Genomic DNA, 57,671 nt, shown 5'->3' with positions numbered 1-57,671 from the left:
CGCCTCCAAGATCGCTGCCATCAGCCGCGCCCAGGCCGTCATCGAGTTCAAGCTCGACGGCACCATCCTCTCGGCCAACGAGAATTTCTGCAAGGCGCTCGGCTATTCGCTCGACGAGATCAAGGGCAAGCATCACAGCCTGTTCGTGGCCGAGGCCGACCGAAACAGCCCGGCCTATCGCGAATTCTGGGCCGCGCTCAACCGCGGCGAATACCAAGCCGGCGAGTTCAAGCGGATCGGCAAGGGCGGCCGCGAGGTCTGGATCCTTGCCTCCTACAATCCGTTGCTCGACGAAAACGGCAAGCCGTACGGCGTGGTCAAGTTCGCGACCGACGTCACCGCGGAGAAGCTGAAGAATGCCGATCTCGCCGGCCAGATCGCGGCGATCGACAAGGCCCAGGCCGTGATCGAGTTCAACATGGACGGCACGATCATCACCGCCAACGCCAACTTTCTCGGCGCGCTCGGCTATTCGCTGGCCGAGATCAAGGGCCGCCACCACAGCATGTTCGTCGAGCCCTCCGAGCGCGACGGTGCCGGCTATCGCGAGTTCTGGGCCGCGCTCAATCGTGGCCAGTACCAGGCGGCGGAGTACAAGCGCATCGGCAAGGGCGGCAAGGAGGTCTACATCCAGGCCTCCTACAATCCGATCCTCGACCTCAACGGCAAGCCGTTCAAGGTCGTGAAATACGCCACCGACGTCACCAAGCAGGTCCTGGTCCGCATGGGCAACGAGCGCGTGCGGGGCATGATGGAATCGGTCGCCGCCGGCTCGGAGGAGCTCAACGCCTCGGTGCGGGAGATCTCCGAGGCCATGACCAAGTCGCGCGAGACCGCGATGGGCGCGGTCGAGCAGGTCGGCGCCGCCGACGCGCAGGCCCAGCGCCTCACCGAGGCCGCGCAGGCGATGAGCGGCATCGTCGAGATGATCAACAACATCACGGGGCAGATCAACCTGCTCGCGCTCAACGCCACGATCGAATCGGCGCGCGCGGGCGAGGCCGGCCGCGGCTTCGCGGTGGTCGCTTCCGAGGTCAAGAGCCTCGCCAACCAGGCCAAGCAGGCGACCGACAAGATCGGCCAGGAGATCGGCAGCCTCAACAGCATCTCCGGCGACGTCGTCAGCGCGCTCGGCTCGATCAAGCAGGCGATCAACAATGTCAGCGAGTACGTGACCTCGACCGCCGCCGCGATCGAGGAGCAGAGCACGGTGACCAACGAGATGTCGACCAGCATGCAGCGCGCCGCCGCGGAAGCCGCGGCGATCGCGGCGCGGGGCTAGGCCGGGCTCGGAATTGCAGGGTGGGCAAAGGTGCGCTCTTTGCGCGCCGTGCCCACCATCTCTCCCCGATCGCTTCATGGAGCGGTGGGCACGCTCCGCTTCGCCCACCCGACGGCACCGTCACTGCTTCGGCAGTTTCGCCTTCAGCGCATACAGAGCATCGAGCGCCTCGCGCGGCGACATCTCGTCGGGGTGCAGCGCCTTCACCGCCTCCATCAGCAGCTCCGCTTCGCTCGGCGGCGCGGCTTCAGTGGCGGCGCGCGAAGGGACAGCGAACAGCGGCAGATCGTCCACCAGGGCTCGCGCGGTCTGGCCGCGGTCCTGCGCCTCCAGCTTGGACAGCACCGATTTGGCGCGCGTGATCACCGCCGGCGGCAGGCCGGCGAGTTTCGCCACCTGGATGCCGTAGGAGCGGTCGGCCGAGCCCGGCAGCACCTCGTGCAGGAACACGACGTTGCCCTGCCATTCCTTCACCCGCACCGTGGCGTTGAACATCCGCGGCAGTTTCGCCGCGAGCGCGGTCAGCTCGTGATAATGCGTCGCGAACAAGGTTCGGCAGCGGTTGCTCTCGTGCAGATGCTCGATCGCGGCCCAGGCGATCGAGAGGCCGTCGAAGGTCGCGGTGCCGCGGCCGATCTCATCCAGGATGACGAGCGAGCGCTCGCCGGCCTGGTTCAGGATCGCCGCGGTCTCGACCATCTCCACCATGAAGGTGGAGCGGCCGCGGGCGAGATCATCGGCGGCGCCGACGCGCGAGAACAGGCGGTCGACGATGCCGATCCGCGCGCGCGTCGCCGGCACGAAGCTGCCGATCTGGGCCATCAAGGCGATCAGCGCGTTCTGGCGCAGGAAGGTCGATTTACCGGCCATGTTGGGACCGGTGAGCAGCCAGAGCTGGCCGGACCTCTGGGCCGGCGCAGGCGACAGGTCGCAGGCGTTGGCGATGAACGGCTCGCCGTTGCGCTTGAGCGCCTGCTCGACCACGGGATGGCGGCCGGCCTCGATGGCAAAGCTGAGCGAGCCGTCGACCTCGGGCCGCACATAGTTCTCGTCGACAGCGAGCTTGGCCAGCGAGGTCGCGACGTCGAGCAGCGCAAAGCCTTGCGCTGCGGCCCGCAGATCGTCGCTGATCGCGAGCGCCTTGGCGCAGAGCCGCTCGAAGATATCGAGCTCGAGGCCGAGCGCTCGGTCGCCGGCATTGGCGATCTTGGCCTCGATCTCGCCGAGCTCGGACGTGGTGAAGCGCACCTGTCCCGCCAGCGTCTGGCGATGGATGAAGGTCGCGTTCAGCGGCGGCGACATCAGCTTGTCGCCGTGCTGGGCGGTGACCTCGACGAAATAGCCGAGCACGTTGTTGTGCCGGATCTTGAGGCCTTTGACGGAGGTCGCATCGGCGTAACGGGCCTGCATCGAGGCCACGACCAGACGCGAGGCATCGCGCAGGTTTCGCGCTTCGTCCAGCGCCGGCTCGTAGCCCTGACGCACGAAGCCGCCGTCGCGCTTGATCAGCGGCAGCTGCTCGTCCAGCGCGCTGGCGAACTCGGCTGCGAGCGCGCGCGACGGCCGCTGCAGCGCTGCCATCACCGCCGCGATCTCCTGCGGCGGCTGATCCATTTCGGAGAGCCGCGTCAGCACCTGGTCGGCGGCGATGATGCCGTCGCGGATGCCGGCGAGGTCGCGCGGCCCGCCGCGGCCGACCGAGAGTCTGGCCAGAGCGCGCGACATGTCGGGCGCGCCGCGCAGGATGCTGCGGATGTCCTCGCGCGCGGCGGAATCGGCCACGAAGGTGCTGACCGCGTCTAGCCGCCGCGCGATCGCAGGCGCATCGGTCAGCGGCGCGGCCAGACGCTGCGCCAGCAGGCGGGAGCCTGCCGAGGTCACGGTGCAGTCGATGGCATCGAGTAGCGAGCCGCGGCGTTCGCCGGCGAGCGTGCGCGTCAGCTCGAGATTGGCGCGCGTCGCCGGATCGATCGCCATGGTCGCACCCGAGGCTTCGCGCGCGGGCGGCGAGAGCGGCGGATGCTTGCCGACCTGGGTGCGGTCGACATAGGTGACGGCGGCGGCCGCCGCGGTGGCCTCCAGGCGCGTCAGCTGCGCGAGCCCGTCCATGGTCGCGACGGCAAAGTAGTCGCAGAGCCGCTTCTCGGCGGTGGCGCCGTCGAAGACGTCGCGAGTCAGCGGCGTCACGGCCGGCAGCTCGCGCAAGGTCTGGCCGAGCTCGTTGTCGCCAAAGAGCGCGTCGGTGACGATCGCCTCGTTCGGGTTGATGCGCGCCAGCGTCGCGGCGAGCTCGCCGCCCGAGACCTCGGTGACCATGAATTCGGCCGTCGAGATGTCGATCCAGGCAAGGCCGAAGCGGTCGCCGCCGGCGGAGGAGCGGGCGCGCGCGATCGCCAGCAGGTAATTATTGGCGCGCGCATCCAGCAGTGTGTCCTCGGTCAGCGTGCCCGGCGTCACCAGCCGCACCACGCCGCGGCGTACCACGCTCTTGTTGCCGCGCGCTTTCGCCGCCGCGGGATCCTCGGTCTGCTCGCAGACCGCGACCCGATGCCCGGCGCTGATGAGACGATGCAGATAATCCTCTGAGCGCTCGACCGGCACGCCGCACATCGGGATATCCGCGCCCTGGTGCTTGCCGCGCTTGGTCAGGACGATGCCGAGCGTCTTTGAAGCGATCTCGGCATCCTCGAAGAACAGCTCGTAGAAGTCGCCCATCCGGTAGAACAGCAGCAAGCCCTGATGCGCCGCCTTGATCTCCAGATACTGCTCCATCATCGGCGTGACGCGCGCGGCAGCCTCGGCCTGCGGCGCGGGCGTGTCATCGGCGGGCGGAACTTGTATCGGCTGTTGCATCGTCATGGGCGGCGCAACCTACAAAATTTCGGCACCTGCTCCTATTTGCTTTGCCGGGGAAGCGAAGGTTTTCCACGTTGTCCGTGTAGCGCATGCGGCTGCCACATTTTCCGCCGTCATTCCGGGATGCGCCGGAACGGCGCAGGCCCCGAATCCATCGGGCCGCACGTCACGCCGACAAATGGATTCCGGGTTTGCGCCAAATGGCGCGCCCCGGAATGACGTCTGCTCCGCGAAACCGTCAATTGACCTGCCGCGGGCGCCCTCCTAAAACTCCGCCGACATTGAAGAATTTGGCCGGATCGCGGCATTCAGGGAGAACAACGATGCGTGACGTCTTTATCTGCGATGCCGTGCGGACCCCGATCGGCCGTTTCGGCGGCTCGCTCGCCAAGGTGCGCGCCGACGATCTCGCCGCCGCCCCGATCAAGGCGCTGATGGCCAAGCACCCCAATCTCGATTGGGCACAGGTGGACGAGGTGTTCTTCGGCTGCGCCAACCAGGCCGGCGAGGACAATCGCAACGTCGCGCGCATGGCGCTGCTGCTGGCGGGCCTGCCGGATTCGGTTCCCGGCCAGACTCTGAACCGGCTCTGCGCCTCGGGCCTCGATGCGGTCGGCGCCGCGGGCCGCGCCATTCGTTCCGGCGAGATCGATCTCGCGATTGCCGGCGGCGTCGAATCGATGACCCGCGCGCCCTTCGTGATGGGCAAGGCGCAGGAAGCCTTCTCGCGCTCGGCCGAAATCTTCGACACCACGATCGGCTGGCGCTTCATCAATCCGCTGCTGAAGGCGCAGTATGGCGTCGATGCGATGCCGGAGACCGGCGAGAACGTCGCCGAGGAGTTCCAGGTCTCGCGCGCGGACCAGGACGCCTTCGCCATCCGCTCGCAGCAGCGCGCAGGCGCAGCGATCGCCGCCGGCTATTTCGCGGAAGAAATCACGCCCATCACCATTCCCGGCGGCAAGGCCGGCCCGATCACCTTCGACAAGGACGAGCATCCGCGCCCCGAGACCACGCTGGAAGGTCTCGCCAAGCTGAAGCCGATCGTGCGCAATCCCGGCACCGTCACCGCCGGCAATGCCTCCGGCGTCAATGACGGCGCCGCCGCAATGATCCTGGCCTCGGAAGCCGCGGTCAGGAAGCACGGCCTTACGCCCCGCGCCCGCATCCTCGGGCTCGCCTCGGCCGGCGTGCCGCCGCGGATCATGGGCATCGGCCCGGTGCCGGCGACCCGCAAGCTGATGGAACGGCTGGCTAAGAAGATCAGCGATTTCGACCTGATCGAGCTGAACGAAGCTTTCGCTTCGCAGGGCATCGCCTGCATGCGCCAGCTCGGCGTCGCCGATGACGCCGATTTCGTCAATCCGCATGGCGGTGCCATCGCGCTTGGCCATCCGCTCGGCATGAGCGGCGCCCGCCTCGCGCTCACCGCCGTGCACGGCATGGAGAAGCGCGGCGGCAAGCTCGCACTCGCCACGATGTGCGTCGGCGTCGGTCAGGGCGTCGCGGTCGCGATCGAAAAGCTGAATTGAACTCTCTCCTTCGCCTCTCCCCGCTCTTTGCGGGGATAGGCGAAGAGCCCGGGCTCGCGCATTTCTCTCGCGTTCCGGAAAGACAGGGAGAAAATAGCCTGTGATCATCGAGCGCGAGAAGGACGTCACGGCCGCGGCCCTGGCGGTAATGGAGCGGACATCCGATCCGCGGCTGCGCGAGATCATGCTCTCCCTGGTCAAGCATTTGCACGCCTTCGTCCGCGATGTCAGGCTGACCGAGAAGGAGTTCCGCGACGCCGCGGCGATTGTGGCCGAGCTCGGCAAGCTGACCACCGACACGCATAACGAAGTCGTGCTGATGGCGGGGTCGCTCGGCGTCTCCTCGCTGGTGTGCCTGCTCAACAACGGCGATCAAGGCAATACGGAGACCGATCAATCATTGCTCGGGCCGTTCTGGCGGTTGAATTCGCCCCGGGTCGAGAATGGCGGATCGATCGTGCGCTCGGAGACACCGGGGGCCACGCTGTTCGTCAGCGGCCACGTCACTGGCAAGGACGGCCGGCCCGTCGGGGGTGCCGAGGTCGATGTCTGGCACGCCTCGCCGGTCGGCCTCTACGAGAACCAGGACCCCGAGCAGGCCGACATGAACCTGCGCGGCAAGTTCACGACCGATTCTGACGGGCGCTTTTCCTTCCGCTCGGTGATGATGGTCGGCTATCCCATTCCGACCGATGGTGTCGTCGGCCGCCTGCTCGCGGCGCAGGCCCGCCACCCCTATCGTCCCGCGCATCTGCATGCCCTGATCTTCAAGCCGGGATTCAAGGTGCTGATCTCGCAGGTCTATGATCCCAGCGACCCCCATATCGACAGCGACGTGCAGTTCGGTGTGACACAGGCGCTGATCGGCAAGTTCGTGCGCCACGATACGCCGCATCCGACGGCGAAGGACGCCTCATTGCCCTGGTATTCGCTCGACCATACCTACCGGCTCGAGGCCGGAGAGGCCGTGCTTCCGCGTGCGCCGATCAGGTAGCAGCGGCCGGCTGCCATGCGCGGGAACGCCGCCAAACCGGCTTTCCCAAATTAGTTATATCCTATAATGATTGGCGGAAGAGTTGACCGGCCGGACCGAAAACGGCCGGGGAGGAGTTCGCCAATGACATTCATCTATCCCACCGGCAGCAACGCGGCGCATCCGCTGCCGCTGTCGCCCGACTACAAGAGCTCGATCAAGCGCGCGCCGAACAAGCCCTTGATTCCGATGCCCCATACGCTGTCGGAGCTGACCGGGCCGGTCTACGGCCACGAGACCGTGCGCGAGGGCGACAACGACCTCACCCGCCAGCACGCGGGCGAGCCGCTCGGCGAGCGCATCATCGTGCATGGCCATGTGCGCGACGAGGACGGCCGCGGCGTGCCGAACTCGCTCGTCGAGATCTGGCAGGCCAATTCCTGCGGCCGTTATGTCCACGTCCGTGATCAGCATCCGGCGCCGCTCGATCCGAATTTCACCGGCGCGGGCCGCACCGTGAGCGATGCGTCCGGCTATTATCGCTTCGTGACGATCAAGCCTGGCGCCTACCCTTGGGGCAATCACCACAATGCCTGGCGTCCAGCGCACATCCATCTGTCGGTGTTCGGCCATTCCTTCGTCACGCGCCTGGTGACGCAGATGTATTTCCCGAACGACCCCTTGTTCCCGTTCGACCCGATCTTCAACTCGGTGCCGGACGAGAAGGCGCGAGCGCGGATGGTCTCGTCGTTCGACTTGGAGAATACCCAGCCCGAATGGGCGCTGTGCTACCGCTTCGACATCGTGCTGCGCGGCAAGGACGCCACCCCCATGGAGAACCATTAAGTGCAAGAGTCCGCGAAGCCCGACGGGATCACCCCATCGCAGACGGTCGGTCCGTTCTTCAAATACGGCCTGACGCCGACCGGCGAGTACGCCTGGAACGACGCGTTCACCAATTCGACGCTGACGCCCGATGTCACCGGCGATCGCATCCGCATCGAGGGCCGGGTGTTCGATGGCGACGGCGTGGCCGTCCCCGATTGCATGCTGGAGATCTGGCAGGCGGATGCGCAGGGCCGCTTTGCCGATCCCCAGGACAAGCGCGCGCTGCCGAATGCGAGCTTCCGCGGCTTTGCCCGCTGCGGCACTGACAAGGACGGCAACTATTCCTTCGAGACCATCAAGCCGGGTGTCGTGCCCGATCCTGCTGGCAAGCCGCAGGCGCCGCACATCCTGGTTGCGGTGTTTGGCCGCGGCATGCTCAGGCATCTCTACGCCCGCATCTATTTCAGCGACGAGGCCGGCAACGCCGCCGATCCCGTGCTGGCGCTGGTGCCGGCTGACCGCCGCGCCACGCTCACTGCGGTCCGCGAGGCCGGCAAGCCGGTCTACCGGCTCGACCTGCACCTGCAGGGCGACAACGAGACGGTGTTCTTCGACGTATGAGGGCAGGGCGTGCCGGGGAGGCCTGCTCCTCGGCACACATATCTCATTCGGCGCATCGGAGCCGGTGCTGCGTTGCCGCATCAGACTCGAACGTTGATTTTTGCGCGGTTGTGCGTCAGCCTCGCTGACTCAATACCGATGACTTGACGCCTAATCTCCGTATTCATGCGGGGTTCGTGAAATACAATTCCGGCGCGAATCAATCCCGTATTTACCGTAGTCGTCTAGGGTGGCCGCAGTTTCGACGCCGACCTGGATTGTTTCATGAAATTTCGTCTGTCCTTGTCCTCTGCGATCGTCGCGTTTGGCATCGTTCTCGCCATTGGTTTCGCCGCCGTTGTTTCGACCAGCCTGTACGCCCTAAAAGAGCTCAAGGTCGGCGGTCCGCTCTATTCCGACATCAAGCTCGGCAATGACCTCATCGCCGACATCCTGCCGCCGCCCGAATACATCATCGAAGCCTATCTCGAGGCGACGCTGGCCATGCGCGAGCCGGATCAGCTGGCGGCCCACGGCGAGCGTCTGGTCCAGCTCCGCAAGGACTACGACGAGCGCAAGGCGTTCTGGGTCTCCTCCAGCCTCTCGGCCGACCTCAAGACCGCGCTGGTGTCGAAATCCGATGCGGAGGTGCAGAAATTCTGGAAGGCATCGGATCAGCTTCTGCCCGCCCTCAAGGCCAAGGACGCGGCGGCTTCCGAGCGCGTCTATGCGCAGCTCAAGGAGGCCTATACCGCGCATCGCGCCGTCATCGACAGCATCGTCGAGAGTGCTAACAAGCGGAATGCCGCCATGGAGAAGCTGGCCGCGGACCGCGACAGCGCGATGCTCTATATCCTCCTCGGCGTCTCCATCGCCGTCCTCGCCTTCGTTACCGCCGGCCTGCTGGGTGTTGCCCTCGGCGTGGTGCGCCCGATCGTGCGCATGACGGACACGATGCAGAAGCTCGCGACCGGCGATCTCGCCGCCGAGATTCCGTTCGCGCAGCGCCAGGACGAGGTCGGCTCGATGGCGGGCGCGCTTGTGGTGTTCAAGCAGGCGGCGGTCGAGAACTCCCGTCTGCGCGAGGAGCAGTTGCGGCAGGAACGGGCGGCGGCGCTCGCCAAGCGCTCCGCCCTGCACCAGATGGCCGAAACGGTCGAGCGCGAGACCGGCCGCTCGGTCGATACCGCGACTGCGGCGACGCAGGGCGTGGAGCAAGCCGCCTCCGGCCTCTCTGAGATCGCAAAGTCGCTCTCTGCGCAGTCGCAGGCGGTGGCGGCGGCCTCGACCCAGGCGCTCGGCAGCTCGCAGGCCGTCTCCGCTGCGGCCGAAGAGTTGAGCGCCTCGATCCGCGAGATCACGAGCCAGGTCGCGCGGACCAGCACCGTCACCAAATCGGCCGTCGCCGGCCGCGAGCAGGCGCGTTCGACCATTCAGGCGCTGGCCGGATCGGTGAAGAAGATCGCGGAGGTCTCCGACCTCATCGGCGGCATCGCAGGCCAGACCAACCTCCTCGCGCTCAACGCGACGATCGAGGCGGCGCGCGCCGGCGAGGCCGGCCGCGGCTTCGCGGTGGTTGCCGCCGAGGTGAAGTCCCTGTCCGACCAGACTGCCAAGTCCACCGAGGAGATCGGCCGGCTGATTGCAGAGATCCAGGCCTCGACGCAGGCCGCGGTCGACGCCGTCGAGGCCATGGGAGGCCACATCATCGAGATCGACGGCGTGGCGACATCGGTCGCTGCCGCAATGGAACAGCAGGATGCCGCGACCCGGGAGATCACGCGGTCGATTTCCGAATCGGCCTCCGCCGCACAGGAGGTCTCGGCCAAGATCGGCGACGTCAGCCGCGATGCCGCCTCCGTCAACCAGCGCGCCGCGGATGTGAGGCAGGCGATCGCCGGGATGACGGCCAATCTCGATCAACTGCGCGCGATTGTTGTGCGGACGGTGCGCGACTCGACCGCCGCAGCCTGAGCCGGCGGCAGCCGCTGGTGCCCGGGCATGTGATCGTGCAGTATGACGCGGGACAGGGGCATCGTGGTTCATGACATCTCCACAATTGCCGGCGGTCGTTGAGCCCGCCCGACTGACGGCCGCGCTGCGCCGGGGCGGCGCGCTGGATGCAGGCGCCGTCCGCGAGGTGAAGGTGCTGCATCAGCGCGACACAGTGGTGTCGCATATCGTCAGGCTCGGGCTGCGCTATGTCGGCGAGTCCGCCGGTGCTCCGCAGTCGCTGATCCTCAAGACGCCCAATGCCGCTTTCGCCAAGCGCCTCGCCAATGGCGGCCGGCGCGAGGTGGGCTATTACACGCAGCTGGTGCCGCAGATGCCGCCGGGACTCGTGCCGCGCTGCTTTGATGGGCATTTCGACGAGGACAGCTTCGCCTGGCATCTGCTCCTGGAAGATCTCACCGACAGCCACGAGATCGCGACGGCCTGGCCGGTGCCGCCGTCGCGTGAGCAGACGTTCGCCATCGTCACGACGCTGGCGCGCTGGCATGCAGCCTGGTGGGACCATCCGAGCCTCGGCGAGACCCTCGGCACCTGGGCCAGCGTGGAGGACAGCGCGCAACGCATGGAGACGTTCGCGGGGCATTACGACCGCTTTGCCGATCTTCTCGGCGATCGCCTCAGCGAGGAACGGCGGATCCTCTATCGTCGGCTCATCGATCAGTCGGAGCGGCTGTCCCAGCGTTACCATTCACGCCGCCACCTCAGTATCACGCATGGCGATGCCCATGTCTGGAATTTCCTGCTGCCGCGCACGGGAATCGATGACACCGTGCGCATCTTCGATTTCGATCTTTGGAGCATCGACGTTCCGACGCACGATCTCGCCTACATGATGGCGATGCATTGGTATCCGGAACGCCGGCAGGCGCTCGAACGGCTGCTGCTCAATCTCTACCACGACACGCTGATCGAGAGCGGCATCACCGGCTATTCGCGCGGAGCGCTCGACCGCGACTATCGCTGGGCGGTGCTCTGGCAGATCACGCGGCCGGTCTGGCAGTGGAGCATCAACATCCCGCCGCTGATCTGGTGGAACAATCTGGAGCGGGCGTTTGCGGCCGTGGATGATTTGGGCTGCGAGGAGCTGTTGTAGCGCTGTTGTGTCCCGGACGCGGTGCAACGTGTAGCGCTGCGCTGCGTCCGGGGCCCGAGATCCGCTACTCCATCACCGCATGCTCCGGCCCCGCCGCCTGCTTGCGCAGCGTCGCCTTGGTCGAGCCGATCAGCAAAGCGAGCGGGATGGTGCAGAGGATGAAGAGCATCACCAGCTGGTAGTCGTGCGCGAAGGCGATGATCTGCGCCTGCACGTTGACCATTCTGTCGGCCATGGCGCGGCCGGTGTCGGTCGACAGATTGATGATGCCGCTGACGCCGGGCATCTGCAGCGCGTGGTTGAACGGGTTGATGTGCTCGGACAGGATCGCGTAGGTCCATCGCGTGCCTTGCGTCAATTGCGCGATCACGACGGAAATGCCGACCGAGCTCGCGACGTTGCGCATCAGGGTCAGCATCGCGGTGCCGTCGGTGCGCAGCTCGTTCGACAGTGTCAGGAACGCCACGGTCGAGAGCGGCACGAAGACGAGGCCGAAGCCAAAACCCTGGATGACGCTGACCGTGACGATCTCCGGCACCTGGGTCAGATCGGTCCAGCCGGTCATCTGGAACAGCGAGCCCGCCGTCAGCGTCAGGCCGCAGATGATCAGCGTGCGCGCCTCGATATAACGCATCATGCGGCCGACCAGCATCATGGCGAAGAAGGTGCCGATGCCGCGGGTCGCCAGCAGCAGGCCGGCGGTGATGATGGGATAGCCGATCACGTTCTGCATGTAGGGCGAGGCGAGTGCCATGGTCGAGAACAGGACGAGCCCCATCACGATCATGAACAGGCAGCCGGTGACGAAGTTGCGGTCCCGGAACAGGGCGAAGCGGATGAACGGGGTCGAGGTCGTGAAGGAATGCGCGAGGAAGAAGTAGAACGCGACGGCCGAGACGATGAACTCGGCGAGGATCTCGTTCGATTCCAGCCAGCCCAATTGCTCACCGCGGTCGAGCGCGAGCTGGAGCGCGCCGATCGCGACCGCCAGCGCGGCGAAGCCGAACCAGTCGAATTTGAGGCTGAAATCCTTCCTGGTCTCGTCCATGAAGACGACCAGCCCGAGCACGGTGATGATGCCGAACGGCAGGTTGACGAAGAACACCCAGTGCCAGGAATAGGTCTCGGTGAGCCAGGCTCCCAGCGACGGTCCCATGATCGGACCCATCATCACGCCCATGCCCCAGATCGCCATCGCCTTGGCGCGTTCCTGAAGCGTGTAATAGTCGAGCATGACCGATTGCGACAGCGGTACCAGCGCTGCGCCGAACACGCCCTGCAGCAGGCGGAACAGCACCATCTGGTTGATGTCCTGCGCGAGGCCGCACAGCACCGATGCCATGGTGAAGCCGGCCGAGCAGATGATGAAGATGCGCTTGCGGCCGAAGCGGTTGGCGATCCAGCCCACCGGCGCCGTCATGATCGCGGCGGCGACGATGTAGGAGGTCAGCACCCAGTTGATCTGGTCCTGCGAGGCCGACAGCGTGCCCTGCATGTAGGGGAGGGCGACATTGGCGATGGTCGTGTCGAGCGCCTGCATGATGGTCGCGGTCATGGCGCAGATCGTCACCATGTTCCGGCGCAGGCCGGGGACCATCAGGCTGGCATTGGGGCCGGACATCGCGCCAGTCCTTGTCTTATTCTTTATCCTGGCCCGCGGTCGCGGACAGGCCGAGCAGGCCGGCAAGCGACCGCCGATGACCGGTGTCGATGGTGGCGTAGACGCTCATGCCGGCTTTCAGCTTCCGCACATATTTGTCGGTCTCGTCAAAATAGATGCGGATCGGCACACGCTGCACCACCTTGACGAAATTGCCCATGGCGTTCTGCGGCGGCAGGATCGCGAATTGCGCGCCGGTGCCGGGCGAGAGCGAGCCGATCTTGCCCTTGAAGACATGGTTGGGGAACGCGTCGACCTCGAGCGTGACGGACTGGCCTTCGGTGACATAGGTGAGGTCGCTCTCCTTCGGATTGGCGTCGACCCAGGGATGGGCGACGTCGATGATGGAGAACACCGGCGTGCCGGCGGGCACATAGCGGCCGAGCTGAATCTGCTCGACCTGCGTCGCCACTCCATCCATCGGCGCGCGCAGCACGGTGTGGTCGAGGTTGCGCTGCGCGTCATCCAGCTTGGCTTTTGCCTGAGCGTAGGGCGGGAATTGCTCGAGCGGCAGATCAGGGTTGCCGAGCAGCTGGGTCTTTGCGTTGGAGAGCTGCTGCTTGATGTACTGCGCCTGCGCCCCGGCGGTGACCAGTGCGTTGGAGGCGTTGTCGAGATCGAGCTGGGAGCCGAAATTGTTCTTCACCAGCGCCTGCTTGCGCTCGACGTCGCGCTGCTTCAGATCGATGCCCTGCTGGGCGAGGCCCAACATGTCGCCGTAGATCTTGATGTTGGCGACGAGGTTGTCATAGGTCGTGCGCGCCTGCGCGAGCTGCGCCTTGGTCTCCTCGACCGCGAGGCGGAAAGGAACCGGGTCGATCTCGAACAGTTCGTCGCCGCGCTTGACCGACTGGCCTTCCTTGACGATGACTTTCAGGATCTTGCCGGAGATGTCGGGTGTCACCAGCACCTTCTGTGCGCCGACATAGGCATCGTCGGTGCCGACATAGCGGCCCCCATGCAGATAGAAGGTGATGCCGCCGATGGCGACGATGACAGGCAGCACGACCAGGAGCAGGAAACGGCGATAGCGGCGCAGGCCCGCCAGCAGGCGGCGGCGCGGATCGGTGCCGGCCTTCTTGGTCGGCTTGCCGCTGTCGCTCTTCTGCTCGGGCTGCAACTTGACGACCTGATCAGCCATGGCGCTGCTCCTTGCGTGCTTGCTCCGCGCCGGATGCCTGGATCGCGGTTCGCACGTTTTCCTTGATGGTTTCGAGCTGGGTGAGGAGGCGGTGCGCGTCCGCCGGATTGATGCCGTCGAGCGCGTTCGCCGTCAGCTCCGACTTCAGGCCGCTCATGCGGCCGAGCAATTGCCGCCCGGCCTTCTTGAGGTACAGGCGCTTGACCCGGCGATCCGAAGCGTCGCTGCGGCGCTCGATCCAGTCGTTGTCGCAGAGCTTGTCGATCAGCCGTGTCAGCGTGATCGGCTGCATCTCCAGGAGCTCGGCGAGCTCGGACTGCTTCATGCCCTCGCTGCGCTCCACCTTGGCCAGCACCGCCCATTGCGCCCGGGTGATGCCGAAGCGCGAGGCCTCCTTGTCGGCATAGACGCGCAAGAGGCGATAGAGCTCACCGAGCGTGAACAGGAAATTCTGGTCGACCGACCCGCGCGTCATGAGCGTGGTCTCCAATAAGCTTGAATATTATAAGCAAGCTTATGATTAATTCACGGACCGGGGGCGCGGTGCTGTCCCGCGGGAGGAGCATGGCTGGCAGCCGGACGGCTCGTCGTGCTTTGGGTTCCCCCGCCGAAATGCTAGAAGACGGCGACATGAGCCTCGCAAAGCCGGCATTCCCCGCGCCCGACCATGATCACGGCCGCTGCACCGCGGACGCGCTTGCGCATGCCGAGGTGGTCTGCCAGCAGCGCGCGCAGAAATTCACGCCGATCCGCCGCCAGGTGTTGGGTGCCTTGCTCTCCAGCCACCGCCCGCTCGGCGCCTACGAAATCATCGACGAGCTTGCCAAGTCGATGGCGCGGCCGGCACCGATCACGATCTATCGTGCGCTCGACTTCCTGATGGCCAACGGCCTCGTGCATCGCATCGAAAGCCGCAACGCCTATCTCGCTTGCGCAGCCCACGACCACGATTCGACCTCCGCGGTGGCGTTCCTGATCTGCGAGCGCTGCGGCCTGGTCGGCGAGATCTCCTCGGCGTCCTTCGCCAAGGACCTCAACGCCGCCGCGCGCAGCTCAGGCTTCGCGCCAAAGCTGTCTGTGGTGGAGATCACGGGCGTCTGCACGCATTGTCAGAAAATGTCTTGAAGCAACAACGGCGCAAAGCCGGATTTTTGGGAAGAAATGTCCGCACCTCAAGCCATACCGTCCGCCGGCCGTCCCCTCAGTGCCGGCGCCATCGCCCTGATGCTCATGCTATGCCTGACCTGGGGATTCAACCAGATCGCGGTGAAGCTGGTGCTGCCGGACATTCCGCCGATGCTCCAGGCCACCATCCGCTCGATGGGCGCGCTGCCGGTGCTGTTCCTCATCGGCACCTTTCGCGGCGTCAAATTCTTCGAACGTGACGGCACCTGGAAGCCCGGCCTGATCGCCGGGCTGATGTTCGGCATCGAGTTCGTGTTGATCTTCCAGGGGCTGCACTTCACGTCTGCTTCTCGTGCGGTGGTGTTCCTCTACACCGCGCCGTTCTTCGTGGCGCTCGGCTCCTACCAGGTGCTCGGCGAGCGTCTCGGTGGCGCGCAATGGCTCGGCCTAGCCATCAGCTTTGCCGGCGTGGCGCTTGCGATCGGCGTGCCCCAGCCCAATGTCGATTCGCAGGTTCTGCTCGGCGATCTCATGATCGTCGGGGGCGCCGCGCTGTGGGCCGCGACGACGCTGGTTGCCAAGGGCACGCGGCTGCGCTTCGCCGCGCCCGAGAAGGCCCTGGGTTATCAGGTCGCGACCTCGATCCCGATCCTGGGGCTGGCGGCCTGGCTGTTCGGCGAATCCATCACCCACACTCCGTCGCCGCTGTCGCTCGGCCTGATGGCCTTCCAGGCGATCTGGGTGGTCGGAACCACGTTCACGCTTTGGTTCGCGCTGGTGAAGGCCTATTCGGCCAGCAAATTGTCCGCTTTTACCTTCATCACCCCTTTGTTTGGCGTGGTGGGTAGCTATTTCATCATGCATGACACCCTGAGCCTGACATTCGGGGCCGCAGCGGTCCTTGTAATTGCTGGGCTTTTTCTGGTTAACCGTCCCAGCCCATCGGTTGCGGCGCCGCGCGATGCATTGCTGAACGTCACCAAAACCTGATATTTGGACCGCCATGAACAAGCTCGAAAACCCTCTCGATTCAGACATTGCGGGCCCGGCGCCCCGGCATCGGACCACCCAGGTCAAGGTCGGCAACGTCGCTGTGGGCGGCGGTGCGCCGATCGTCGTGCAGTCGATGACCAACACCGATACCGCCGATGTCGAAGGCACCATCGCCCAGGTCGCAGCGCTCGCGCGCGCCGGCTCCGAAATGGTCCGCATCACCGTGGACCGCGAGGAGGCTGCGGCCGCCGTTCCGCACATCCGCGACGGCCTCGCCAAGCGCGGCATCACTACGCCTCTGATCGGCGACTTCCACTATATCGGCCACAAGCTGCTCGCGGCCTATCCGGCCTGCGCCGAGGCCCTGGCCAAATACCGCATCAATCCCGGCAATGTCGGCTTCAAGGACAAGCGCGACACCCAGTTCGCCGACATCATCGAGATCGCGAACAAGAACAACAAGCCGGTGCGCATCGGCGCCAATTGGGGCTCGCTCGACCAGGAGCTTCTGACCAAGCTGATGGACGAGAACGCGGCCTCGCCCAATCCGCGCGACGTGCGCGCGGTGACGCGCGAGGCCATGGTGCAGTCGGCGCTGCTCTCGGCGGCGCGCGCCGAAGAGCTCGGCATGCCCAAGGACCGCATCATCCTCTCGGCAAAAGTCTCGGCGGTGCAGGATCTCATCGCGGTCTATCAGGATCTCGCGTCCCGTTCGGACTACGCCATCCATCTCGGTCTCACCGAGGCCGGCATGGGCTCGAAGGGCATCGTTGCGTCCTCGGCCGCGCTCGGCATCCTCTTGCAGCAGGGCATCGGCGACACCATCCGAATCTCGCTGACGCCCGAGCCCGGCGGCGACCGCACCCGCGAGGTGCAGGTCGGCCAGGAGCTCCTGCAGACCATGGGCTTCCGCACTTTCGTGCCGCTGGTTGCCGCCTGCCCCGGCTGCGGCCGCACCACCTCGACCACGTTCCAGGAGCTGGCCCGCTCGATCCAGGATTTCATCCGCGACGAGATGCCGACCTGGAAGACCAAATATCCCGGCGTGGAAGAGCTCAACGTCGCGGTGATGGGCTGCATCGTCAACGGCCCCGGCGAGTCCAAGCACGCCAATATCGGTATCTCGCTGCCCGGCACCGGCGAAGCGCCGGCCGCGCCCGTCTTCGTCGACGGCAAGAAGTTCCGCACGCTGCGCGGCCCGACCATCTCCGCCGACTTCAAGGCGCTGGTGATCGACTACATCGACCAGCGCTACGGCCAAGGCGCCAAGGTGCCGGCGCCTGCGGCAGAGTAGGCGCTCCTCAACATCGGAATCGTAGGGCGGGTTAGCACAGCCTAACCCGCCTATTTTTTTGCGGGCGCGAGGTGGCGGGTTACGCTTCGCTAACCCGCCCTACGTTGCTACGATGGCTCCCAATCAAGAACGATCGGGAGACACGCCATGAGCTCACTCGCCGGCAAGCAGGGCCCGCGCTATCGTCACACCGCTGAAGACGGCGCGCCGTACGAGACCATCGTCGTCGAGAAGCTCACCCCCATCATCGGCGCGGAAATCTCCGGCGTTGATATCGGCAAGCTCGTCTCGGACGATGCCCGCTCCAACCGGCAGATGGACGAGATCCACCGCGCGCTCGCCGAGAACCTCGTCATCTTCTTCCGCGACCAGCACATCACGCCGCAGCAGCATCTCGCCTTCGGCCGCAAGTTCGGCGAGCTGCATTTTCATCCCGCCGCCCCGCATGAGGACGAAGACCCCGCCTTGATGAAGATCTATGCGGACAAGAACTCGCCGCGCGCCAATGGCGAGGGCTGGCACTCCGACGTGTCCTGCGATCTCGAGCCGCCGATGGGCTCGATCCTCTACATCAAGCAATGCCCGCCCCGCGGCGGCGACACGCTGTTTGCCAACATGTACGCGGCCTATGAGGCGCTGTCGGAGCGCATGAAAGCCTATCTCGATGGCCTGACGGCGCTGCACGATGGCGAGCCGATCTATCGCGGCCTTTACGCCAACTATGGCGTCGCCGATCGTCCCTCCTATCCCCATGCCGAGCATCCCGTGGTGCGCACCCATCCGGTCACGGCGAAGAAAGCGCTCTACGTCAACCGCGGCTTCACCCGCCACATCAACGGCATCCCGCGCGACGAGAGCGACGCAATGCTCGCCTATCTCTACCAGCACGCCGAGAACCCGCTGTTCCAGTGCCGCTTCCGCTGGACCGAGAACGCCATCGCCTTCTGGGACAACCGCTGCACCCAGCACCGCGCGATGTGGGACTACTGGCCGCACACACGCTCGGGCACGCGCGTGACGGTGAAGGGAGAGCGGCCGGTCTAATGGGCCGGGCTCGGGAGACCAACATCAATCAGTCAGCTTCGCGCAAAGGAAAGCCCCGGACGCGAGACCGGGGCTTCGTTTGTCGAAGAAGTGCCAAAGTCAGTATTTGGCGACGATCGGGCCACCGAAGCGGTAATTGATGCGGGCGGTGACAATGTCGACATCCTGGCGGATCGTATCACCGCGCGTGACCCCCGGAACGATCGACGAGCTAAAGGTGATGTCGCGATGGCCCATGAACAGGTGATCGTATTCGAGCGCCAGCGACCAGTTCGGCGCGAAACCGAATTCGATGCCGGTGCCTACGACGCCGCCCCAGCGGGTCTCGGTGGCGCGATCAAACACCAAGCCGATGCTGGTGATCACGCCCTCGTACTTGTCGCGGGTGACGGCGGCGCCGCCTTTCACGTACCAGAGAACGTTGTTCCAGCTGTAGCCGACCTGGCCGGTGAATAGGCCGAGCGCATCAACCTCGGAGCGGTTGGTGAAATTGCCGTAGAACAAGCTGGAATTGGAGCCGGTGAAGTCGGCCCAGTTGCCCTGCGCCTCAACACCGAACACCCAATTGGTGGCCTGCCAGCGATAGCCGATCTGACCACCGACGGTGGCGCCGCTCGCATTGTGGCAGCCTTCCCGGAAGGGCGGCGCAACGGTGAAGCCGGCATCGTTGTAGATATCCCAGCACTTGTCGGCCCAGCCACCACCGCCGTTGATGCCGACGTAGAAGCCGCTCCAGTCGTAGATGGGGGCGATTGCGGGTGCCTTGGTGTAGGGTCGGGTAAGGTCAGCGGCCGACGCCGCGCCTGTGAACAGCGCCATCAGAGCGGCGGTTGCGAATGCGAGTTTCTTCATTTGACCCCGTAGACATTCAATGGACGATTCCAATTCAAACCCGCCCTAAATACCGGCTAGTTGCGCGTCCGTCCGTCGCTCCGCCGCAACAGTCGCCGACAATCTCCGCGAGCGTGGGAATCGCGCGATTGCCAGTGCCGCATCGCGCAATGACACGATCGTCATTTTCATTTAGTCTCAAATACTTAGTTGCCGACGCGATGGTCGGCCTGATCGCCCAAGACAGGGGGCGCCGTGGGGTCAGACCGCGCGTTGACGCTCGGACCTCCCTGCGTCAAGGTGATCAAAAGCAAAAAGCACCGCCGAAGGTCGCGTCATCTTTCGTCCCGAATGACTACAACTTCCTCACCGAAAGCGGTGCCGGCACCGGCATGCGTGAGCAGCAGCGGAGTAGCGCTTGAGGCACCTGCGGAGCGTCATCGTCGGGCTGGTCGCCTCGATCGTTCTGTCATCGCTTGCATTCGTCACGGCCGGCGAGGCTGCTATCGCGCGAAAGAGTGCGAGACATGGGCCGAAACCCTCACCTTCATTCAAGTGCGAGACGCCCAAATTCCGGATCGTCGTGGATGTCGGCCACACGCCGGACTCCTACGGTGCATTGAGCGCGCGCAACGATCCGGAGTTCGGCTTCAACTTCCGCCTCGCACGGCTCATCACGGCCAAGCTCAAGGCCGAGGGCTTTGCCGCAACCCGCCTGCTCGTCACCGACGGCAAGGCACGGCCGAGCCTGTTCAAGCGCGTCGGCGCTGCAAACGAAGGCCGCGCCGATCTGTTCCTGTCGGTCCATCATGATTCGGTGCCGGACAAGCTGCTCGAGACCTGGGAATTCGACGGCGCAAAGAGCTATTTCAGCGATCGCTTTTCGGGCCACTCGCTGTTCGTGTCGCGGCAGAATCCGCACTTTGCCGCCAGCCTGATGCTGGCCAGGATGATCGGCCGGCAATTGAAGCAGCAGGGCCTGCACTATGCCAGCCAGTACACGCTGCCGGTGATGGGCCGCTACCGGCGCCAGCTGCTCGACAAGGATGTCGGCGTCTACCGCTATGACGGGCTGGTCGTGCTGTCGCGCACGCGAAGCGCCGCCGTGCTGCTCGAGGCGGGCTCGATCATCAATCGCGACGAGGAAATGGAGATGAACTCGCCGGAGCGGCACGAGGCGGTCGCACAAGCCGTCGCGGCCGCGATGAGGGAGTTTTGCGAGAAGCGGTAGTTGGCTCAGGTCGTTCAGCGCTCCGTCATTGCGAGCGCAGCGAAGCAATCCAGAGTCTTTCCGCGGCGGCAGCCTTGATTGCTTCGCTACGCTCGCAATGACGAGCAAGCTACAGCGGCCCGGCTCGATATTCCCTATTCGCCAGGCTCGCCTCCTCCAGATCCAGATCGCGCTCGATCCGCCGCCGCGTCTCGTCGGTGATCTGGCCGTCGCGCAGCAGCTTGTGGATGAATTTGCGCTCGGCGGCGATCAGGTCGCGGGTCAGAGCGGTGCCGGCGGCAGAGATGTCGTGACGGTTGGGATCGAGCGAGTCCGGGAGCTGGTTGAAGCGGATCTCGTGGCGGGCGCGCAGCAGCCGCATCACCTCGTCGGAAACCTCTTTTTCCGCCGTGAGCGCGTCGAGCGATTTCAGCGCGGCCTCCAGCGCCTGACGGCGCGCGGCGATCTCCGCTTCGTGCTCGGCGGCATGCTCGTGACGACCGGCTTCGGCGACGCCGAGCCACCGCACGATCGGCGGCAGCGTCAGGCCGACGCCGATCAGCGTCACGAAGATGACACCGAAGGCGACGAACAGGATCAGGTCGCGATAGGGAAACGCCTCGCCGTTCGGCAGCGTGAACGGCAGCGCCAGCGCGGCGGCCAGCGACACCGCGCCGCGCACGCCGGTGAAGGCGAGCACGAACGGCCATTGCCATGGCGGCGACGGATCGCGCTCGCGCAGCGACCTGGAGAGCATCCGCGGCAGATAAGTTGCGGGATAGAGCCAGGCAAAACGCGCGAACACGACGATCACCAGGACCAATGCGGTTGCGATGAGAATGTCGTCGAGCGGAAAAGTCTTTGATTTCTCGTAGAGCGCGCGCATCTGGAAGCCGGTGAGCAGGAATAGCATGCCCTCGATCAGGTAGATCACGAGATCCCAGAAGAAGATGCCTTGCAGGCGCGTCGCCGAGGAGATCAGCAATGGGCCGTTCCAGCTGACGTAGAGGCCGCAGGCCACGGTTGCGATCACGCCGGAGCCGCCGACATGCTCGGGCAGCCAGTACGAGACATAGGGCGTGATCAGCGACAGCGTCAGCTCGACCTGCGGATCTCCGGACCATTTGCGAAGGCGTAAGGAGAGCCAGCCGACGCCGATGCCGAAGGCGATCTCGCCGGCGACGATGAGGAGGAATTCACCGGCCGCGAGCGGCAGTGAGAAGTGGCCGATGAGGATCGCGGCGAGCGCGAAGCGGTAGAGGATAAGCGCGGTGGCGTCGTTGGCGAGACCTTCGCCTTCGAGCACGACCAGGATGCGGCGCGGCATGTTCAGCCGGCGCGCGATCGCGAGCGGCGCCACCACATCGGGCGGCGCGACGATGGCCCCGAGCAGGAAGCCGACGGTCCAGGGCAGGCCGATCATGTAGTGTGTGGCGGCCGCCACCATCGCCGTGGTGAAGATCACGGCGCCGACCGCGAGCAGCACGATCGGACGCAGGTTCTTCTTGAATTCGCGCCAGCTCATCGCGACGCTGGCCGAGTAGATCAGTGGTGGCAGCACGACCAGCAGCACCAGCTCCGGCGGCAGCTCCACAGTCGGCATGCCCGGCACGAAAGCGAGGCCGACGCCCGCCAGCATCAGCAGGATGGCAGGGGCGACGTTGAAGCGTCGCGCGGCCAGTGCCACGCCTGCCAGCACGGCCAGCAGGATGAGAAAGGTCTGAAACTTCGCTTCCATGATGGTCTGTCTTGACCCGGAAGCGACGGCTAGGTCAATGCGCGGCTCAAGCCAGCCGCTCGGCCACCATTCGCCCAATCCGCGCGAACGCGGATGCGATCTGCGCCGCGCTCGGCGTGCCGCCCTGGGTATAGGCCGCGATCAGGATCGGCGTATCCGGCTTCGGCCAGGCGACCGCGATGTCGCCCGAGGCGTCCTTGCCGTTGTTGCCGGTCTTGTCGCCGATCTTCCAGCCTGCCGGGAGTCCGCCACGCAGGCGATTTGCGCCGGTCTTGCAGTTCACCATCCAGTCGGTGAGCAGGGCCCGCGAAGCAGGCGACAGCGCCTCGCCCGCGACCAGCCGGCGCAAATTTCCCGCCATCGCTGCCGGCGTCGTGGTGTCCCGGGGGTCGCCGGGTTGCGAGCGGTTGAGTTCGGGCTCGTTGTGGTCGAGCCGCGAGGTGGTATCGCCGAGCGACCGCCAGAAGGCGGTCAGCGCGGCGGGGCCGCCGATCCGCGCCAGCAGCAGATTGGCGCAGGTGTTGTCGCTGAGCTCGACGATGGCCTTGCACATCTCGCCGACCGACATCTTGCCGGCCGCGAGATTTTCCCTCGCCACCGGCGCGTATTCCAGCAGATCCGACTGGCCATACCGGATCATGGCCGCGAGTTGCTCCTCGCCGCGATCGACCCGCGCCAGCACGCTGGCGGCGAGCGAAGCCTTGAACGTCGAACACATCACGAACCGTTCGTCGGCGCGCCAGGAGAGCTTCTTGCCGGTTGCGAGATTCTCCGCATAGAGCCCGATCCGCCCGCCGCTCTCGCGCTCGTAGGATTCGAATTCTGATGGGGCATCCCCGGCGAGCGCAGGGGAGGCGGCCAACCAGGCGAATGAGGCGAGCAGGGAGCGGCGGTCGACAAGCATGGTGATTTCCAGGCGAGCAGGGGTGGGAGATGGAGCGGACGCTGCATCCGCGTCGTCATTGCGAGCGCAGCGAAACAATCCAGACTGTCTCCGCGGTGAGATTCTGGATTGCTTCGCTGCGTTCGCAATGACGGAGAATTGGATAGCGAGTGCGTCCGAATTCGGGCAGCAGGACGGCGCCCGTCACTCCCTCAAATCATATCGGTACGACTTCGACACGATCTGCCAGCCGTCGGCGAGCTTCATCGCCACGAGATAGTCGGTGAAATAGCGCGGCGGCAGCTGGCAGCGCACCTTGATGAACGCGGTCTTGTCGTCCGACCGGTCGATGGTGACGATGAAATCCTCGCGCGGCTTGCCTTCGGCCTTGGCCGAGGCGCGCTTGCGCACGCGGTCGAGCCAGTCCGGCACGGTCAGAACCTGGAGCTCGCCCTTTTCGACCCAGCGCAGATCGGCGGAGGGATGGAAGATGGCGCCGAGCTTGTCGGCGTTGCCCTAGTAAAGTCCGTCAAAATAGGATTGCACGACGGCTTCGACGCTCGACCGGTCCTGGCTCATGGGTCGTTCCTTTGCATGATAACTTCGGGCCAACTTAGTCGTACACGTTGAAATGCGCTATGGGTGTGTCAGCGATTTGCGCGAAGGCGTCACGATGGCAGAATCAGAAAATTCGAACGCTCGCATTCTTGTCGGCGAATGCTTTTGCCGCGCCGTGCGCTTCGAGGTGGCCGACGCATTCGCCTATGCGATGAACTGCCACTGCTCGAACTGCCGGCGCACCACCGGTGCCGCCTTCAAGCCCTTCGCCGGCATCCGGCAAGACAGGCTTCGTATTGTCAGGGGTGGCGACCTCCGGATGATTTTCGGCGACGACACCACCCATGACGCGCATTGTGGCCGCTGCGGCTCGCTGCTCTATTCCCGGGTCCGAGAAGGAGAGTGGGTCCACGTCGCCATGGGAACCCTGGTCGATGCCCCCTCCATCCGGCCGAGCGCCCATATTTTCGTCGGCTCGAAGGCGCCCTGGCATGAAATTAGGGACGACCTGCCGCAATATCGGGAGCACATCGGGGTTGTCTGACGGAACCCGGTCCGCACCGCCGTCCGTTGGCGAACCGCGACAGCGCTGGCGCGACAAACAAGAGAGGTCGTACGGCCTGCCGCCGGGTCCGCTTCGTGACCTCCATCACAAGCGCCGGCGGAGGATGTTGCTAAAGCGGTCCCAAAGGGCCGGACGGCCCGGAACCATCGGAAGTCGTGTCATGCGCAGCTTGCTCAGACTTTGTCCGCTTTTCGTCGCCCTCGGCCTGATGTTCGGCGCCGGGCCGGCTGTTGCCGGAAAGCGCGTGGCGCTGGTGCTGGCCAATTCGGCCTATCAGCACGCGCCCTCGCTCGCCAATCCTGTCAATGACGGGTCGGTGATGGCCAAGACCCTGAAGGAGGCCGGCTTCGACGTCGTCGACTCCCGGCACGATCTGTCGGCGCTGGAGACACGGCGCGTGCTGCGCGACTTCGCCGACGCGACCCGCGACGCCGAAATCGCCGTGGTCTACTACGCCGGCCACGGCATCGAGGTGGAGGGCTCGAACTATCTGATCCCGGTGGATGCCAAGCTCGAGCGGGACACCGACGTCTTTGACGAGGCGCTCTCCCTCGACCGTGTCCTGGTCGCGGTCGAGCCCGCCAAGCAATTGCGTCTGGTGATCCTCGATGCCTGCCGCGACAATCCGTTCAGCAAGCGGATGAAGCGCACGGTCGCTTCGCGCGGCATCGGCCGGGGCCTCGCCCAGGTCGAGCCGTCCAGCCCCAACACGCTGATCGCCTATTCGGCCAAGGCCGGCTTCACCGCGCAGGACGGCGACGGTGCCAACAGCCCGTTCACCATCGCGCTGTCGAAGCATCTGACGACGCCGGGCCTCGACGTCCGCCGCGCCTTCGGCTTCGTGCGCGACGATGTGCTGAAGTCCACCGGCAACAAGCAAGAGCCGTTCGTCTACGGCTCGCTGGGTGGCGAGGACGTGCCGCTGGTGCCGGTCAAGCTGGCGCCGGCGGCGCCCGTAGCCAATCCCCAGGCCGATATTCGCCGCGACTACGAGCTCGCGCTCCAGGTCGGCAACCGTCCGGCGTGGGAAGCTTTCCTCGCCCAGCATCCCGACGGGTTCTATGCGAGCCTTGCCAAGCTCCAGCTCGAGAAGATCGGCGCGGAGCAGGCGCATGCGGCGGCGATCGCGAAAGCGAAGCAGGCCGAGGCCGAGCGCGACCGCCTTGCTGCGCTTGGCGCGCAGAAGGATGCGCAAGCCAGGGCCGCGGCCGATGCGAAGGCCGCCGAGCAGGCGCAGCTTGCTGCGCAGAAGGCCAAGGAGCAGGCCCAGCAGCAGGCGGCCGCTGCCGAGCAGCAGCGCGTCAACCTCGCCGCCACGGCGCCGGGCGTTGCGCCGGGCAACACCACGAGCGCCGCCGGCACCAACGTGGCCGCGCTCACCCCAGCGATCGCGCCGGCCGACCTCAACCGCTCGGTGCAGAGCGAGCTCGGCCGCGTCGGCTGCTTCTCCGGGCAGGCCGACGGCAATTGGAATACGTCCTCGCAGCGGTCGCTGTCGCAGTTCAACCGCTATGCCGGCACCAAGCTCGACGTGAAGGTGGCGAGCACCGATGCGCTCGATGCGGTCAAGGCCAAGCCGTCGCGGGTCTGCCCGCTGGTCTGCGAGCACGGTTTCAAGGCCGAAGGCGACAAGTGCACCAGGATCGTTTGCGGCAACGGCTATGTCCTGAACGACGACAATGAATGCGAGAGGAAGCGCGCCGCCAAGCCGGCGTCAAAGCCCGCGACCTCGCGGCGCGACGACGGCGAGGACCGCCCCGCACGGCAGCGGGCCGGTGCTGCAGCGGGCGGCTACGGTGCAGCTGCGGCGGCTGGCGCGGGTCGTGCATCGAGCGGCAGTGGTCAGATCTTTTGCAACGCTCTGCTCTGCCGGCCGGTCAGGCCCGGTTGCCGCCTCGTTTATCGCGGCGGCGGCGGCCCCCACGTCGACGCCAATGTCGAGGTCTGCAACTGAAATGGCACGGCTTTCCTGACCACTCGAACAATAACCTAAAGCGCGATGACGATTCATCCTAATCGCATCGCGCTTTAGCTCAGTTCTTCCGCTCGGCCACGAAACGCGCGGCGGCCTGCAACACGGCGGCGCGGTCGCCGAAGATCGAGACGGCGCTGTCGGCGCGCGCGAGCAGGTCGCGCACGCGCTGCTTGGCGCCTTCGATCCCAAGTTGGGTCACGAAGGTGGTCTTGCCGAGCGCGGCATCGGCGCCGGCCGGCTTGCCGAGCGCGGCCGCATCGCCCTCGACGTCGAGCAGATCGTCGGCGATCTGGAAGGCTTCGCCGAGCGCGCGGCCGTAATCGTCGAGCGCCTGATATTCCGCCTTCGAGGCCTGGCCGAGGATCGCGCCGGCAATGCAGCCGTAGCGCAAGAGCGCGCCGGTCTTCATCTGCTGGATACGGGCGACGTCGATCGGCTCGTTGCCGCCAAAGCGGCCTTCGCCGGCGAGATCGAGGATCTGGCCACCGACCATGCCGCCGATGCCGGCGCAGCGCGCCAGTGCACGCGTCAAGAGCAGCCGCACATCGGCGTCGCGATGGACCTCGTCGCGGGTGATGATATCGAAGGCGAGCGTCAGGAGGCCGTCGCCGGCGAGGATCGCGGTGGCGTCGTCGGTTTGCTTGTGCAGGGTGGGGCGGCCGCGGCGCAGGTCCGAATTGTCCATGGCCGGCAGGTCGTCATGGATCAGCGAGTAGCAATGGATGCATTCGAGCGCGGCGCCCACGAGCAGGGCCGCCTCGCGCGGCACGCCGAACACGGCGGCGCTCTCGACCACCAGGAACGGCCGCAGGCGCTTGCCGCCGTTCAGGCTCGAATAGCGCATTGCGTCCATCAGTCGCTTGGGCCGGGCGATTTCGTCATGCAGGATGTCGTCCGACAGCAGGCGCCCGAGCAGGGCTTCGGTGTCATCAGCGGTCTTGTCCAGACGTTTGGCGAAATCGGACGGGGACGTGCCGGTCATCAAGAAGGGCTCCAGAACTAAAATTCGGCGGGACAATCCTTTATGCGCCCGCGCCAGTCAATCGTTTGGAAGGCCTAAAAAGTGCTGGAAAAGGCCCGAATTATCACAGACTTAATGCTCCAGCCCGTGGCCGCTCGTCAGTTCGTGCCGGAAAGGTCGATTTGCGCATCGTCAAAATCCTGCTGGTGGTGCTCGCGCTCGTGGTCCTCGCACCCTATGTGATCGCGCCGTTCTACCGCACCGGCCACCCAGTTTCGACGCTGATGGCCTGGCGCAGCCTGCGGGGCGCGCCGATGCAGCGGGAGTGGATCGATCTCGCTGATATGTCGCCCTCTCTGCCGCGCGCGGTGGTGGCGGCCGAGGATGCCCATTTCTGCAAGCATCACGGCATCGATTGGGGGGCGCTGCGCGAGGCGATCGACGACGCCCGGGAGGACGGCACCGCCTTCCGGGGCGCCTCCACCATCACCCAGCAGGTCGCGAAGAACCTGTTCCTGTGGCAGGGCCGCGACTTCGTCCGCAAGGCGCTCGAATTCCCGCTGGCGCTTTGGATCGACCTCGTCTTGCCCAAGCAGCGGATTCTCGAAATCTACCTCAACATCGCCGAGCTCGGCCCGCAGGGGCAGTTCGGGGTCGAGGCGGCCAGCGCCTATGCCTTCGGCAAATCGGCCGAAAGCCTCTCGCCCCGCGAGGCGGCGCTTCTGGCCTCGATCCTGCCGAATCCGGTCAAGCGCAGCGCCCGGACCCCGGGACCGGGCGTCCGGCGGCTGGCAGCCACCTATATGGCGCGGGGGCAGGCGAGCTCGCTTGCGACCTGTTGGCGGGAAAATCGCTGATTTTTGGCCCGTTCCGGGCGCATTTTCCGGCCCAAGAGCCTAGCTTTACGGCCAGCCTTCCTCTATAAGCGCGGCCTTGATCGGCATTCAGCTCGCCTCGTTATTTGCGGGTGCTGAGCCGTCCCTTCGCGGACGATGCCCTGATGACACCAATCCCTAGAGGATACTGAAATGGCCGTTCCGAGAAGAAAAACCTCGCCGTCGCGCCGTGGCATGCGCCGCTCGGCGGACGCCATCAAGAAGCCGACCTATGTGGAAGACAAGGACTCCGGCGAGCTCCGTCGTCCGCACCATCTCGACCTCAAGACCGGCATGTACAAGGGCCGCCAGGTCCTGAAGAAGAAAGAGTCCTGAAGCCAGGATCTTTCTCGGGCGGGAGATCGGACCCGCCCGATTCGGCCAACCCATGAGATAGACGGTGATGGCGGCGGAGCGGATGCTTCGCCGCTGCATTGTTCTGTCTGGATATCTTGATCGAGAAGGCATCAAGCCGATGGTCGGTTTCCCGCTGCTCCTGATTCCGCTCGCGGTCTACAACATCATCGCCTTCCTGATGCCGACCGTGTCCTTCACGGACGTGCTGTTCAAGGTGCCTATGGTGTCCGGAGAGGTCTGGCCGGTCACGCTCGCCGATCTCCTGCTCGCGCTCGGCATCGTTCTGCTGCTGCTCGAGGTGGTCAAGGGTGCGCGGCCGGGCTCGAAATTCCTGATGGATCATTTGCTGTCGCTGATCATCTTCGGCGCGGCCGCTGCCGAATTCGTGATGTGGCCCAAATTCGGCAACTCCACCTTCTTTCTGCTGGTGCTGCTGGCGATGGCGGACTTCTTCGCTGGCATCGCCCAGCGCACGCGCCGCCGAGTCACCTATGTCGCCGAGACCACGGTGCCGGCCCCTCGTAAGGCCAAGCGCAGGGCCGAAGCGCCGGCGGAAGACGTGGAGTCCGAGCGCAAGTTCGAGCCGGTGATCGCGCCGCAGCCGGCGCCGGCCGCACCTACCGCGCAATCCGTCGCCGAATCCGTGCTGATGGATCACCCGGCGCCCAAGCCCGTGCAGGGCGCCCCCTCGCCGGAAATTCCCTCGCCGCAGCTGCAGCCGGGGAACGGCACGCCGTCTTCCGACACGCCGCCGCGCTGATTTCTCTGAATTGGCTCGCATCTCACCGCCGCGGCAGTGTGCTCCCTTGCCCCGTTCTTACGGGGAGTGGGTTGGGGTGAGGGGCCTCTCTCCGCGGATGCGATAGCCGCGGGACCTGTACCCCCTCACCCGGATCGCACCGGACGATGCTTCGCATCGCCGAGGCGATCCGACCTCTCCCCGCAAGCGGCGAGAGGTAAGAAGCGCGCTCTCACTTCAATCAATCTTAAGCTACCTGACGCGTGCGCGCGCTGACGGTTCCGAGCGGGCGCTTGCTGCCATAGGCCATCAGCGCATCCTCGGAGGAGGCGCGGCGGAGCCGGCTCGTTTGCGGCAGCTGCTCGGCATTGGCGATCAATTGTGTGACGAAGCTCGGATCGGGGCGCGGCAGGGGCACCTTATGGACCCACCGCAACGTCGGCATCAGCGGCACCAAGGCCGTGCCTGTGCCGTTGTCCGCCGCGTCCGATCGATCAGTACTCAACATCGCAATCACCGTTGATCCGGCGAGACTGTCGCGTTTCGAGACGCGGGGGCCGGCGCGAGTCCTGTACTCGCAAGGCCTATGCCGGCCGGGCCGGTTTGGTTCCGACGCCTTCGGAAACGTGGTTTCCAAATTGTTTATCAACTTTGCCTAGGTTCGGCAGCGAATCTGGCTCTATCCTGTGCCGGCTCAGGACTTCTCCACTGTCCCGAAACGAGGCGACTTTGACCCCTGGATTGCCGCAAGCCTCCGACATCCTGGCCGCGCTCGGTCAGGCCGTGTTCGCCTGGGACATCGCCAGCGATGCCATCGTCTGGGGTGAGCAGGTCAGCGCCGTATTCCCCGGCATTCCCGCCGAGCGGCTTTCGACCGGCGCCGAATTCGCCAAGCTGATCGAGCCCGCGCAAACGCTGCGGACGGCGGCGCTGGCACTGACGTCCCCGGTGCACGGCGCCGACGGCACCCCTTACCGAATCGAGTACGGCGTGCGCATGAGCGCCTCCGATCCCGTGATCTGGATCGAGGAGACCGGCCGCTGGTTCGCAGGTCCCGACGGCCGTCCCACGCGAGCGATCGGCTCCGTCCGCATCAACAATGAGCGCCACGCCCGCGACGAGGAATTGAGCAGGCTGGCCCGGCTCGATCCGCTGACCGGCGAGCTCAACCGCTCGCATCTGATCGCGGCGCTGGCCGAGGCGATCGAGGAGACGACGCGCTTCCGCTCGACAGCGGCCTTCATGCTGGTCGGCATCGATCATCTCGCCCGCGTTAACGATGCTTTCGGCTTCGACGTCGCCGACGCCGTGATCCTCGACGTCGCCAAGCGCATTCGCGCGCGCCTGCGCGGCGGCGACGTGCTGGGGCGCTTCTCCGGCAACAAGTTCGGCCTGATCCTGAAGAACTGCACCGTCGACGACATGAACGTGGCCGCCGAGCGCTTCCTCGCCGGCATCCGCGACGAGGTGGTGCCGACCAAATCCGGTCCGGTCTCGGTCACCGCGTCGATCGGCGCGGTCAGTCTGCCGCGCTATGCCCGCAACACCGACGAGGCCGTCAACCGCGCCCATGAGACGCTGGACGCCGCCAAGCGCCGCCGCTCCGGCTCGTTCGCGGCCTGGCGTCCGGATGCCGCGCGCGACGCACAGCGCCGCGTCAACATCCGCGTCACCGACGAGATCGTCACCGCGCTCAACGAGCGCCGCATCAGGCTCGCCTATGAACCCGTCGTCTCCGCGGCTTCGCGCGAGCGCGCATTCCATGAATGCTTGGTGCGGATGGACCAGGGCGATGGCCAGGTGCTGCTCGCGCCCGACATCGTGCCGGTCGCCGAACGGCTCGGCCTGATCCGCCTGGTCGATCACCGCGTGCTCGAGCTCGTGGTCGCCGAGCTCGCGGCGGCGCCCGACGTCTGCCTCAGCCTCAACATCTCGCCGGATACGACCATGGATCCGGACTGGTGGGCGGGGATCGAATCGCTGATGCTGGCCCATCCGGGCGTTGCCGAGCGGCTGATCGTCGAGATCACCGAGACGGTCGCGATCCAGGACATCGACGACGTCCGCGCCTTCGTCAGCCGCCTCAAGCATTTCGGCAGCCGCATCGCCATCGACGATTTCGGCGCCGGCTACACCTCGTTCCGCAATTTGCGCAAGCTCGGCGTGGACATCGTCAAGATCGACGGCGCCTTCGTGCAGAACATCACCCATTCCGCCGACGACCGCGCCTTCGTGCAGACCCTGATCGACCTCGCCCGCCGCCTCGACATCAAGACCGTCGCCGAATGGGTGCAGGACGACGAAGCCGCAAACATGTTGCGCGACTGGGGCTGCGACTACATCCAGGGCCGCCTGATCGGGCTGGCTTCGGCGGAACGCCCGTGGGGCGTGCCGCCGGACAGCGCGCTGCCTGCGGCGGGCTGAGATGGCGTAGGGTGGGTTAGCCGAAGGCGTAACCCACCACTTTACTGTCCGCGTCGAGAGAGAAGCGGTGGATTACGCCTTCGGCTAATCCACCCTACCGACTACGAGATCTTCTCACGCCCCCTCGTCCAGCGCCACCAGCTCGCGCTTCTTGCGCAGCGACGGCAGCAGCGGCGCGATCAGCAGCACCAGGGCAAACACAAGACACACTGCCGAGATCGGCCGCTGCACGAAGGTCCAGAGATCGCCCTGCGACAGGATCAGCGACTTGCGCAAATTGTTCTCCATCATCGGACCCAGCACGAAGGCCAGCACCAGTGGCGCCGGCTCGTAGCCGAGCTTGCGCATGAAATAGCCGATGATCCCGAACGCGATCATCACATAGACGTCGAACACGTTGTTGCTCGAGCAGTAGACGCCGAGGATCGTGAACAGGATGATCAGGGGGAACAGGATGTTGTAGGGCAGCTTGAGCAGCTGCACCCACATGCCGATCATCGGCAGGTTCAGGATCAGCAGCATGACGTTGCCGATATACATGCTGGCGACGATGCCCCAGAACAGGCCGGGGTTCTGCGTGATCATCAGCGGGCCCGGCTGCAGGCCGTGAATGACGAAGGCCCCGAGCAGCAGCGCCATCACCACGTTCGGCGGGATGCCGAGCGTCATCAGCGGAATGAAGGCGCCGCCGGCTGCGGCGTTGTTCGCCGATTCCGGGCCGGCGACGCCCTCGATCGCGCCGTGGCCGAACCTTTCAGGGGTCTTCGACAGCCGCTTCTCCAGCGCGTAGGACGCGAATGACGAGACCACGGCGCCGCCGCCCGGCAGGATGCCGAGGAAAAAGCCGAGGATGGTGCCGCGGCCGACCGGACCGGCGCTCGCCTTCCAGTCCTCCTTGCTCGGCAGGAGATGGGTGATCCTGGTGTTGATGACGTCGCGCTTGATCGCCTGCTCGGTGTTGAGCAGCACCTCGGCGACGCCGAACAGGCCCATCACCACGGGCACGAGGCCGATGCCGTCGATCAGCTCCATGCGGCCGAAGGTCAGTCGCGGCTGCGCGGTGATGCTGTCGAGCCCGATCAGCCCGAGCACGACACCGATGCACGCCATCAGCAATGCCTTCGGCATCGATCCCTGGGTGAGGAAGGTGAGCACGACGAGGCCGAGCACCATCAGGCTGAAATACTCGGCCGGGCCGAAAGCAATGGCGAGACTGGCGAGCTTCGGCGCCACCAGCATCAAGGCGACCAGCGCAAAGGTGCCGGCAGCGAAGGAGCCGAACGCGGCGATGCCGAGCGCGGGGCCCGCACGGCCCTGCTTCGCCATTTGGTGGCCGTCGATGCAGGTGACGACGGAGGCCGCCTCGCCGGGGATGTTGACCAGGATCGAGGTGGTCGAGCCGCCATACATCGAGCCGTAATAGATGCCGGCCATCATGATGATGCCGGATTCCGGCGTTCCCGACAGTGTCACCGGTAGCAGTAGCGACATCGCCGAGATCGGGCCGATGCCGGGCAGCACGCCGACCAGCGTGCCGATGAAGACGCCGATGAAGCAATAGAGCAGGTTGACCGGCAGCAGCGCGACGCCGAATCCATGTGCCACGTTGACAAGCGTATCCATGGCGTCAGCCGATCCCGAACAGGCCTGACGGCAACTGGATCAACAGCAGCCGCTTGAGCACCCACCACATGCCCGAGGGCACCAGCACCGCGATCGGAATCGCCAGCGTCCAGCGCACCGGATCGATCAGCCGCAACAGCAGCAGCATCAGCGGGATCGATGACAGCAGGAATCCCAGCGGCTCCAGCGCGAACGCGAATGCAGTGAGGCAGGCGATGAGGACAAGCGGCTTGCTCCAGCGCACGTTCTCCCAGCGCGAGGCCAGCGTCGGCCCACCCTCGGTGATCGCCGAGACGATGATCGCGCTCGCGAACACGCACATCAGGATGCCCGTGTAGAACAGCACATAGCCGGAGCCGGGATCGTTGATGGTGCCGAGCCTGAGCTTCAAGCCCGACCAGATCACGAAGCCGCCGAGTGCGAGCCCGATCAGCCCGCCCCAGAGTTCGGAGTTGCTGAGGCGGAGCTTGACGTTGGTTGGATCGTTCATCGATTCTCTCTCGTGCCCCGGACGCAGCGCAGCACCGCAAGTTGCGTTCACGCACGTCTTCGACGTGCTATGGCAGGTGCGCTGCAAAGCCGGGGCCCATGCGTGTGGGCGAAGAAGATGGGTCCCGGCACTGCGCAGCAGCGTTGCACGCTGCAGCGCGTTCGGGACACAAGCAGCGCGGTCTTACTTCTTCGCGAGCCCGAGCGTCTCGATCACTTTGCGCTCGGATTCCGTGACCTCGACGATGAATTTCTTGTAATCCTCGGTGTTCTTGTAGTTCGGCACCATGTCGTATTTGGCGAGCGTCGCCACCACCGCGGGGTCTTCGACCGCCTTCTTGAAGGCGTCGTGCAGCTTGGCCACGATCTTGGGATCCATCCCTTTCGGTCCTGCAATGCCGAACGGGGAATCGTAGACCATGGGATAGCCGAGCTCCTTCAGCGTCGGCACGTCGGGATAGTTCGGCGAGCGCGCGCCGGTCCACACCATCAGGAGCCGCAGCTTGCCGGCGTCGACCAGCGGCCGCCATCCCGTGGAATCCGCCTGCAGCATGGTGTGCTGTCCCAGCACGGCGGCGTTGGTCTCCGCGCCGCCCTTGAAGGGGACCTGGGTCAGCTTGATGCCGGACATCGCGGCGATCTGCTCCATGCCGATATGCAGCGAGGTGCCGGCGCCGGGCGTGGCATAGGTCACCTTGCCCGGATTCGCCTTTGCGAACTCCACCACGTCCTTCCAGCTCTTGAACTGCGATTCCGCGCTCGTGGTCACGCCGAAGGTGTAGCCGGTGAGATGGACGATATAGGTGAAATCCTTTGCCGGATCCCACGACACCTCCTGCATCAAGGGCAGGCGAAACACGGTGATCGGGATCTGCGAGATGGTATAGCCGTCCGGCTTCGCCGCCGCCGCCATCGTCGCCGGCCCGACCGTGCCGCTGCCGCCGGCCTTGTTGTCGATCACGATCGGCTGGCCCAGCACCTTCGAGGCGCTGTCGGCGATCGCGCGCATCGAGAGATCAGTCGATCCGCCGGCCGGCCAAGGCACGATCAACGTGATCGGCTTCGTTGGATAGTCCTGCGCATTGACCGCCGTGGAGAGCAATAAGCCCATGACGGCGTGCACCGCGGCAAATGCAATCGTCTTCAGCCCGTATCCCGACATCGAAAGCCTCCCTCGCGGCGGCCTCTCTGGGGGCGCCGTCTCTCGTTGCGAGGCGATTGTTCCTGAATTTGACGGAGAAGAAAAGCGTGTTGCGCGCATCGCTGTGCGGCCGTCGGTCAGCTAACGCCGACAGAGCCGACCTCTGCGACAATTCGTCGTTTGGCCGCGTGCCGAGAGGCGGAATTTGAGCGGCCGAAGCGGTCAGGCCACCCGCCGGACCGTGTTCAGCTTCTCGATGGTGCGGCCGACTTCTGAGGCGAGACACGGCTTGCCGAAATAATAGCCTTGGACCGCGGTGCAGCCGCATTCGCGGACGAAGTCGAGCTGTTCCTCGGTTTCCACGCCCTCCGCCGTGGTCTCGACGCCGAGCACGGAGCCGAGGCTCGCGATCGTTCTGACGATGGCAACGCTCTCCGGGCTTTCGCCGAGCGTTCCGACGAAGGAGCGATCGATCTTGATGCGGTCGAACGGAAACTTGCGCAGATAGCTCAGGGAGGAATAGCCGACCCCGAAATCGTCGAGGCTGACGCGCACCCCGAGTGCGCGGAGCTGGTGCAGGATGTCGATGGTCGCCTTGCTGTCGTCGAGCAGCGCCGTCTCCGTGACCTCGAGCTCGAGCCGCTGCGGCGGCAGGCCGGCTTCCGCAAGCGCGCTCGTGACCATCGCCACCAGGCCGCGGGAGCGGAATTGCACCGGAGACAGGTTCACCGCGACGGTGACGCCGGGCCAGGACGCGGCGGTGGCGCAGGCCGTGCGCAGCACCCATTCGCCGATCGGAACGATCAGCTCGTTCTCCTCCGCAATCGGGATGAACTCGGCCGGAGAGACGAAGCCGCGCGAGGGATGCTTCCAGCGCAGCAATGCCTCGAAGCCGGTGAGCTCGGAGGAATCGAGCCGCATCTGCGGTTGAAACACCAGGTGGAATTCACGCCCTTCCAGCGCGCCGACCAGGTCCTGCTCCAGCGCGTGCCGGCTGCGCGCCTGTTCCTCCATCTCGGGCTCGAACAACTGATAGGCTCCGCGCCCCTTGGCCTTGGCCTGGTAGAGCGCGAGGTCGGCGCATTTCATCAGCTCATCGGCATCGAGTCCGTGGTCGGGCGCGATCGCGATGCCGACGGAGACGCCGACATGGATCGACTGGCTTTCCAGCGGCGGCGGATGACCGATGATCTCGACCAGGCGGCGGGCGAGCGCCTCGGCCGATTGCGGCTGCGGCCCGCGCTGGAGCACGGCGAACTCGTCGCCGCCAAGCCGCGCGACGGTGTCGTGCTCGCCGACATTCTCCTTGAGGCGCGCCGCGACCCAGCGCAGCAGGCGGTCGCCGGCGGCGTGGCCGAGGCGGTCGTTGACGGTCTTGAAGTTGTCGAGGTCGAAGCACAGCACGGCCATGGCGCCGCCGGCGATCGCGACCTGGTTCAGCCCCTCGCCCATCTTCTCGCGGAACAGCGTGCGGTTGGGCAGGTCGGTGAGCGAATCGTGCCGCGCCATGTGCGCCACCCGGGCCTGGGCCTTGTGGCGCTCGGTGACGTCCTCATAGGTCACGACCCAGCCACCATGCTCCATCCGCTTGTGGTTGAGCTTGATGATGCGGCCGTCGTTCAAATGGCGGTGCAGCGTGTGCTCGCCCTCGCGCAGCCTCTCGACGTAGTCGGCATAGAGCTTGGCGCCGGTCATGTTCGGATGGATGCCGAGCTCGCAGGCGTGCTCCATGATGTCGCGCATCGAGACGCCTGGCTTCACGGTCTCCGGCGACAATCCATACATCTCGATATAGCGGCGGTTGCAGACGATCACGCGCAGGCTGCCGTCGAGCATGCACAGGCCCTGGCTCATGTTGTTCAGGGCGGCGTCGAACCGGCGGTACTGCTCGCTCAGCTCCTCGATCGCACGCTCGCGCTCGGTAATGTCCTCATAGGTGGCGACGAAGCCGCCTTCGGCCAGCGCGCAATAGCGCACCGAGATCACCGTGTCGTTCGACATGCGCCGGCGCATCGGCGAGGAATCACGGCTTGCGATCCGCGCGCGGGCGGCTTTGAGGATCTGCTGCGGGCTGTATTCCGGGGAGAACGCGCCGTTCGCCATGGATCGCTCGATCAGCTCGCCGAGGTGTGTGCCGGGGCGGGTCTCCTCCGGCGACAACAGGTAGATCTTGAGGTAGGTGGAGTTGCAGACCCGAAGCCGCATGTCGCTGTCGAAGAAGGCGAGCCCGTGCGCCATGTTCTCCAGCGCCGCATCGAGGATGAAATTCTGCTGCCGCAGCGTTTCCTCGTATTGCAGCCGCTCCGTGACGTCCTCGTGCACCGTCACCCAGCCGCCGTCGGGCAGGAAGCGGGAGACCGCCTGCACCATCCGTCCGTCGTAGCGCATCACCAGCAGCGTCTTCGGCTTCCTGCTGCGCACGTCCTCCAGCCGGTTCTGGTAGAATTCGTCGCCCGACATGCCCGGCAGGTTGCCGCGCGACATCCAGTGCTCGAGCACCGTGGAATGCGCGACGCCCGGCTTCACGATCTCGGGGTTGAGGTTGTAGAGCTTCAGGAACCGTTCGTTGCAGACGACGACACGGCTGTCGACGTCGTACATGATCAGTCCGTGCGACATGTTGGCGAGCGCGTGCTGGCTGCGCTCGGTCTGCACGCGCAGTTCCGCTTCGAGCCGGGCGAGGCGGGTGACGTCATCGCAGATCGTCATCCAGCCGCCGCCGGGGAGCGGCTTCAGCTCGAGCGACATGACGAGGCCGCTCGCCAGCATTTGCTCGGTGCGGAACGGCTTGCCCGCGGCGATCTGCGCCATCCGCCTCGAATACAACGCGTCGAGCTGGTCTTGCGGAAAGTTGCCGCGGCTTGCGCTGTGCGCGAGCACCTCGCGATAGCTGGTGCCGATCCGCACGATTTCGGCCGACATGTCGAACAGTCTGAGATAGCGCTGGTTCGTCAGCACGATCCGGTTGTCGGCATCGTAGACGCAGACGCCCTGTCCATGTGGTCGAGCGCAAGCTGGCTCAGCGCGACGAGGGCGCCTGGGCCCTGCTCACGGCCTGTACCAAGCTCGCTCTCGCGGGTCGACATCATGGGGTCGGCGGGGCCTCGGCCAGCAATAGACTGAATGCAGCCTAATTCAGCCGCCGAGGCTAGCGAACAGGCCGGAAAATTCCCTTAAGCGCCGTAGTTTACGGAGGATGACCGGCGATGGTGAGCGCACGCGTAAACGGCCCGCTGCCAAGGCGATAGGCCGTAGCTCCGGACGAGCGCGGCGATATTCCCGCTCCGCTCGTACAGATTTACAGCGCCGGGCGTTGCTCTACGGCCCGTACAGCACGAGCTCCGTGTCGGTGAGGTCGCCGAGCTGTGGCTGGTGCGGGCCCCTGAAGTATTTCCGGCCGCGCCGCTCGGTGTAGATGCCGACGAGACCGGGAACCGGACCGTTGGCATCGACGGCCACCGCGATCTTGCCGAGCCGCAGCAGCAGCCGTCCGATGCGGCCGGCGCATTCGGCAAATTCTGCGGTGCTCCGGCAATAGATCAGCTTCATGGCGGGCGGTGCGATGAAACCGCGGCGGATGCGCACCGGTTGCAGGATGAAGGGGAAGGTTCCCTTCGGCGTGCGGCACACCAGACTGAGGCAATTGTAACGCGCATGTCGCGTCAAAAGCTCGGTCTCCGCCTCGGAAAGCCCCTTGATCTCCTTGGCGTGCGGCGGAATGACCTCGATCTCGTTCCAGCGCGGGACGCGCGCTAGCGCAGGGACCGAGAAGAATATGCCGCGGCAATAGGCGCGAAAGCCCTGCGTCTCGATGATTGGCCAGGTCCACTGCGCCGGGCTGATGTTGAAATAAGTGACGTGCTTGTGCCGCTGGGCGATCTTGGTCAGCAGCGGCGCGTAGTTGCGGTAGGCCGGGTCGACATACCAGCTCGACAAATTGCACCGGATGGCGGTCTCGTCGCCCTCCTTGCGTTCGCTGTAGATCAAGAGCAGCACGCCGACCGGCGTGCCGTCGTCGTCGAGCATGTAGCCGAAGCGCGGATAGCCCTCCGGCGCGGCCCGGAAGGCCTGCCGGCGCAGACCCTGGATCCAGTAGTCGCGTGAACGGCCGACGAAGCCGCGCGTCAGCAAGTCCGCGATCTTATCGACGTCGGACTCGGTGATCTCGCGGCATCGGACCTTGGTATGGATCACGCTCGTCTTGCCCGTGGAAATGGTCGGCCTCGTGAGGTCTATCGTTTCAGCATGATCTTCTCGGAAAACCGCTCCGCACTTTTCCGGATCATGCTCTAGCGCCAGCCTTCGCCATGGGCCTCGGCCGCGACAGGCGGCTGCAGGGCCAGGATGTCCCGCACCTTGGCGGGCCAGGCGGAAAGATCGGTGCCGTGGGTGTGGAACATGGCGACGGCCAGGCGGTCCATGCCGAAGGCCACGCAGCCGGTGTGCGCCGGCTCGCCATCGGCGTCCTGGATTCCCCAGGTCGTGCCGAAATGCTCGCGGTGATAGTTGAAGCTCATGCACGCCGTCGGCTGCTCTTCCGAGCGCAGCGGGATGAGCAGCTCGAACTTGAGCTGCTGCTGCTTCTGGCTCACCGCCTTCATCTGGCCGACCCGGCCGAAGAACGGATCGCTGGCATAGTCGACGCGGAAGCTGAGGCCGAGGTCGGTCGCGATCTTCTGCGCGCGCACCATCCAGCGCTCGCGGAAATCAGCGACGTCGTCTGGGCTGCCGATGCAGACATATTCGCGCATGCGGAACGATTGCAGCCGGTCGAGATGCTTCGACGGCTCGCGGCGGAAGCAATCCGCGGCAACGTCGAAGCGCAGCCCGCCCTTCGGCAAAGGTCCGCGGCTCGCCGCGATCGGATAGACCGGATAGCAGGCCGCCGGCGACAGCACGAGATCGGCCGGCGACAGCGAAGTCGTCCAGTCGCCGCCGGCATCGAAGCGGCTCACCGCGGCGTTGATCTCGCGTTCGGTGCCGTGCAGGCCGCAGACGCAGCCGAGCAGGTTGGGAAAGCTCTTGAGATAGCCGGACTTCTCCAGCTGCGAGCGGCTCATCACCGGCGGGAAGCGCATCACCTCGGTGCCGGCCTCGCGATGACCGGTGATCAGCGCGGCGAGCTTCTCGACAATGCCCTCGTAGAGCGCGGTGCGGGCATAGACGCCATCGGCGCCCATGCGGTGGAACAGCTGGTCGGCGAGATGATCGAGCGGATCGATCATTTGCGGCGCGGTGGTGGGCGAGTCGGGGAGGACGGCAATATTCATGGTTCGATGTCCTGCTATCTCAAAATTGTTCTTGTTGAATCGGCCGCGGAGGTACGTCAGTCGCGAAGGCTCGCCGGCACCCCGCTCATCAATGTCGACGTCGCGGCATTGGCCAGGATCCGGTCGTTGTTGATCATGATCGGCGACGACAGCACGTCGCGGAGGTGGCGGCCCATCGTGAACTCGCCGTCGTTGCGATAGCCGGCAAGTCCCGCGGTGCGCATCGCATGCATCACGGTCTCGACCGCGAGCTCGGAGGCCTGTACCTTCAAGAGCGTGATCGAGGACTGGAAGTCGAGCGAGCTCAGAGCACGCTCGTCGTGCTCGACGCGGGCGAAAGCGTCGATATTGGCTGATATTAGCGCGCGCAGCTTGGCCAGCGACATCTTGGCGGCGGTGAAGTGCGCCGCGGCCGGGGGCATCTGTCCGCCGGACGAGCGGGCCGCCTTGCGGATGAAGGCCTGCGCGCGCGTCACCGCCGCAGCGGCGATGCCGGCCCAGGCCGACGACCAGCACAGATGCGCGAATGGCGTCATGGTCTGGGCGTGGATCTTGTCATAGGATTCCGGGAAGATGCGGTCGGCGGGGCAGTCGACCTTCAGCTCGAACCCGGTCGAGCAGGTGCCGCGCATGCCGAGCGTTTCCCAGCCCAGCGTCCGCTTCAGCGAATAATCGTCCTTGGCGAGCGCCAGCAGCACCTGGTCGGAGGCGGCGGCTTCGGTGGCGCGGCGGGCGATGGTGACGAGGCCATCGGCTTCGGCGCCGTAGGAGATCACGGTGGCGTCGCGCACCAGCGAGACGGTATCGCCGGCATGGTCGACCGCAGCCGCGCTGGCGCGGATGTTGCCGCCGTTCTGGCCTTCGGTGGTGGAGGAGGCGAGCAGCCACTGGTCGCGGGCGACCCGGCGCATCATGGTCTCCATCCAGGGGATGCCATGGCCGTGCCTGATGACGCAGGCGACCTTGGTCTGGTGCATCGCGTAGATCATCGCCGTGGACGCGCAGGCGCGTCCGAGCGTGTAGCAGATGTCGGTGACGTCATGGATCGAGGCGCCGAAGCCGCCGAACTCGACCGGAATCATCACGCCGAGCAGCTTCTGCTCGCGTGCGACGTCGAAAGCCCGGTGCGGGAAGCGGGCGTCGCGATCGACCTCGTCGGCGTCGGCCGCGGCCGCTGCGGCGGTCCGGGCGGCGCGCTCGATCAGGGAGGGACCCTGCTCGAGAAAGCTCGTCTGCATTTCGTCGACAGTGAGGACTGCTTCACGCACGTTCATGCTCGTCCGCCTCCGGTTTGCCGTTCGAGATCGCCGGCATCATTCGCGATGCCGCTTGAGGCGATCCTCCAGCCATCTTTGCTTGTGAGACGAGGCTACGGATTTAATTCAAATTCGTCGATGAAATAGAGGGTAAACAAAACCCAATTCCGAACGAACAGTTAAGGTCCGGTTGTTCGCATCGCCGGATTTTCTGGTATCGCGTTAGGACTCTGGAAGAAGGTTGGATTTCCGACAATCTGAGTCATCGTTTACTAAGAAACGCGAAGTATTGGTGCCGCCCATTGCAGGACCGGCAGCCCGCACCCATCGTAGCCGGCAGTCCGGTCCGCCTCCGATAGACAGATGGGAATTTGCCGATGCAGGCCTTTGATACCGTTTTGCGCAATCGCATCATCAAGCTGGTGAAGGGCATCCTCGAACAGAATTCGCTCACCGCGAACGTTACGCCTTCGGCCAAGCTCGTCGATATCGGCCTGACCTCGATGGACATGGTCAATCTCATGCTCGGCGTCGAGGCCGAATTCGACTTCACCATTCCGCAGTCCGAGATCACGCCGGAGAATTTCCAGTCCGTCGAGACGCTGGCGCGGATGGTCGCGATGCAGCTCCAGCCGGCGACCGCGGCTTAACAGGGGCGCATCTCCCCCCGTTCCAAATCCGCCGCAAAACTGGCATAGCTTAACCATGTCACATCTGGCGGACAGGGTGGAGCAGGCATGACGCAGGCGGTATTGGGCATCATCGGCGGCTCGGGCATCTATGACCTGCCCGGCTTAGAGGGTGCGCGCGAAGAGGTGATCGAGAGCCCCTGGGGCGAGCCGTCGGCTCCTTTAAGGCGTGGCTCCATCGCCGGCCTGCCGATCGTGTTCCTGCCCCGGCATGACAAGGGGCACCGGCTGTCCCCCTCCGACATCAATTATCGCGCCAACATCGACGTGCTGAAGCGCGCCGGCGTCACCGACCTGATCTCGCTCTCGGCCTGCGGTTCCTTCAGGGAGGAACTGCCGCCGGGCACCTTCGTTCTCGTCGACCAGTTCGTCGACCGCACCCATAAGCGCGAGAGTTCGTTCTTCGGCCGCGGCTGCGTCGCGCATGTGTCGATGGCGCACCCGGTCTCGCCGCGGCTGCGCATCCATCTGGCGGTCGCCGCGGAAGCCGAAGGCATCGCGATCGCGCGCGGCGGCACTTATGTCTGCATGGAAGGGCCGCAATTCTCCACTTACGCCGAAAGCATGACCTACAAGACGCTGGGCTGCTCGGTGATCGGCATGACCAATATGCCCGAAGCCAAGCTCGCCCGTGAGGCGGAGATCTGTTACGCCACCGTCGCAATGGTGACGGATTTCGACTGCTGGCATCCCGACCACGATGCGGTCACTGTGCAGGACATCATCCGCGTGCTGAATTCGAACGCCGACAAGGCGAAGGCGCTGGTGGCGCGGTTGGCCAAGGATTTTCCGCGTGAGCACGAGCCGTGCCCGATCGGTTCGGACCGTGCGCTCGACACCGCGCTGATCACGGCGCCCGAGGCGCGCGATCCCGAGCTCCTGAAGAAGCTCGATGCGGTGGCCGGGCGCATCCTGCGAGCGTGAGACGCAAGACAAACGAAAAGGCAGAATGCCATGAAGGTCGACGGCAAGCATTTCCGCAGCATCTGGCGCGAGCGCGACGGCTGGTCGGTCGGCGCGATCGATCAGCGCCGGCTGCCGCATGAATTCGTCATTGCGCGGCTGACTTCGTGTGAAGATGCGGTCGTTGCTATACGCGACATGCTTGTGCGCGGCGCGCCGCTGATCGGCGCCACCGCCGCCTACGGCATGGCGCTCGCGATGCGCGAGGACGCTTCCGACGCCGGGCTGCAACGCGCTTATGACACGCTGGTCGTGGCGCGGCCGACCGCGATCAACCTGAAGTGGGCGCTGGACGAGATGCGCGCGGCGCTCGCGCCGATCGATCCGGTGGAACGGGCGGAAGCGGCCTATGGGCGCGCCGACGAGATCGCCGAGCAGGACGTCGAGATCAACCGCGGCATTGCCGACAACGGCCTGAAGCTGATCGAGGCCACCGCGGCGAAGAAGCCGGGCGAGGTGGTCAACGTGCTGACTCATTGCAACGCCGGCTGGCTCGCCACCGTCGATTGGGGCACGGCGACGGCGCCGATCTATCTTGCGCATGAGCGCGGCATCAAGATCCATGTCTGGGTCGACGAGACCCGTCCGCGCAACCAGGGCGCCTCGCTCACGGCCTGGGAGCTCGGCCATCACGGCGTGCCGCACACGGTGATCCCGGACAATACCGGCGGACATCTGATGCAGCACGGCATGGTCGATCTCGCCATCGTCGGCACCGACCGCGTCGCCGCCAATGGCGACGTCTGCAACAAGATCGGCACTTACCTGAAGGCGCTTGCGGCGCATGACAATGGCGTGCCGTTCTACGTCGCGCTGCCGTCGCCGACGATCGATTTCGCCGTCCATGACGGCATCCGCGACATCCCGATCGAACAGCGCAGCGGCGTGGAGGTCACCGACATGACCGGCCGCACCGCGGACGGCCGGCTGGAGACGGTACGCATCGTGCCCGAAAACTCGCCGGTCGCGAATTACGCCTTCGACGTGACGCCGGCGCGGCTCGTCACCGGTCTCATCACCGAGCGCGGCGTGCTGAAGCCGGACCGTGCCGCGCTGGCCGCGGCGTTTCCGGAGCGGACCTCTGCTGCGGCGAAGTAGATTTGGTTGGGCGATATCTCGCCACAACCGTCATTGCGAGCGCAGCGAAGCAATCCAGACTCCCTCCGCGGAAAGACTCTGGATTGCTTCGCTGCGCTCGCAATGACGGCGTATGTCGAACTACCCCAGCTTCAGCCCCGTCGCCGTCTCCAGCTCCGCGATCGCCTGCGCCCCGCTCGTCACCTTGATCGTGGTCATGCCCATCTGACGCGCCGGCTTCAGGTTCACGCCGAGATCGTCGAGATAGACGCAATTGTTCGGATCGACCTTCAGCGTCTCGACCATCATCTGGTAGATGCGTGGATCGGGTTTGCGCAGACCGATCTTGGCGGATTCGATGACGTGATCGAACAGCACCATGACTTCGGCGATGTAGAGAGAACGTCCCGTCATGCTGCCGATCGCGTTGGCCGGCAGATTGTTGGTGATGCAGCCGGTCTTGAATTGCGCCTTGATGCGCTTCAGGGCCTCGACCATCTCCGGGCGCAGATCGCCCTGCAGCAGCGGCAGCACGTCTCGGCCGCGCACCTCCGCACCGAGCGCGAGCGATTCGGCGGCGAACAATGCGTCGAACGTCTCGATGTCGACCTCGGCCCGCTCGAATTTGGCCCAGGCGTTTTCCAGATGATTGGCGGCGTTGGTGCGCCGGATGATATCGGCGGGCAGGCCGCGCTCGGTCTCGAACCGCGTGAACGCCTCGAAGGGCGAGCTCGTCAGCACGCCGCCGAAATCAAAGATCACCGCCTCGATCGCCAATGTCCTGCCCTCGTCAATTGCTTTCCAAGAGGGCTAGCATGCGCTATCGGCAAGAGCCAGTCCGAAGCAATCGCCCGCCTTCATCGATGCCGATGCGTGTTCCCATGAAGAAGCTCGCCACCCTCATCGCAGCTACGCTGCTGCTCGCTGCGCCCGCTCACGCCATCGTCGGCGGCGGCACGCCGCAGGCAGATGGCGTCGCCCGCGCCGTCGTCAGCATCGTCGGCTCGCGCGGCAATTTCTGCACCGGCAGTCTGATCGCCCCGAGGCTGGTGTTGACGGTCGCCCATTGCGTGCAGCCGGGCGCGGATTACAAGGTGGTCGATCGCGGCGGCGACGGCCAGCCGCAATTGCTGAACGTGCGCACCGTCGCGATCCATCCGAACTTCAACATGCAGGCGATGCAGGCGCATCGCGCCACCGCCGACGTGGCGCTGCTGCAGTTGGAAATTCCACTGAAAGGAAAATCCACGGTGACGGTCGGCATGCCCACGATTCCAATTCAGGTCGGCAGTCGCTTCGTCGTCGCCGGCATCGGCGTCACGGTTCTCGGTGATGGCAAGAGCGGCGGCACCACGCGCGTCGCCGGCCTCGTTGCGACCGGACAGCCCGGCACGCTGCAGATCCGTCTGGTCGATCCCGTAACCAACGGTGTTCGCGGCGGAATTGGCGCCTGCACCGGCGATTCCGGCGGCCCCGTGTTCGAGGACAGGTCGAACGGTCCCGTGCTCGTCGGCCTCATCAGCTGGTCGACAGGACCGAACGGCGCCGCCGGTTGCGGCGGCTTGACCGGCGTGACGCCGCTGACGCTCTACCGCGACTGGATCGTGCAGACCGCGCGGAGCTGGGGTGCGGCACTGTGATTTGACCGCGACTTGATCTATGTCATTTTGAAGCGGAGGCGCGGCGGGTGATCATGCCCGTCGCGGAGGAAACGCGCCGTCCAATCAAGGACGGCCACAAAGACAAGCAAGGCATAGAAGCAACAATGAATGTCGCTGTTCGCAGTCACGCCACGGCCAAACAGGCTTCTGAACATTTCGACGTGCTGATCGTCGGCGCCGGCATATCCGGCATCGGTAGCGCCTATCACATCCAGAAGCAGCTGCCGGGCACGAGCTACGTCATCCTGGAGACGCAGGAAACATTCGGCGGCACCTGGAGCACACATCGCTATCCCGGTATTCGCTCCGACAGCGATCTCCACACTTTCGGCTACAGCTTCAAGCCTTGGGTCGGCCCGCCGATTGCGACCGCCGAAGAGATCCTCTCCTATATGAAGGAGGTGATCGACGACAACGATATCGCGCGGCACATTCGCTACAAGCACAAGATCAATTCCGCGAGCTGGTCGAGCGAGCAGAATCTCTGGACCATCGACGCCGTGACGACCGACACCGGCGAGCCCAGGACCTTCACGGCGAACTTCCTCTGGATGTGCCAGGGCTATTATCGCCATTCCGAAGGCTACACGCCGGAATGGAAGGGCATGGACCGTTTCAAGGGCCGCATCGTCCATCCCCAGACCTGGCCCGACGATATCGACCTCACGAACAAGAAGGTCGTCGTGATCGGCTCGGGCGCGACCGCGGCAACGCTGGTGCCGAACATCACCGACAAGTGCGCCCATGTCACCATGCTGCAGCGCTCGCCGACCTATTTCCGCCTCGGCCGCAACGCCATCGAGATCGCGGAGGAGCTGCGCCGGCTGCAGGTCGACGAAGCCTGGATCCACGAGATCGTGCGGCGCAAGATCCTGTTCGAGCAGGATGCGTTCACCAAGCTCTGCGTGTCCAAGCCCGAGCAGGTGAAGAAGGAGCTGATCGGCCAGATCAGCGCCGTGCTCGGTCCCGACTACGACGTCGAGACCCATTTCACGCCAAAATACCGGCCCTGGCGGCAGCGCATTGCCTTCGTGCCGGATGCCGATTTGTTCAAGGGCATCGCCAGCGGCAAGGCCTCCGTCGTCACCGACGAGATCGAATGCTTCGTCGAGAATGGCATCCAGCTCAAGTCCGGCAAGCTGCTTGAGGCCGATGTCGTCGTCACAGCGACCGGCTTCAATCTTGCCGCGCTCGGCGATATCGCCTTCGAGATCGACGGCAAGCCGCTCGCCTTCGGCGACACAGTCACCTATCGCGGCATGATGTTCACGGGCGTGCCGAACATGGTCTGGGTGTTCGGCTATTTCCGCGCCAGCTGGACGCTGCGCGTCGATCTCGTCGCCGATTTCGTTTGCCGGCTGCTCGGGCACATGAAGGCAAAGGGTGCAAAGAAGGTCGAGGTCAAGCTGCGACCTGAAGACCACAACATGCCGATCCTGCCCTGGATCGATCCGGAAAACTTCAACCCCGGCTACATGATGCGCAACATGAACCTGCTGCCCAAGCGCGGCGACAAGCCGGAATGGCAGCACAGCCAGGATTACTGGACCGAGAAGGACGAGATCCCGAAGACGGACCTGGATGACAAGGCGTTCGTCTACAGTTGACGATGCCGATGTAAGGCGAGGTTAGCGATCGCCACTGTCGTCCCGGGGCGCGAAGCGAGCCGGGACCCATACTCCCAGGCGGTGGTTATAGAGCGAGCTGGTCACTCCGAGCCTTCGCCAAACTACTCCCTGGGGTTATGGGTCCCGGATCGGCGCTCCGCTTCGCTGCGCTTGTCCGGGACGACACCATTTGCTCGGTTGGCAGCGCCTCAACTCATCTACACCACGCTCAAGAATTCCGCCGCGTCGCATTCGCGGCGATCGCGGCCGCGGCGGTCCGGTTCTCGACGCCGAGCTTGGCGTAGATCTGCTCCAGGTGCTTGTCGACGGTGCGCGGGCTGAGGCCCAGAATTTGCGCGATGTCGCGGTTGGTCTTGCCCTTGCTGAGCCAGGCCAGCACCTCGCCTTCGCGCGTGGTGAGGCCGAGCTCGCTGGTGAATTCGGGCGGCAGCGCGGTGCCGGCTTCCTTGGACAGCCGCAGCAGGAATTCGTTCGGCGCGGTCTCGCCCATGTAATAGAAGCGGAGCTGCGGACTATCGGGCAGCGACGCGGCCTGGGATTTCGAGCCGCTCTTGGCCTTCGCCTGCTCGAGCCATTGCAGCAGCGTCGGCGGCAGCACGAAGTCGTCGGTCTGCGCGCCGTGATGATCGGATAGCAGCTTCTGCGCCTGCGGCGTCGCCCACAGCACGCTGCCCTGGCGATTGACCGCGAACAGGAAACGGCCGGAGACGTCGAGCGCGGCGCGCGCGCTCTGGGTCAGCCGGGCATTGCCGAGATGGACCCGGATGCGCGCCAGCATCTCCTCGATCACGATCGGCTTGGTCACGTAGTCGACGCCGCCGGCTTCCAATCCACGCACGATGTGCTCGGTTTCGGCCAGACCCGTCATGAAGATCACCGGGACATTGGCGAGACCCGCGTCGCGCTTGAGCCGGCGGCAGGTCTCGAAGCCGTCGATGCCGGGCATCACGGCATCGAGCAGGATGATGTCGGGCGTGATCTGGTCGATGATTCGCATCGCCGCGGCGCCGTCGAGCGCCACCATCACCGTCATGCCGGCGCTGTCGAGCGCGTCGGTGAGCAGCCGGAGCGTCTCCGGGGAATCGTCGACGACGAGCGCGACGTCGCGCTTCTTCGATTCAATGCTCATAAGCATGCAACGTCTTCAATGTGTCCATGTACTGGTCGAGATCGAAGCGATCGACCAGCGACCGCATCTGCGCGACGAAGTCGGCATGCTCGGGGTGCTCGCTGCCGATCTCGTCCAGCTTCAACTGGATGCCCTTGACGTAGCCGATCTGGCCGAGCCCGATCAGCGCCTCGATGTGCCGCAGCGGCGGCTTCGATCCGGTCTCCGGATGCCAGAACGGCACCGCGACCTCATGCGAGCCGTATTGCCATTCGATCTTGAGAAGCTGGCGAATCGTCGCCAGCAGCCGCGGGATGTCGATCGGCTTCATCAGGTAGCCGTCGTGGAAGGGCTGCGCCAGCGGCGTGCCATGAGCCTCGAGCGCGCTTGCCGACACCATCAGGATGCGGGCCTGATGATGGCCGCTGGCGCGCAAGGCCTCGGCGACCGCCCAGCCGTCCATGGCAGGCATCGAGATGTCGAGCAGGAACAGATCGGGCCGGCAATGCTGCGCCAATGCGAGGCAGCCGGCGCCGTCGGGTGCGCTGAGCAGGATGAAGCCGAGCGGCGTCAGCACCTCGCGCAGGAGGTCGCGATGCACGGGATCGTCGTCGGTGACGAGGATGGTCTTGCGCGGGCCGTGATAGCCTGAGACCGGCGCCTCCACCGGCGCGATCCGCTGGGGATTGGCGACCTCCGAGAGCAGGATCTTGACCCTGAAGGTCGAGCCGGTGCCGACCGTGCTCGTGACCTTGATGTCCCCGCCCATCACGCCGGCGAGCAGGCGGCTGATGGTGAGCCCGAGGCCGGTGCCGGTCTGCGGCTGCGACGCGCCGAGCGCACCCCGCTCGAATGGTGCGAAGATACGTTCGAGGTCGCCGCCCTGGATGCCCGGGCCGGTGTCGATCACCTCGAACTCGGCGACCGGGCTGCGGTAGTGCACCACGAACTGCACGCTGCCGGACTGGGTGAACTTGATGGCGTTCGAGAGCAGGTTGATCAGCACCTGACGCAGCCGCTTCTCGTCGGCATAGACCACCCGCGGCAGCGTCGGCGGCCGCCTGAACACGAAGTCGATGCCCTTGGCGGCGGCCTGGAGGCGGAACATGCCGACGAGCTGGTCGAGGAATTCGCTCAAGCGCACCTCGTCGCGCGACAGATACAGCCGCCCCGCCTCGATCTTGGAGATGTCCAGGATGCCGTCGATCAGGCCGGAGAGATGGTCGGCGCTGCGGCGGACGACGCGGACCTGGTCGCGCGGCTTGGCACCAAGGCTCGTATCCTGCTCGAGCAGTTGCGCATAGCCGCTGATCGCATTGAGCGGCGAGCGCAGCTCGTGGCTCAGCCCGACCACATAGCGGCTCTTGGCGAGATTGGCGGATTCGGCGACCTCCTTGGCACGCTGGAGCTCGGCATCTGTGCGCTTGTGCGCGTCGATCTCCTGGATCAGCAGCGCGGTCTGCCGCCGCGTCTCGGCCTCGGCGGCGCGGCGGCTCTGCTGCGCCAGCACGAACAGCCACGCCACCACGCCGATGATGATGCTGAGCGAGAAGAACACCTTCCACAGCACGTCGGACACGAGCTCGTTGTCGCCGTGCACATTCGCCGACGTCTGTAGATAGATGAGTCCCAGCACCAGGGCGATCAGCCCGGCGGAGACCACGAACACGCCGATATAGTGGCCGACTTGCGAGTTGATCCGGGCGTAGATCGGCTGCGGCATCAGCCGGCCCAGCGTCTCCGACACCTGCGCCTGGAATCTCGCATGCGGCTTGCAGAGATCGTGGCAGCGCGCGTCCAGCGAACAGCACAGCGAGCAGATCGGGCCGGCGTAAGCGGGGCAGGAGGCCATGTCCTCCGGCTCGAACGAGTGCTCGCAGATGCAGCACTGGATCGCCTCGATGTTCTGCCAGCTCCGCTTCGGCTTGCGCGCGATGTAGTATTTGCCGCCTGTGGCCCAGGCGATCAACGGCGCCGTGAGGAAGGCCGCGGCGAGCGCGATGAAGGCCGACAGCGCCTTCGCGGTCGGCCCGAACAGGCCGTAGAAGGCGCTGATCGAGACGATGGTCGCGATCGTCATCGCTCCTACGCCGACCGGATTGACGTCGTAGAGATGCGCGCGCTTGAACTCGATCTGCTGCGGCCGCAGTCCGAGCGGCTTGTTGATGACGAGGTCGGCGACCAGCGCGCCGACCCAGGCGATCGCGACGTTCGAATAGAGCGCCAGCGTCTGCTCCAGGGCCTTGTAGACGCCGATCTCCATCAGCAGCAGGGCCACGACGACGTTGAAGACCAGCCAGACCACGCGCCCGGGATGGCTGTGGGTCAAGCGCGAGAAGAAATTCGACCAGGCGATCGAGCCGGCATAGGCGTTGGTAACGTTGATCTTGACCTGCGACAGGATCACGAAGGTGCCGGTCAAGGCCAAAGCGAGGTCGGGCTGCGACAGCACATAGCGGAACGCTTCGAGATACATGTGCGCCGGCTCGGCGGCTTCTTCGGGCGGCACGCCGTGGCTGAGTGCGAAGAAGGCGAGGAACGAGCCCGCCAGCAGCTTCAGCGCGCCCAGCACGATCCAGCCCGGCCCCGCGCTCATCAGCGCCATCCACCAGGAGGCCCTGGAGGCGCGGCGGTCGCGCGGCAGGAACCGCAGGAAGTCGACCTGCTCGCCGATCTGCGCCACCAGCGAGAACACGACCGAGGCCGCAACGCCGAACAGCAGGAGATCGAAATGCCCGTTGAGGTCGCCGTGCTCGCCGGAGAACTTGTGCCACTCCGCAAAGGAGCGCGGGTTGTGCCAGGCGATCGCGGCAAACGGAATGATGTGAAGGATCACCCACAGCGGCTGCGTCCACAATTGGAAGCGGCTGATCAGCGTGATGCCGTAGGCCACCAGCGGGATGATGACGACGGCGCTGATGAGATAGCCCACCGGCCGCGGAATCCCGAAGCACATCTCGAGTGCCGACGCCAGGATCACGGCCTCGATCGCGAAGAAGATGAAGGTGAAGGAGGCGTAGATCAGCGAGGTGACGGTCGAGCCGATGTAACCGAAGCCGGCCCCCCGCGTCAGCAGGTCGATGTCGATGCCGCATTTGGCGGCATAATACGCAATAGGCACCCCGCAGCCGAAGATGATGATGGAAACCACGACGATGGCGGCAGTCGCGTTGGTGACGCCATAGTTCAGCGTGATGGTCCCGCCGATCGCCTCCATCGCCAGGAACGAGATCGCGCCCAGTGCCGTGTTGGCGACGCGGGCGGCGGACCAGCGCCGCGCGCTCTTGGCGGTGAAGCGCAGGGCGTAATCTTCCAGCGTCTGGTTGGCGACCCATTGATTGTACTGGCGCCTGACGCGGTCTATTCGCTGCCGCCCTGCCACTTAACCCCACTCCCGATACGGACCCGGACCCCTCGCAAATTCCGTACCACAAGCCTACGTCGGCATTTTGCGGTGCAGTATACGCGATCTTGCGTATGCGTGGGCTGCATAAATTCGAGCCATCCTCACGGGCACCAATCGCGTGTTCTCGAACAAAAGTGGGGTGCTCATGTCAGACGAAGCAAACAAGGGCCTGTTGTCGCCGCTGCGGCGCAAATTATTGATGGGAATGGCCGCGGTCCCGGCCATCACCATGCTGCCGCGCGGGTCATTTGCGCAGGCGCCGGCGACCTCGGCGGTCAATACCACGGGTCTGGCCGTCACCGACGCCGAGGTCACGGTCGGCATCCTGCATTCGGCGACCGGCACCATGGCGATCTCCGAGACCGGCTCGATCCAGGCCGAAAAGCTTGCGATCGAGCAGATCAACGCGGCCGGCGGCGTACTCGGCCGCAAGATCAAGTTCATCCAGGAGGACGGCGCATCGGACTGGCCGACCTTCGCCGAGAAGGCGAAGAAGCTCCTCGTCAACGACAAGGTCGCGGCGATCATGGGCTGCTGGACCTCGGCCTCGCGCAAGGCGGTGCTGCCGGTCGTCGAGCAATATAACGGCATGCTCTACTACCCGACCTTCTACGAAGGCCTCGAGCAGTCCAAGAACGTCATCTATACCGGCCAGGAAGCGACCCAGCAGATTCTCGCCGGCCTGAACTGGATCGCCAAGGAGAAGGGCGCCAAGTCCTTCTTCTTCATCGGCTCGGATTACATCTGGCCGCGCACCTCCAACAAGATCGCGCGCAAGCACGTCGAGAACGTGCTCAAGGGCAAAGTGGTCGGCGAGGAATATTATGCGCTCGGCTCGACGCAGTTCAATTCGGTCATCAACAAGATCAAGCTGACCAAGCCGGACGTGATCTTCACCGACGTCGTCGGCGGCTCCAACGTCGCCTTCTACAAGCAGCTCAAGGCGGCCGGCATCGATCTCTCCAAGCAGGCACTGCTGACGATCTCGGTGACCGAGGACGAGATCGACGGTATCGGCGGCGAGAACATCGCGGGCGCCTATGCCTGCATGAAGTACTTCCAGTCGCTCGACAATGCGAACAACAAGGCTTTCGTCTCGGCGTTCAAGAAGATGTGGGGCGAGAAGACCGTGATCGGAGACGTCACCCAGGCTGCCTATCTCGGCCCGTGGCTGTGGAAGCTGACGGTCGAAAAGGCCGGCTCTTTCGACGTCGACAAGATCGCCACGGCTTCTACGGGTGTCGAGTTCAAGGGCGCGCCGGAAGGCTATGTGCGCATCCACGAGAACCATCACCTCTGGTCGAAGACCCGGGTGGGGCGCGCCAAGCTCGATGGCCAGTTCGAGCTGATCTACGAGACCGCCGATCTCGTCGAGCCGGATCCGTTCCCGAAGGGTTACCAGTAAGAAGCGTTACCGGTAAGTCGCGGCGCCCGTCGCACCCCCTCAAGGCAAAACCGCTCCCTGGCGTGGATCGCAAGTCCATGCCTCAAGCCCCCGCGTCGCGAACCTGCTCGCGACGCGGGACCCTTTCCCGACGGAGGACATGGATGTTCGGCGACTATTCGATTGGCGACCTCGGCTCGATCTTCGTCATGCAGGGGTTTGCCGGACTGATCCTGTTCTCCGTCTATGTCCTGATGGCGCTCGGCCTTGCGATCATCTTCGGCCAGATGGGCGTCATCAACATGGCCCATGGCGAGTTCATGATCCTCGGGGCCTACGTCACCTGGATGACCTCCAATCTCTTCCAGGCCTATTTGCCGAGCCTGTTCAGCGGCTACTTCTTCCTCGCCATGATACTGGCCTTCCTCGCCTCGGGCGCGCTGGGCATGCTGGTGGAATGGGGGTTGATACGGCACCTCTACAAGCGCCCGCTCGATACGCTGCTCGCCACCTGGGGCCTCAGCCTGATGCTGCAGCAGGCCTATCGCTCGGTGTTTGGCGCGCGCGAGGTCGGCGTCGAGCTGCCGCAATGGATGCTGGGCTCGCTCCGCGTCACCGACAGCATCGAGGTGCCGATCAACGGCGTCTTCGTGATGTGCCTCACCGTGCTGATCACCATCGCCGTCGCCTACGTCCTCTACATGTCGCGCTGGGGCCGCCAGGTGCGCGCGGTCGTGCAGAACCGCATCATGGCCGGCGCGGTTGGCATCAACACCGAGAAGGTCGACCGCTACACCTTCGGCCTCGGCTGCGGCATCGCCGGTGTCGCCGGCAGCGCCTTCACCATGATCGGCTCGACCGGGCCGACGTCGGGCCAGCTCTACATCGTCGACACTTTCCTCGTCGTCGTGTTCGGCGGCGCCGCCAGCCTGCTCGGCACCATCGCCTCGGCCTTCTCGATCTCGCAGACGCAATCGACGCTCGAGTTCTTCATGTCGGGCTCGATGGCCAAGGTGCTCACACTGCTCGCCGTCGTCGGCATCCTGATGCTGCGGCCGCAGGGTCTGTTCGCCCTCAAGGTCCGCAAATAACGAGAAGCAGGCAAGTCATGATCATCAATTCACGCTTCTTCAACCGATCCGAACTGATGGGCTTCATTGCGCTCGCCGCCGTGCTGTTCGTGATCCTGCCGCTGACGCTGGACGTGTTCCGCCTCAACCTGGTCGCGAAATATCTGACCTACGCCTTCGTCGCGATCGGCCTCGTGCTGTGCTGGGGCTACGGCGGCATCTTGAGCCTGGGGCAGGGCGTGTTCTTCGGACTCGGCGGCTATTGCATGGCGATGTTCCTCAAGCTCGAGGCCTCCAGCGTCGAGAATACCAAGATCCAGTCGACGCCCGGCATCCCCGATTTCATGGACTGGAATCAGATCACGGCGCTGCCGTTCTTCTGGCAGCCGTTTCACAGCCTCACCTTCACCATCCTCGCCATCATCCTGGTCCCCGGCCTGTTCGCTCTGATCATCGGCACCGCGATGTTCAAGCGCCGCGTCGGCGGCACCTATTTCGCGATCATCACCCAGGCCGTCGCGGCCATCCTCACCATCCTCATCGTGGGACAGCAGGGCTATACCGGCGGCATCAACGGCATGACGGACCTGCGCACGCTGAAGGGTTGGGACATCCGGCCCGATCACGCCAAGATCATCCTGTACTTCGTCGAGGTGGTGCTGCTGTTCGCCTGCATCGGCATCGCGCAGTTCATCCGCCTGACCAAGCTCGGCCGTATCCTGGTGGCGATGCGCGAGCAGGAGGATCGCGTCCGCTTCTCCGGCTACAGCGTCGCCAATTTCAAGATCTTCGCCTTCTGCATGGCCGCGGTCTTCGCCGCGATCGGTGGGGCCATGTTCGCGCTCAACGTCGGCTTCATGTCGCCGTCCTTCGTCGGCATCGTGCCGTCGATCGAGATGGTGATCTACACCGCGGTCGGCGGGCGGATGTCGATCTTCGGCGCGGTCTGGGGCGCCATCCTGGTGAACTTCGCCAAGACCAGCCTGTCGGAATCCTTCCCGCAACTCTGGCTGTTCGGCCTCGGCGCGCTGTTCATCGCGGTCGTGCTTGCTTTCCCGAACGGCTTGTCCGGGCTCTGGGCCGATTACGTGCAGCCGCGCATCGACCGGCTGTTCGCCTCGCGCAAGCCGAAGTCCGGCTGGACCGACAATTCCGTCGCCGACGGCGCGCCGGCAGAGTGAGGAGGCGATCATGCTCATCGGTCACCAGCCCAAGGACTTCCTGCTCGCGGTCTCCGGCCTCACCGTCTCGTTCGACGGGTTCAAGGCGGTCAACGATCTCTCCTTCTATGTCGAGGAGAACGAGATCCGCGTCATCATCGGCCCCAACGGCGCCGGCAAGACCACGGTGCTCGATTTGATCTGCGGCAAGACCAAGGCGACCTCGGGCTCGATCCAGTTTCGTGGCAAGGAGCTCACGAAGATGAGGGAGAACGAGATCGTGCAGACCGGCGTCGGGCGCAAGTTCCAGACGCCGTCGGTGTTCGAGGATCTGACCGTGTTCGAGAACCTCGAGATCTCGTTTCCGCGCGGCCGCACCGTGTTCGGCTCGCTGACCTTTCAGCGCGATCAGCTGGTGAAGGACCGGGTCGAGGAGGTCGCGGAGATGATCTTCCTCAAGGACAAGCTCAATACCTATGCCGACGAGCTCAGCCACGGCCAGAAGCAGTGGCTCGAGATCGGCATGCTGCTGATCCAGGATCCCGACCTCTTGATGCTCGACGAGCCCGTCGCCGGCATGAGCGTGTCCGAGCGCGCCAAGACCGCCGAATTGCTCAACCGCATCATCAAGAACCGTTCGGTGCTGGTGATCGAGCACGACATGAAGTTCGTCGAGGACATCGCGCACAAGGTCACCGTGCTGCACCAGGGCCAGATCCTCTCGGAGGGGACGATGGAGAAGGTGAAGAACGATCCCAAGGTCATCGAAGTGTACCTCGGTCACTAGCGCATGATCCCGGAAAGTGGCGTCCGGTTTCCGGACAAGATCATGCGCAAGAAGCAAGGAGCAGGCTGATGCTGGCTATTTCCGATCTCCACGTCGCCTACGGCCAGAGCGAGGTGCTGCACGGGCTCAACGTCAAGGTCGCGGCGAACGAGATCGTCGCGATCATGGGCCGCAACGGCATGGGCAAGACTACGCTGATGAAGTCGCTGATGGGCATCCTGCCGGCCAAGAGCGGCTCGGTGAACATGGATGGCGCCGAGCTCGGCAACCTCAAGAGCTTTGAGCGCGTCGCCAAGGGTCTCGCCTATGTGCCGCAGGGCCGCATGATCTTCTCCACCATGACGGTGAAGGAGAACATCGAGACCGGGCTCGTCGTCTCCGGCGGCTCCGAGGTGCCTGACGACATCTACGAACTGTTCCCGGTGCTGCTGGAGATGAAGGGCCGCCGTGGCGGCAATCTCTCCGGCGGGCAACAGCAACAATTGGCGATCGCGCGCGCGCTCGCCACCAAGCCGAAGGTGCTGCTGCTGGACGAGCCGACCGAAGGCATCCAGCCCTCGATCATCAAGGAGATGGCGCGCACGTTGAAGCGCATCCGCGACGAGAAGGGGCTCTCGATCGTCGTGTCCGAGCAGGTCCTGAGCTTCGCGCTCGACATCGCCGACCGCGTGCTGGTGATCGAGAACGGCGAGATCGTGCGCGATGATCCGCGCGATGCCGTCGATGCCGCGCAGGTCTCGAAATATCTGTCCGTCTAACCAACCGTGTAAAAGGGGAGCATCTCGATGCCAGAGACACTGATCAAGGTCGATCTCACCAAGTCGGCCTATGAAAACGACATGGTGCACAACCGCTGGCACCCCGACATCCCGATCGTGGCCTGGGTCAATCCCGGCGACGATTTCATCATCGAGACCTATGACTGGACCGGCGGCTTCATCAAGAACAACGATTCCGCCGACGACGTGCGCGACATCGACCTGTCGATCGTGCACTTCCTCTCCGGCCCGATCGGCGTCAAGGGCGCCGAGCCCGGCGACCTTCTCGTCGTCGACCTGCTCGACGTCGGTCCGCTCAAGGAGAGCCTGTGGGGCTTCAACGGCTTCTTCTCCAAGCAGAACGGCGGCGGCTTCCTCACCGACCATTTCCCGCTGGCGCAGAAGTCGATCTGGGACATCAAAGGTCTCTACACCTCGTCGCGTCACGTGCCCGGCGTCAACTTTGCCGGTCTGATCCATCCCGGCCTGATCGGCTGTCTGCCCGATCCGAAGATGCTGGACACCTGGAATAAGCGCGAGGCCGAGCTGATCTCGACCAACCCGACCCGCGTGCCCGGCCTTGCCAATCCGCCGTTCGCGCCGACCGCCCATGGCGGCCGCGCCAAGGGCGATGTGAAAGCCAAGATCGGC

General features: G+C 65.1%; 48 protein-coding genes and 1 pseudogene (2 of these 49 running past the window's edge). 29 read left to right on the top strand and 20 right to left on the bottom strand.

Going from position 1 to position 57,671, the window contains the following annotated elements; genetic code table 11:
* Positions 1-1,282: the 3' portion of a PAS domain-containing methyl-accepting chemotaxis protein gene (locus I6F36_RS19315; RefSeq protein WP_225130567.1), read on the top strand. The gene continues 395 nt to the left of window position 1, outside the view; 1,282 of the gene's 1,677 nt are visible here — the last part of the coding sequence; its start codon lies off the left edge, out of view; the stop codon is at positions 1,280-1,282.
* A gap of 120 nt (positions 1,283-1,402) precedes the next feature.
* Here the strand turns inward: I6F36_RS19315 and mutS are convergent, their stop codons facing one another.
* Positions 1,403-4,141, bottom strand: a complete 2,739-nt coding sequence (mutS, locus tag I6F36_RS19310) for a DNA mismatch repair protein MutS (RefSeq protein WP_225141298.1) — start codon at positions 4,139-4,141, stop codon at positions 1,403-1,405.
* A 320-nt stretch (positions 4,142-4,461) separates the two neighbouring features.
* Between mutS and pcaF the strand changes: the two genes are divergently transcribed.
* The 6 genes from pcaF to I6F36_RS19280 all read left to right on the top strand — a co-directional run bounded on the left by pcaF (position 4,462) and on the right by I6F36_RS19280 (position 11,177).
* Positions 4,462-5,670, top strand: a complete 1,209-nt coding sequence (pcaF, locus tag I6F36_RS19305) for a 3-oxoadipyl-CoA thiolase (protein ID WP_225171961.1) — start codon at positions 4,462-4,464, stop codon at positions 5,668-5,670.
* Positions 5,671-5,770: 100 nt separating this feature from the next.
* Positions 5,771-6,664, top strand: coding sequence for a dioxygenase (locus I6F36_RS19300; protein ID WP_225141296.1), 894 nt, complete (start codon positions 5,771-5,773; stop codon positions 6,662-6,664).
* 123 nt (positions 6,665-6,787) lie between these two features.
* Complete coding sequence (gene pcaH / locus I6F36_RS19295; protein WP_109142086.1) at positions 6,788-7,489, top strand: protocatechuate 3,4-dioxygenase subunit beta; 702 nt, start codon at positions 6,788-6,790, stop codon at positions 7,487-7,489.
* The gene (gene pcaG, locus I6F36_RS19290; RefSeq protein WP_225141294.1) at positions 7,490-8,092 is read left to right on the top strand and encodes a protocatechuate 3,4-dioxygenase subunit alpha; all 603 of its coding nucleotides are present in this window, start codon (positions 7,490-7,492) and stop codon (positions 8,090-8,092) included.
* Positions 8,093-8,356: 264 nt separating this feature from the next.
* Positions 8,357-10,045, top strand: a complete 1,689-nt coding sequence (locus I6F36_RS19285; RefSeq protein WP_036023954.1) for a methyl-accepting chemotaxis protein — start codon at positions 8,357-8,359, stop codon at positions 10,043-10,045.
* Between the two features lie 70 nt (positions 10,046-10,115).
* Complete coding sequence (locus I6F36_RS19280) at positions 10,116-11,177, top strand: phosphotransferase (protein WP_036023951.1); 1,062 nt, start codon at positions 10,116-10,118, stop codon at positions 11,175-11,177.
* A 64-nt stretch (positions 11,178-11,241) separates the two neighbouring features.
* Here I6F36_RS19280 and I6F36_RS19275 read toward each other — a convergent pair whose 3' ends face one another.
* Genes I6F36_RS19275 through I6F36_RS19265 form a run of 3 tightly spaced genes read right to left on the bottom strand, consistent with a single transcriptional unit; the run spans position 11,242 to position 14,453 of the window.
* On the bottom strand, positions 11,242-12,798 hold the full coding sequence (locus tag I6F36_RS19275; RefSeq protein WP_249782035.1) for an MDR family MFS transporter: 1,557 nt from the start codon (positions 12,796-12,798) through the stop codon (positions 11,242-11,244).
* Positions 12,799-12,814: 16 nt separating this feature from the next.
* A complete protein-coding gene (locus I6F36_RS19270; RefSeq protein WP_036023947.1) occupies positions 12,815-13,978 on the bottom strand; it encodes an HlyD family secretion protein in 1,164 nt (387 codons plus the stop codon).
* Positions 13,971-14,453 carry a MarR family winged helix-turn-helix transcriptional regulator gene (locus I6F36_RS19265; RefSeq protein WP_225134738.1) on the bottom strand — a complete coding sequence of 161 codons (483 nt, stop codon included), beginning with the start codon at positions 14,451-14,453 and terminating at the stop codon, positions 13,971-13,973. The genes I6F36_RS19270 and I6F36_RS19265 overlap by 8 nt, the downstream gene beginning before the upstream one ends.
* Positions 14,454-14,608: 155 nt before the next feature.
* Here I6F36_RS19265 and I6F36_RS19260 point away from each other — a divergent pair, with 155 nt between their 5' ends.
* The 4 genes from I6F36_RS19260 (at position 14,609) to I6F36_RS19245 (ending at position 18,434) form a co-directional block, all read left to right on the top strand.
* The gene (locus I6F36_RS19260; protein ID WP_036002259.1) at positions 14,609-15,103 is read left to right on the top strand and encodes a Fur family transcriptional regulator; all 495 of its coding nucleotides are present in this window, start codon (positions 14,609-14,611) and stop codon (positions 15,101-15,103) included.
* 36 nt (positions 15,104-15,139) lie between these two features.
* Positions 15,140-16,093: a DMT family transporter gene (locus tag I6F36_RS19255; RefSeq protein WP_225171960.1), complete on the top strand. Its 954-nt coding sequence runs from the start codon at positions 15,140-15,142 to the stop codon at positions 16,091-16,093.
* Positions 16,094-16,106: 13 nt separating this feature from the next.
* Positions 16,107-17,390, top strand: coding sequence for a flavodoxin-dependent (E)-4-hydroxy-3-methylbut-2-enyl-diphosphate synthase (gene ispG / locus I6F36_RS19250; protein WP_036038529.1), 1,284 nt, complete (start codon positions 16,107-16,109; stop codon positions 17,388-17,390).
* A 147-nt stretch (positions 17,391-17,537) separates the two neighbouring features.
* Complete coding sequence (locus I6F36_RS19245) at positions 17,538-18,434, top strand: TauD/TfdA family dioxygenase (RefSeq protein WP_225141283.1); 897 nt, start codon at positions 17,538-17,540, stop codon at positions 18,432-18,434.
* A 99-nt stretch (positions 18,435-18,533) separates the two neighbouring features.
* Here the strand turns inward: I6F36_RS19245 and I6F36_RS19240 are convergent, their stop codons facing one another.
* Positions 18,534-19,286: an outer membrane protein gene (locus I6F36_RS19240; RefSeq protein ID WP_225171959.1), complete on the bottom strand. Its 753-nt coding sequence runs from the start codon at positions 19,284-19,286 to the stop codon at positions 18,534-18,536.
* Between the two features lie 397 nt (positions 19,287-19,683).
* Between I6F36_RS19240 and I6F36_RS19235 the strand changes: the two genes are divergently transcribed.
* Positions 19,684-20,496, top strand: coding sequence for an N-acetylmuramoyl-L-alanine amidase (locus I6F36_RS19235; protein ID WP_225171958.1), 813 nt, complete (start codon positions 19,684-19,686; stop codon positions 20,494-20,496).
* Positions 20,497-20,605: 109 nt separating this feature from the next.
* Here I6F36_RS19235 and I6F36_RS19230 read toward each other — a convergent pair whose 3' ends face one another.
* The 3 genes and pseudogenes from I6F36_RS19230 to I6F36_RS19220 form a co-directional block, all read right to left on the bottom strand.
* Positions 20,606-22,213 carry a Na+/H+ antiporter gene (locus I6F36_RS19230; protein ID WP_225171957.1) on the bottom strand — a complete coding sequence of 536 codons (1,608 nt, stop codon included), beginning with the start codon at positions 22,211-22,213 and terminating at the stop codon, positions 20,606-20,608.
* 46 nt (positions 22,214-22,259) lie between these two features.
* Positions 22,260-23,117: a class A beta-lactamase gene (bla, locus tag I6F36_RS19225; protein ID WP_225134742.1), complete on the bottom strand. Its 858-nt coding sequence runs from the start codon at positions 23,115-23,117 to the stop codon at positions 22,260-22,262.
* A 183-nt stretch (positions 23,118-23,300) separates the two neighbouring features.
* Positions 23,301-23,675: pseudogene (locus I6F36_RS19220) on the bottom strand (nuclear transport factor 2 family protein).
* 94 nt (positions 23,676-23,769) lie between these two features.
* On the opposite strand from I6F36_RS19220, the gene I6F36_RS19215 reads away from it, so the two are divergent.
* Both I6F36_RS19215 and I6F36_RS19210 read left to right on the top strand, forming a co-directional pair.
* Complete coding sequence (locus I6F36_RS19215) at positions 23,770-24,198, top strand: GFA family protein (protein ID WP_225171956.1); 429 nt, start codon at positions 23,770-23,772, stop codon at positions 24,196-24,198.
* A 181-nt stretch (positions 24,199-24,379) separates the two neighbouring features.
* On the top strand, positions 24,380-26,173 hold the full coding sequence (locus I6F36_RS19210) for a caspase family protein (RefSeq protein WP_225171955.1): 1,794 nt from the start codon (positions 24,380-24,382) through the stop codon (positions 26,171-26,173).
* Between the two features lie 79 nt (positions 26,174-26,252).
* Here the strand turns inward: I6F36_RS19210 and I6F36_RS19205 are convergent, their stop codons facing one another.
* Complete coding sequence (locus I6F36_RS19205; RefSeq protein WP_225171954.1) at positions 26,253-27,176, bottom strand: polyprenyl synthetase family protein; 924 nt, start codon at positions 27,174-27,176, stop codon at positions 26,253-26,255.
* Positions 27,177-27,337: 161 nt separating this feature from the next.
* Here I6F36_RS19205 and mtgA point away from each other — a divergent pair, with 161 nt between their 5' ends.
* The 3 genes from mtgA (at position 27,338) to I6F36_RS19190 (ending at position 29,147) form a co-directional block, all read left to right on the top strand.
* On the top strand, positions 27,338-28,012 hold the full coding sequence (gene mtgA / locus I6F36_RS19200; RefSeq protein ID WP_036002223.1) for a monofunctional biosynthetic peptidoglycan transglycosylase: 675 nt from the start codon (positions 27,338-27,340) through the stop codon (positions 28,010-28,012).
* A 171-nt stretch (positions 28,013-28,183) separates the two neighbouring features.
* Positions 28,184-28,366 (top strand): 50S ribosomal protein L32, encoded by a 183-nt coding sequence (rpmF, locus tag I6F36_RS19195; protein WP_007598106.1) that lies wholly within the window; start codon positions 28,184-28,186, stop codon positions 28,364-28,366.
* A 139-nt stretch (positions 28,367-28,505) separates the two neighbouring features.
* Complete coding sequence (locus tag I6F36_RS19190; RefSeq protein WP_036002287.1) at positions 28,506-29,147, top strand: hypothetical protein; 642 nt, start codon at positions 28,506-28,508, stop codon at positions 29,145-29,147.
* Positions 29,148-29,373: 226 nt separating this feature from the next.
* On the opposite strand, the gene I6F36_RS19185 is transcribed toward I6F36_RS19190, so the two are convergent.
* Entirely contained in the window at positions 29,374-29,634 is a 261-nt protein-coding gene (locus I6F36_RS19185) for a hypothetical protein (RefSeq protein ID WP_036002219.1), read from the bottom strand.
* A gap of 221 nt (positions 29,635-29,855) precedes the next feature.
* Between I6F36_RS19185 and I6F36_RS19180 the strand changes: the two genes are divergently transcribed.
* The gene (locus I6F36_RS19180; protein ID WP_225171953.1) at positions 29,856-31,550 is read left to right on the top strand and encodes a bifunctional diguanylate cyclase/phosphodiesterase; all 1,695 of its coding nucleotides are present in this window, start codon (positions 29,856-29,858) and stop codon (positions 31,548-31,550) included.
* A 114-nt stretch (positions 31,551-31,664) separates the two neighbouring features.
* Here I6F36_RS19180 and I6F36_RS19175 read toward each other — a convergent pair whose 3' ends face one another.
* The 7 genes from I6F36_RS19175 to I6F36_RS19145 form a co-directional block, all read right to left on the bottom strand.
* Positions 31,665-33,173 carry a tripartite tricarboxylate transporter permease gene (locus I6F36_RS19175; RefSeq protein WP_036002213.1) on the bottom strand — a complete coding sequence of 503 codons (1,509 nt, stop codon included), beginning with the start codon at positions 33,171-33,173 and terminating at the stop codon, positions 31,665-31,667.
* A 4-nt stretch (positions 33,174-33,177) separates the two neighbouring features.
* Entirely contained in the window at positions 33,178-33,663 is a 486-nt protein-coding gene (locus I6F36_RS19170; protein ID WP_074447634.1) for a tripartite tricarboxylate transporter TctB family protein, read from the bottom strand.
* Between the two features lie 183 nt (positions 33,664-33,846).
* The gene (locus tag I6F36_RS19165) at positions 33,847-34,824 is read right to left on the bottom strand and encodes a tripartite tricarboxylate transporter substrate binding protein (protein WP_036023927.1); all 978 of its coding nucleotides are present in this window, start codon (positions 34,822-34,824) and stop codon (positions 33,847-33,849) included.
* Positions 34,825-35,025: 201 nt separating this feature from the next.
* On the bottom strand, positions 35,026-37,761 hold the full coding sequence (locus I6F36_RS19160) for a PAS-domain containing protein (protein WP_346656665.1): 2,736 nt from the start codon (positions 37,759-37,761) through the stop codon (positions 35,026-35,028).
* A 360-nt stretch (positions 37,762-38,121) separates the two neighbouring features.
* A complete protein-coding gene (locus tag I6F36_RS19155) occupies positions 38,122-38,997 on the bottom strand; it encodes an acyl-CoA acyltransferase (RefSeq protein WP_109142104.1) in 876 nt (291 codons plus the stop codon).
* A 95-nt stretch (positions 38,998-39,092) separates the two neighbouring features.
* Entirely contained in the window at positions 39,093-40,073 is a 981-nt protein-coding gene (locus I6F36_RS19150; protein ID WP_225130509.1) for an amino acid--[acyl-carrier-protein] ligase, read from the bottom strand.
* A gap of 56 nt (positions 40,074-40,129) precedes the next feature.
* Positions 40,130-41,347, bottom strand: a complete 1,218-nt coding sequence (locus I6F36_RS19145) for an acyl-CoA dehydrogenase family protein (protein WP_109142106.1) — start codon at positions 41,345-41,347, stop codon at positions 40,130-40,132.
* Between the two features lie 359 nt (positions 41,348-41,706).
* Between I6F36_RS19145 and I6F36_RS19140 the strand changes: the two genes are divergently transcribed.
* The 3 genes from I6F36_RS19140 (at position 41,707) to mtnA (ending at position 44,079) form a co-directional block, all read left to right on the top strand.
* The gene (locus I6F36_RS19140) at positions 41,707-41,979 is read left to right on the top strand and encodes a phosphopantetheine-binding protein (protein WP_225130507.1); all 273 of its coding nucleotides are present in this window, start codon (positions 41,707-41,709) and stop codon (positions 41,977-41,979) included.
* Between the two features lie 87 nt (positions 41,980-42,066).
* On the top strand, positions 42,067-42,942 hold the full coding sequence (locus I6F36_RS19135; RefSeq protein WP_225130497.1) for an S-methyl-5'-thioadenosine phosphorylase: 876 nt from the start codon (positions 42,067-42,069) through the stop codon (positions 42,940-42,942).
* Between the two features lie 30 nt (positions 42,943-42,972).
* On the top strand, positions 42,973-44,079 hold the full coding sequence (mtnA, locus tag I6F36_RS19130; RefSeq protein WP_225130495.1) for an S-methyl-5-thioribose-1-phosphate isomerase: 1,107 nt from the start codon (positions 42,973-42,975) through the stop codon (positions 44,077-44,079).
* Positions 44,080-44,199: 120 nt separating this feature from the next.
* Here mtnA and I6F36_RS19125 read toward each other — a convergent pair whose 3' ends face one another.
* On the bottom strand, positions 44,200-44,835 hold the full coding sequence (locus I6F36_RS19125; RefSeq protein WP_036002146.1) for an HAD-IA family hydrolase: 636 nt from the start codon (positions 44,833-44,835) through the stop codon (positions 44,200-44,202).
* A gap of 104 nt (positions 44,836-44,939) precedes the next feature.
* Here I6F36_RS19125 and I6F36_RS19120 point away from each other — a divergent pair, with 104 nt between their 5' ends.
* The gene (locus I6F36_RS19120; RefSeq protein ID WP_225130493.1) at positions 44,940-45,698 is read left to right on the top strand and encodes a trypsin-like serine protease; all 759 of its coding nucleotides are present in this window, start codon (positions 44,940-44,942) and stop codon (positions 45,696-45,698) included.
* A gap of 125 nt (positions 45,699-45,823) precedes the next feature.
* Positions 45,824-47,326 (top strand): NAD(P)/FAD-dependent oxidoreductase, encoded by a 1,503-nt coding sequence (locus I6F36_RS19115; RefSeq protein WP_036002183.1) that lies wholly within the window; start codon positions 45,824-45,826, stop codon positions 47,324-47,326.
* A gap of 229 nt (positions 47,327-47,555) precedes the next feature.
* On the opposite strand, the gene I6F36_RS19110 is transcribed toward I6F36_RS19115, so the two are convergent.
* On the bottom strand, positions 47,556-48,482 hold the full coding sequence (locus I6F36_RS19110; RefSeq protein ID WP_225130491.1) for a response regulator: 927 nt from the start codon (positions 48,480-48,482) through the stop codon (positions 47,556-47,558).
* Positions 48,466-51,837 carry an ATP-binding protein gene (locus tag I6F36_RS19105; protein WP_225130489.1) on the bottom strand — a complete coding sequence of 1,124 codons (3,372 nt, stop codon included), beginning with the start codon at positions 51,835-51,837 and terminating at the stop codon, positions 48,466-48,468. Before I6F36_RS19105 ends, I6F36_RS19110 begins: the two co-directional genes overlap by 17 nt.
* A 169-nt stretch (positions 51,838-52,006) precedes the next feature.
* On the opposite strand from I6F36_RS19105, the gene urtA reads away from it, so the two are divergent.
* The 6 genes from urtA to fmdA all read left to right on the top strand — a co-directional run.
* Positions 52,007-53,266, top strand: a complete 1,260-nt coding sequence (urtA, locus tag I6F36_RS19100) for an urea ABC transporter substrate-binding protein (protein WP_225171952.1) — start codon at positions 52,007-52,009, stop codon at positions 53,264-53,266.
* A 143-nt stretch (positions 53,267-53,409) separates the two neighbouring features.
* The gene (gene urtB, locus I6F36_RS19095; protein ID WP_036002129.1) at positions 53,410-54,336 is read left to right on the top strand and encodes an urea ABC transporter permease subunit UrtB; all 927 of its coding nucleotides are present in this window, start codon (positions 53,410-53,412) and stop codon (positions 54,334-54,336) included.
* Between the two features lie 17 nt (positions 54,337-54,353).
* The gene (urtC, locus tag I6F36_RS19090; RefSeq protein ID WP_057025952.1) at positions 54,354-55,496 is read left to right on the top strand and encodes an urea ABC transporter permease subunit UrtC; all 1,143 of its coding nucleotides are present in this window, start codon (positions 54,354-54,356) and stop codon (positions 55,494-55,496) included.
* A gap of 10 nt (positions 55,497-55,506) precedes the next feature.
* A complete protein-coding gene (gene urtD, locus I6F36_RS19085; RefSeq protein WP_225171951.1) occupies positions 55,507-56,262 on the top strand; it encodes an urea ABC transporter ATP-binding protein UrtD in 756 nt (251 codons plus the stop codon).
* A gap of 68 nt (positions 56,263-56,330) precedes the next feature.
* Positions 56,331-57,020, top strand: coding sequence for an urea ABC transporter ATP-binding subunit UrtE (urtE, locus tag I6F36_RS19080; RefSeq protein WP_036002119.1), 690 nt, complete (start codon positions 56,331-56,333; stop codon positions 57,018-57,020).
* A 27-nt stretch (positions 57,021-57,047) separates the two neighbouring features.
* On the top strand, positions 57,048-57,671 hold the 5' portion of the coding sequence (fmdA, locus tag I6F36_RS19075) for a formamidase (protein ID WP_028133835.1). The gene runs 606 nt beyond the window's last position; 624 of the gene's 1,230 nt are visible here — the first part of the coding sequence; it begins with the start codon at positions 57,048-57,050; the stop codon falls past the right edge of the window.

Origin of the sequence: Bradyrhizobium sp. BRP19, assembly GCF_020194195.1 — a bacterium.
Classification (GTDB): Bacteria; Pseudomonadota; Alphaproteobacteria; order Rhizobiales; family Xanthobacteraceae; genus Bradyrhizobium; species Bradyrhizobium yuanmingense.
This window is presented reverse-complemented; position numbering and strand designations above follow the sequence as displayed.

Bases quoted from the DNA above. Each gene is read 5' to 3' on its own strand.
- I6F36_RS19110 (WP_225130491.1), bottom strand. From the start codon at position 48,482: ATGCTTATGAGCATTGAATCGAAGAAGCGCGACGTCGCGCTCGTCGTC.
- I6F36_RS19140 (WP_225130507.1), top strand. From the start codon at position 41,707: ATGCAGGCCTTTGATACCGTTTTGCGCAATCGCATCATCAAGCTGGTG.
- I6F36_RS19165 (WP_036023927.1), bottom strand. From the start codon at position 34,824: ATGTCGGGATACGGGCTGAAGACGATTGCATTTGCCGCGGTGCACGCC.
- mutS (WP_225141298.1), bottom strand. From the start codon at position 4,141: ATGACGATGCAACAGCCGATACAAGTTCCGCCCGCCGATGACACGCCC.
- I6F36_RS19175 (WP_036002213.1), bottom strand. From the start codon at position 33,173: ATGGATACGCTTGTCAACGTGGCACATGGATTCGGCGTCGCGCTGCTG.
- urtD (WP_225171951.1), top strand. From the start codon at position 55,507: ATGCTCATCGGTCACCAGCCCAAGGACTTCCTGCTCGCGGTCTCCGGC.
- I6F36_RS19240 (WP_225171959.1), bottom strand. From the start codon at position 19,286: ATGAAGAAACTCGCATTCGCAACCGCCGCTCTGATGGCGCTGTTCACA.
- I6F36_RS19215 (WP_225171956.1), top strand. From the start codon at position 23,770: ATGGCAGAATCAGAAAATTCGAACGCTCGCATTCTTGTCGGCGAATGC.
- I6F36_RS19275 (WP_249782035.1), bottom strand. From the start codon at position 12,798: ATGTCCGGCCCCAATGCCAGCCTGATGGTCCCCGGCCTGCGCCGGAAC.
- rpmF (WP_007598106.1), top strand. From the start codon at position 28,184: ATGGCCGTTCCGAGAAGAAAAACCTCGCCGTCGCGCCGTGGCATGCGC.
- I6F36_RS19280 (WP_036023951.1), top strand. From the start codon at position 10,116: ATGACATCTCCACAATTGCCGGCGGTCGTTGAGCCCGCCCGACTGACG.
- I6F36_RS19145 (WP_109142106.1), bottom strand. From the start codon at position 41,347: ATGAACGTGCGTGAAGCAGTCCTCACTGTCGACGAAATGCAGACGAGC.
- I6F36_RS19260 (WP_036002259.1), top strand. From the start codon at position 14,609: ATGAGCCTCGCAAAGCCGGCATTCCCCGCGCCCGACCATGATCACGGC.
- mtnA (WP_225130495.1), top strand. From the start codon at position 42,973: ATGAAGGTCGACGGCAAGCATTTCCGCAGCATCTGGCGCGAGCGCGAC.
- I6F36_RS19205 (WP_225171954.1), bottom strand. From the start codon at position 27,176: ATGACCGGCACGTCCCCGTCCGATTTCGCCAAACGTCTGGACAAGACC.
- urtE (WP_036002119.1), top strand. From the start codon at position 56,331: ATGCTGGCTATTTCCGATCTCCACGTCGCCTACGGCCAGAGCGAGGTG.
- urtA (WP_225171952.1), top strand. From the start codon at position 52,007: ATGTCAGACGAAGCAAACAAGGGCCTGTTGTCGCCGCTGCGGCGCAAA.
- I6F36_RS19150 (WP_225130509.1), bottom strand. From the start codon at position 40,073: ATGAATATTGCCGTCCTCCCCGACTCGCCCACCACCGCGCCGCAAATG.
- I6F36_RS19285 (WP_036023954.1), top strand. From the start codon at position 8,357: ATGAAATTTCGTCTGTCCTTGTCCTCTGCGATCGTCGCGTTTGGCATC.
- ispG (WP_036038529.1), top strand. From the start codon at position 16,107: ATGAACAAGCTCGAAAACCCTCTCGATTCAGACATTGCGGGCCCGGCG.
- I6F36_RS19120 (WP_225130493.1), top strand. From the start codon at position 44,940: ATGAAGAAGCTCGCCACCCTCATCGCAGCTACGCTGCTGCTCGCTGCG.
- I6F36_RS19185 (WP_036002219.1), bottom strand. From the start codon at position 29,634: ATGTTGAGTACTGATCGATCGGACGCGGCGGACAACGGCACAGGCACG.
- pcaH (WP_109142086.1), top strand. From the start codon at position 6,788: ATGACATTCATCTATCCCACCGGCAGCAACGCGGCGCATCCGCTGCCG.
- I6F36_RS19265 (WP_225134738.1), bottom strand. From the start codon at position 14,453: ATGACGCGCGGGTCGGTCGACCAGAATTTCCTGTTCACGCTCGGTGAG.
- I6F36_RS19270 (WP_036023947.1), bottom strand. From the start codon at position 13,978: ATGGCTGATCAGGTCGTCAAGTTGCAGCCCGAGCAGAAGAGCGACAGC.
- I6F36_RS19245 (WP_225141283.1), top strand. From the start codon at position 17,538: ATGAGCTCACTCGCCGGCAAGCAGGGCCCGCGCTATCGTCACACCGCT.
- I6F36_RS19255 (WP_225171960.1), top strand. From the start codon at position 15,140: ATGTCCGCACCTCAAGCCATACCGTCCGCCGGCCGTCCCCTCAGTGCC.
- bla (WP_225134742.1), bottom strand. From the start codon at position 23,117: ATGCTTGTCGACCGCCGCTCCCTGCTCGCCTCATTCGCCTGGTTGGCC.
- urtB (WP_036002129.1), top strand. From the start codon at position 53,410: ATGTTCGGCGACTATTCGATTGGCGACCTCGGCTCGATCTTCGTCATG.
- pcaF (WP_225171961.1), top strand. From the start codon at position 4,462: ATGCGTGACGTCTTTATCTGCGATGCCGTGCGGACCCCGATCGGCCGT.
- I6F36_RS19210 (WP_225171955.1), top strand. From the start codon at position 24,380: ATGCGCAGCTTGCTCAGACTTTGTCCGCTTTTCGTCGCCCTCGGCCTG.
- I6F36_RS19170 (WP_074447634.1), bottom strand. From the start codon at position 33,663: ATGAACGATCCAACCAACGTCAAGCTCCGCCTCAGCAACTCCGAACTC.
- I6F36_RS19230 (WP_225171957.1), bottom strand. From the start codon at position 22,213: ATGGAAGCGAAGTTTCAGACCTTTCTCATCCTGCTGGCCGTGCTGGCA.
- I6F36_RS19115 (WP_036002183.1), top strand. From the start codon at position 45,824: ATGAATGTCGCTGTTCGCAGTCACGCCACGGCCAAACAGGCTTCTGAA.
- urtC (WP_057025952.1), top strand. From the start codon at position 54,354: ATGATCATCAATTCACGCTTCTTCAACCGATCCGAACTGATGGGCTTC.
- I6F36_RS19135 (WP_225130497.1), top strand. From the start codon at position 42,067: ATGACGCAGGCGGTATTGGGCATCATCGGCGGCTCGGGCATCTATGAC.
- I6F36_RS19190 (WP_036002287.1), top strand. From the start codon at position 28,506: ATGGTCGGTTTCCCGCTGCTCCTGATTCCGCTCGCGGTCTACAACATC.